This window comes from Streptomyces sp. NPDC102278, assembly GCF_044766345.1.
In the GTDB taxonomy this organism is placed as follows: Bacteria; Actinomycetota; Actinomycetes; order Streptomycetales; family Streptomycetaceae; genus Streptomyces.
The window spans coordinates 1-41436 of sequence record NZ_JBIWLV010000031.1 but is presented as its reverse complement, the minus strand read 5'-3'; the positions used below and the strand labels follow the sequence as shown (position 1 = coordinate 41436).

The following is a 41436-nucleotide window of genomic DNA, read 5'->3' as shown; positions in this document are numbered from 1 at the left end:
CACCGACCCGACGGACGACGCGACCCGCGCACCGAGAGCGGGGCTGACAACTGTGGCGGCGTGGGACATGGAACCGTTCCTCCCCTGGACGGATGGCTTGCTTCCGCGCTCGTGCCCACGGATTCGGTTCGTACACCCGCCTTCGGATCCGTTTTCTCTCCGGTCGGTGATCTTCGCCGGGTCCACGCGGGCGCGGATCGGCTCCGCCCTGATCCGCTCGCGCCGACGCCGGGGAATCTCGTGGGAGGTCTTGGGCCGTTCGGTGGACGGATGAACGCCCCTCGGCAGCGGGCGGGAGGGGCGTCGAGGGCTCAGGGCTGTCTGAACGGTCGGCGCAGGACCCTCATGCTGTGGCCGGTGAGGACGGTGGCGGCGGTTGCCTTGAGCTCGGTCTCGTCCTGCGTGTCGTCGCCGTCGAGGGCGGTGTCGAGGGCGACCGTCCAGGCCTCGCCGAAGGCGGCGGGCGGAAGGCGGAAGGCCGCGTCCTCGGCGGCGGCGTTGTACATGATCAGCAGGGAGTCCGGGCGGGTGGCGTGCTCGGCGCGGTCCGCCGCGAGGAGGTCCCCGCAGAGGTAGACGGTGATGCCGCGGTTGTCGGGCCGGTCCCAGTCCTCCTGGGTCATGCAGTCGCCGTCGGGCCTGAGCCACACGATGTCGGCCGCCGGGGCCGTCGCGTCCGTGGGCGCTCCCTGCGGAAAGCGGCGCCTTCGCAGGACGGGCTGCTCGCGGCGCAGGGCGAGGGCCCGACGGGTGAACGTGAGCAGCTCGGTGTTCGCGGCGTCGAGTTCCCAGTCGATCCAGGACAGTTCGTTGTCCTGGCAGTAGACGTTGTTGTTGCCGTTCTGCGTGCGGCCCAGTTCGTCACCGTGGGAGATCATGGGCACGCCCAGGGAGAGGCACAGGGTGGCCAGCATGTTGCGCTGTTGCCGTGCCCGCAGGCGCAGGACGTCCGCGCCGCCGCCGGGGCCCTCCACCCCGCAGTTCCAGGAGCGGTTGTCGGCCTCGCCGTCGCGGCCGTCCTCGCCGTTGGCCTCGTTGTGGCGTTCGTTGTACGACACCAGGTCCCGCAGGGTGAAGCCGTCGTGCGCGGCGATGAAGTTGATGCCCGCGCGGGGGCGTCGTTGATCGGACTGGTAGAGGTCGGCGGAGCCGGCGATGCGGGCGCCGAACTCCGGCAGGGCGGATTCGTCCCCGCGCCAGAAGGAGCGGACGGCGTCGCGGTAGCGTCCGTTCCATTCGCTCCACAGGGCGGGGAAGTTGCCGACCTGGTAGCCGCCTTCCCCGATGTCCCAGGGCTCGGCGATCAGTTTGACGCGGCTGATGACCGGGTCCTGATGGACGATGTCGAAGAAGGCGGACAGCTTGTCGACGTCGTGGAACTGGCGCGCCAGGGTGGCGGCGAGGTCGAACCGGAATCCGTCCACGTGCATCTCGGTGACCCAGTACCGCAGCGAGTCCATGATCAGCTGGAGGACGGCCGGGTGCCTCATCAGGAGGCTGTTGCCGGTGCCGGTGGTGTCGAAGTAGTGGGCGGGGCTGTCGTCGACCAGTCGGTAGTAGGAGGGGTTGTCGATGCCCCGGAAGGAGAGGGTGGGTCCCTGGTCGTTGCCCTCGGCGGTGTGGTTGTAGACCACGTCGAGGATGACCTCGATGCCCTCCCGGTGCAGTGCCTTGACCATGGCCTTGAACTCGGTGACCTGCCCGCCGAGGCTGCCGCCGGAGGCGTAGGCGTTGTGCGGGGCGAAGTAGCCGATGGTGTTGTAGCCCCAGTAGTTCGACAGACCCTGGTCGGTGAGGAAGCCGTCCTGGGTGAACTGGTGGACCGGCATCAGTTCGAGCGCCGTGACCCCGAGTTCCTTCAGGTGCCGGATGACGGCCGGGTGCGCGACCCCGGCGTAGGTGCCTCGCAGTTCCTCGGGCACGTCGGGGTGGCGGCAGGTCAGCCCCTTGACGTGGGCCTCGTAGATGACCGAGTCGTGGAACGCGTGGGCGGGCGGCTGGTCGCCCTCCCAGTCGAACTCTCCGCCCGTCACGACGCCGAGTGGTACGTGGCCCAGGCTGTCCCGGTCGTCGGGGCGGCCGGGGTCATCGGGGTGGTGCCCGCTCAGGGAGGGGTCCCCGTCGATCTGGCCGTCGACGGCCTTGGCGTAGGGATCGAGCAGCAGCTTGGCCGGATTGCAGCGGAAGCCCTCGTCCGGATTCCAGGGGCCGTGGACGCGGTAGCCGTACCGCTGCCCGGGGCCCACACCGGCGACCCGGCCGTGCCACACTCCGCCGTCCACCTCCGGCAGGGTGATCCGGTGCTCGTCGCCGTCATCGTCGATCAGGCACAGCTCCACCGTCTCGGCGCAGTCGGAGAACAGGGCGAAGTTCGTCCCCGAGCCGTCGTGGGTCGCGCCGAGGGGATAAGGACGTCCAGCGGAGATATCCATGCAGGAAGGTAAACACGACAACGGGCGTCGCGCCGGGTCACCGCCGGGAATCGCCCCGTGCTCGGCGCCGGGGATCGCCCCGTACGGATCGCGCGACCGGCGCTCCCGGCCGCGACGAGCGGGGGCGGTGACCCGTGTGGTCACCGCCCCCGCCCCGTACGCGTGCGTCCCTCAGACGCGGTGCGGCCCGTCGTAGTAGCCGCCCACCTGACGGTGGTAGTCCGCGTCACCCAGGTGCTTGTCCTTGTCGAACTCGGGAGCGTTCTTGATCTGCTCCTTGGTCCGGTCGACGTAGATCTTCCGGTCGTCGCCGTCGATCCGACTGACCGTACCGGCCGGCAGCAGAACCTCCTTGCCGAAGATCCACGGACCGGTGTCCACCACCAGATACGCCGAACCGACCTCGTCGGAGTGCTTGTCGACCTTGCCGATGGAGCCGTCCGTCGCCTCGACCTTGTAGCCCGTCAGGTCCGCGCCGGCCAGACGACCGGACGTCTCGCGGTAACCCCACACATTCTCAGTCATACGAAGAACTCCCTCACACACTCGATAACAACGGAGGCTTTCTCCCGGCACGTTCACCACCGCGGAGGCGCCGTTCCGCCACAACGCCGCCTGCCCCGCCAAAGACGACCCACACACCCCGAAACCACGATTTCTCGAAAGACCCCGCCGGAACACGCCCACCACCACCGACGAAAAGCACCCCGCACATGACTGCGGGGCCCGCCCCAAAGGGACGGACCCCACAGCAAATCACGACAGACGGAAGCCCCGTCTACCAGCGGTACCAGCGCCCGCTCCCACCCTTCGGACGGGCCACGAACCCGACGAGCCACAACACCAACACCGCGATCGCGACCCACCAAAGGATCTTCACCGCGAAACCGGCACCAAAAAGAATCAGAGCGAGCAGAAGAACAAGAAGCAGGGGAACCATGATTATCAACCTCCGAACAGTCGAATGCCCCCACCACCCCCGAGCATGCGCACGAGATTTACCTGTTTCTTATCGCCGCAGGCGGGAATCCGCGCGGGCCGTCCCGACGACGGCCCGAAGACCGGGCGCCGGGTCCGGGGCCGGAGCGCCGGTGCCTGTGCATGTGCCTGCGCCGGCGTCGACTCCGCGCGGTACAGGGCTTCTTCGGCACGCCGCCGATGCCCGATGCCGAACACGCCGGGGTCCTCGGAGCCGTCATCGCCGCGGCCGGCGTACGACGCGCCCCCGAGGCGGCCCGTCACCGACCCCTCCCCCGTACGGGACGCCCGCGAAAGACAGGCTCTAGGCGGCGAGCGCTCGGAGGAGTTCGTCACGGGTCATGGTCGAGCGGCCGGGGATCTTGGCGCTGCCGGCCTTCTTGTAGAGATCCGCCTTGCTCAACGACCCGAGATCGCCCCTCCCGGGTGCGGAGCGAACACGCTTCCGCGCCGCGGGCTTCTTGCCGCCCGCGGTGGACTTGGCGGACCTGGACGTGGAGGCGGTGGACTTGGAGGCGGTGGACTTGGAGGCGGTGGACTTGGAGGTGGTGGACTTGGGCCCGCTCCCCTTCGGGCCGCGGGCGCGTTCGACGCTGGCGCGCAGGGCGTCCATGAGGTCGACGACGCCGGTGGACGACGGGGCCGCCTCGGCCTTCTCCACGCTCTCCCCGGACCGCTTCGCCTCGATGAGCGCGGCGACCCTCTCCTGGAACGTGTCGTGGAACTCCGCCGGATCCCACGTCATCGCGAGGGTGTCGATGAGCTGCTCGGCCATCCGCAGCTCCTTCGCCGAGGCCTTGGCCCTGCCGGGGAGGTTGTCGATCTCCTTCCTCGGATCCCGGATCTCGTCGGCCCAGTGCAGGGTGTGGAGGGTGAGGATGCCCTCCTCCGCCTTCAGCGCGACGAGGTAGGCGTGTTGGCGCATCACGAACGTGGCGATCCCCGCCTTGCCGGCCTTCGCCAGGGCCTGCTCCAGGAGGCTGTAGACCTTGCCGTACTCGGCGCCCCGGGGACCCAGGTAGTAGGTCTTGTCGAAGAAGATCGGCTCGATGTCGTCGAGGTCCACGAACCCGGTGATGTCCAGGGAACGGGAGCGGCCGGGTGCGATCTCGTCGAGTTCGGCCGGTTCGACCAGGACGTACTCGTCGCCGATCTCGTAGCCCTTCACGATGTCGGCCGCCTCGACCTCCTCGCCGGTGCGCTCGTTCACCCGCCGGTTGCGGATCCGGTCCGAGGTCCCGCGCTGGAGCTGGTGGAAGTGCACCGTGTGGTCGTCGGTCGCCGTGAAGAGACCCACGGGCAGGCTGACGAGCCCGAACGTGAGATTCCCGGCCCACACCGGTCGCGCCACGACCACCACCGTCCTCTCGGGGCCCCCGTCCTCCCCGATCCGTGCTTCGCCGGGGCGCGAGGGCGGTCGTCCTCACGTTGCCACGGGTCGTGATGGCCCGCATCAGCTCGCGAGCGAAGGTGACCCCGGCGCTCCGGAGTGCCGACCTGCGGGCCGGGGCCGGCGGCGCCATCATGAGTCCCGAGCGTCGCTCATCAAGGCCCGATACCGATCACGTCTGGAGTTGTGCCGTGCTCGAACGCAAGCGCCGCAAGGACCGCACCGAGATCACCTTCGTCCTGCCCGCCGAGACCCCGCCCGGCCCGGTCAGTGTCGTGGGCGACTTCAACGCCTGGACTCCCGGCACCCACGAGCTCCGGCCGCGCCCCGACGGAACCCGCGCCGTCACGGTCGCCCTGCCCACGAAGGCCGACCACTCCTTCCGCTACCTGGCCGCCGGCGACTACTGGTTCAACGACGACACCGTCGACGGCCGGTACGACGGAAACAGCCACCTCAGCACCTGAAGGGGCCCGATCGGCCCCAGGGGCGGCCACCGGCCCCGCGTGCCGCGCCGGCGGAGAACGACCCCGGCGTCGTCTCGGCAGCACCGCGATCCGGCACACGGGTGACCGCGCGGCGGCTGATCGGTGCCGGTGGCTGCTCGGCCGGGGCCCCCGGGGCGAGTGGACGCGTTCCCGCCGGGGGTCCCGCCGGGGACCCCGGCGGGCGCCGGCAGGGGCCGGTCAGGGGCACGACTCCCCGGTCTTGACCACCGTGAAGGCGACGGGGGCACCGGACAGCGCGGCTCCGGCCTTCGGGGTCTGCGTGCAGACCTTCCAGTTCGATTCCTGTAGGACCATGCGCCCTTGGGCGGTGGCGTCCTTGACGGTGATGCTCGCGTTGGAGGGCAGCGCGCCGCGGACGGCCTTCATCCCCTGACCGACGAAGTCGGGCATGGTGTCACCGGCCGGCTTCGGTGCGGTGATCTCGCCGTCGGGGCAGGTCTCTTCGAGTTTGATGGTGCCGAAGTCGATGGTGGTGGCGGTGTCGACGGCGCTGCCCGCGGCGGGGGTCTGCGTACAGACCTTCCAGGCCCGGTCGAGCACTTGGTTGCGGTCACGGCCGAGGCTGTCGTGGGACTTCAGGAGGGGAAACCCGGCCGCCTGGGCTTCGTCCTGGGCGCTCTGAAGACCCTTGCCGATCATGTTCGGCAGGGTGGCCTTCCTGCTCTTGGCCGAGGGCGCGGTGGGCGCGGCGGGCGCTGTCGAGGTGGTGGGCGCCGAGGCGGCGGGTTTCGGATCCTTGCTCGCGGGGCCCTCGGTCTGCGGGGCGGCGCAGGCGGTGAGGGCGAGGAACCCGGCGGCCACGGCGACCAGGGGGATGCTGTGATGAGTGCGCATCAGGACATCGTGGCCGCCGGAGGACGGGGGCGAGGGCCTCGTGACGGGCCTGTGACCTCAGGAGGCCGGACCGGGTTCGGATTGTCCCCCGCGGGTGGCGCACCTTCACGTACCGGCGCAGGCGTACCGCAAGCCGTCGAAGAGCGACCTGACGCGGGGTCCTGGCCTCCGACCCCGGTCTGGCCTCGCGCTTCACCCGCACGGTCGAGTTCGAGGACTACACGGTGGAGGAGATGACGACCCGACAGGCCCACCGTCTCGGCGCGTTCACGGCGCCGGGGCTGGACGATCTGCGGCTGCTCCTGCCGGAGGACGCCGGGCCCCCGGCCGACGCCGGTGTGACGCGGCGCGACCGATCGCCCCGGCCCGCGCCCGGGCCCGGATCGGCGTCAGTCCCGTACGAGCAGGACGACGAACCCCACGACGAGTCCCAGCAGCAGTGCCAACAGGGAGTACCGGGGCCGGGACTCCTGCAGCACGGGAAGGAAGCGGTCGACGGAGAAGCGGCCCGGCCCGGTGAGGGTGATCGCGACGATCCCGGCCAGCAGGGCCAGTTCGAGTTCCACGCCCCGGGGGGCGAAGAAGCTGTTCACCCCGCGTACGGCGAGGATGTTGACGAAGGTGCCGATCAGGACCGCGCCGGCGAGCGGGGTGAGCAGTCCGAGGGCGAGGCCGAGGCCGCCCAGGGTCTCGGAGAGGCCCGCGATGACGGCCATGGCCTCGCCGGCGGGATATCCGCTCATCGTGAAGCCCTTGCCGGTGGCGGTGAGACCGGGGCCGCCCCACCAACCGAAGAGTTTCTGCGTGCCGTGGCCGGCCATGGCGAGACCGACGGTGAGCCGCAGGACCAGGAGGCCCACGTCGTGGGTGGAGGTGGCGGTGGTGGCGGGACCCGGGAGGGTGCCGAGGTCGGCGCGTTCCCGTCGTTCGTAGGCCATGAACGTCCGTTCTTCCGTCTCGACGAGTGGCTGCCACCCTATGCCGTTCATCCGGAATGTCCTGGTAGCGACGTCATCGCTGTCGCCCGAAAGTGCCGACGCTCCGCCCCTCTCCCCCGGCCCGGCGCCGGCCGGCCGCCGTCCCGCTCACCCCCGCCCGGGGAGGCTGCTCGCCATCGGGTCCCCCGGAGCGCGCCTCCAGTCCATCCGGCACCAGGGAAGTGCGAGGTCGGCCCGCGTCGCGACCGGTCGGGGAGCCAGCGAGTCGATCGCGACGGCCTCCCGGTGGCGGGCGTACACCGAGTCCACGTACCGGTGGCCGGTGTCGGCCGCGATGAAGAGGACCGTACGCCGCGGGGACCGTGTCCGTTCCCAGCGGGCGGCCAGGTAGCCCGCTCCGGAGGACAGCCCGGCGAAGACCGCGTGCCGCCGCAGCAGGTCGACGCTTCCGGCCAGGGCGGCGTCGAAGGAGAGCCAGTGCAGCGTGTCGTAGGAGGCGTGGTCGACGTTCCCGAAGGGGATGGAGCTGCCGATCCCCGCGATGATGATCTCGGGGTCGCTCACGTGTCCGGCGCCGAAGGTGACGCTGCCGAAGGGTTGGACCCCGACGAGTTCGACGCCGGGCGAGTCCTCGCGCAGGTAACGGGCCAGAGCCCCGGTGGAGGCACCGGATCCGACGCCTCCGACGACGGTCAGCTCGTCCGTGCCGATGGCTTCCCGGATCAGGGCCGCCACGGCGCGGTAGCCCAGGTAGTGGATGTCGTCGTGGTACTGCCGCATCCAGTGGTACTCGGGGTGTTCCGCGAGGATCTCGTGAATGCGCTCGACCCGGCGCTTCTGGTCCAGTTTGAGGTCGTCGCAGGGCTCCATCCGCTCCAGCGTCGCCCCGAGGACCGCGAGCTGCGTGCTCAGCGTGTGGTCGACGGTCGCCGAACCGACGATGTGGCAGCGCATCCCGTGGCGGTGGCAGGCCAGTGCGAGGGCGTGGGCGTAGATGCCGCTGGAGCTGTCCACCAGGGTGTCCCCCCGTCGCACCGCACCGGTGTCGAGCAGATGGCGTACCGCGGCGAGGGCCGAGACGACCTTCATGGTCTCAAAGCGCAGACACAGGAGCCGGTCGTCGAGGCGTATCAGGTCGGGTCGGCCGATCGACTCGGCGATGTGCTGGTCCACTGCGGAACTCCTTGGTCGGGTGGCTGCCGGCGGGGGTGGAGAAGACGCGGGTGGCCGGAATCGAACGGTGCTCCAACGCCCTTACGCAGCCCCGGATCCGGCGCCGGAGGCCGGGGGTGGCCGGGTCGAAGAGCAGACCGGCGACGGCGCCGCTGTGCGCGATCTGGACGCCGGCCGCCCCGAAGCGCGAGGCGACGTCGGTGAGGCTCTCGAACTCCGGGTGGCGCAGGAGTTCCTGCCCGCGTCGGGCGCTGGCGGTCGCGACCTCGCCGAGGAGGGCGACGTCGCCCGTGACCACGGCCTGCCGCAGCAGGACGCGCAGCCGTTCGTAGGCGCGCACCGCGCCGTCGTCGTGCGTGCGGACCGGCAGGGAGAGCGTGTCCACGGGTGCGCCCGCGCCCAGGGAGCAGCCCACGACGACCAGGGGTGGCAGGGCGCGGCCGAGGACTTCCAGCACCCGGCCCTCGCGCTGGGCGAAGAGCACGGGGCGGTCGTCGAGCATCAGCGGATCGCAGGCCAGTTCCGCCCGGACGGCGAGCCGGGCGATCACCTCGGGTGGCAGGCGCGTTCCGTAGGAGTCCGCGACCGCCCGCACCACGGCGATGACGTCGCTGGTGGAACTGCCCATGCCGAGCCCGACCGGGATGTCGCCGGCGATCCGCAACTCCCCGCCGCAGGGCGGCTCCCGGTGCCCCGGCGCACACTCGGCCACGGTGAGGGCCGCCGCGCGGGCCGCCTTCGTGCGGTCGGCCGGGTACACGGTGAGCTGCCGCGGCGGCGTACCCGGGCGGCGGGTGAACTCGGCCCGGCTGCCCGGACCCGGCAGGGGCAGGGTGACCAGGCCGGCGCAGCGGCGCCCGGCGTCGTCGAGGAAGACGCCTTGGAGGATCTCGCCGTGGTGGCCGGGTGCGCGCCCGGTGCCGGTACGGCCGGGGCCGGGACGCCACTGGGCGCCGGGCGTGCCGGGGCGGACCGCCGGGGTCATGCCCCGACCACGGCGCGGTAGCGGTACAGGGCGGTGGGGTCGGCGCTGAACTGGGAGAAGGGGAAGGGTTCCGCGGACAGCGCGGTGACCCCGGAGCCCAGGAAGGCGCGGGCCACCGCGCTGCCGCTCTGCGCGTACACCACCAGCGGGACGCCCCGGGAGCGGCAACGCTCCAGGATGGTGTCGAACGAGCCGTTGCCCAGGGTCATTCCGGTGGCGACGACGGCGTCGGCGCGGTCGAGCACCTCGTGCATGTCGGCGGTGACGGCATCGCCCCACCGGGTGGTCTCGAGGTTGAGGTCGCACGGCAGCGGGTGGCCGCCGCGTTCGCGGATCGCCGCCACCAGCGGGTCGACCACGCCGATGAGGCCGACCTCGGCGCCCTCCTCGATGTCGAGCAGTCCGGCGATCGCCGCGTCGCGGGCCCGCGCGCGGACCTCGGGGGCGCCGGCGGGCAGGACGACCCGTTCGGCGCTCGCGCTCCCTCGGCCGCCCGCCCCGGAGTCGCCCGCGGCCGCCGCCTCGTGGTGCGGATGCCGCTCGGCGAGGTAGGCGTCGAGGGCGGCGATCCGCAGCGGGCGCGGCGCCTCGCGCAGCAGGACGTCGAGCGCGGCGCCCGAGGCGTCGCGGCAGACCGACGGGTCGATCTCGCCGGCCTCGAAGGCGCAGGCGCCGAAGGACCCGCCGAGGCGCACCAGGACGTACTGGTTGAGGTAGGTGGTGGGGCCGCCGGCCAACCGGGTGCCGTGATGGATCCAGAAGACGCTGGTCGCCACGAGGTCGGAGGGAAGCGGGCCGTGTTCGCCGTTGAGCACGGCCTCCACGAGGGCGTGGACGGACGGCGCGGACGCGGTGGTCGTCGAGGTGGTCGTCGAGGTGGTCACCGAGGTGGTCATGGGGTTCCTTGTCGCGGGCTGGTGCGGGTTGTGGAGGTCGGTCGGGGTGCGGGTGCGGTTCGGGAAGCGGGGGCGGTTCGGGGTGTGGGGGCGCGGAGGGGGCCGTGGTAGACGAGCGTGGGGTGGCCCGGGCGGTCGGTGCTCAGCTCGGCGTCGACCTCGAAGGTCTCGGCCAGGTGCGCGGGGGTGAGCACCTCGGCGGGGCTGCCGGAGGCGACCAGCCGCCCGGCGCGCATGAGCAGCAGGCGGTCGCAGTACCGGGCGGCCAGCGAGAGGTCGTGCAGGGCGAGCAGGACGGTCTGGTCGGTGCGGGACAGCAACTCCATCAGTTCCAACCGGTGTTTCACGTCGAGGTGGTTGGTGGGCTCGTCCATGAGCAGCGCGTACGGCTGCTGGGCGAGCGCGCGGGCGATGTGGGCGCGCTGTCGTTCGCCGCCGGACAGGGACTTCCAGGAGCGCTCGGCGAGCGCGTCCAGCCCGACGCGGTCCAGTGCGGCGTCGACGATCGCCCGGTCGGTGTCGCTCGGCCCGCGCCAGCGGTCGCGGAAGGGAGTCCGCCCCAGCCCCACGACGTCGGCGACGCGCGGGTCGGTGTCGAGGCCGCAGTCCTGCTCGACGAAGGCCACCCGGCGCGCGATCCTGCGGGCGCTCCAGTCCCGCACGGGCAGGCCGTCGTAGCGGACCGCGCCGGCGTCGGGCGCGCGCAGCCCGGCCAGGAGGCGCAACAGGGAGGACTTGCCGCAGCCGTTGGGGCCGATCAGTGCGACCGTCTCGCCGGCGGCCACGTCCAGGTCCACGCCGCGTACGACGGGGGTGCCCGCCGCCGACCAGCCCAGGCCCTCCGCGGTGATCCTCACAGGTCACCCCTCCTGCGCAGGACCACGAGGAACAGTGGTACGCCGATCAGTGCGGTGATCACGCCCACCGGGACCTCCCGGGGGGCGAAGGCGACCCGCGCCAACGCGTCGGTCCACACCAGGAACACCGCGCCGGCGAGCGCCGCGCAGGGAAGCAGCACCCGGTGCGACGGCCCGACGAGGAACCGTGCCCCGTGGGGAACGATCAGCCCCACGAAGCCGATGGCGCCGACGGTGGCCACCGCGACCGAGGTCAGTACGGCCGTCACCACGAGCAGCAGCGCGCGGGTGCGGGGTACGCCGATCCCCAGGGACGCGGCGGTGTCCGCGCCGAAGGCGAGGGCGTCGAGGGCGTTCGCGCACAGCCAGGCGGTGATCAGTCCCAGCGGTGTGACGATCGCGCAGACCACGACGGCGTCCCAGCGGGCGGGGGCCATCGACCCCAACAGCCAGTGGGTGATGGCGCGCGTGGTGTCGGCGTCCGCCGAGGACATCAGGACGAGCGAGGTCAGCGCGGTGAAGAGCTGTCCGACGACCACGCCCGTCAAGGCGATGCGGCCCGAGTCCAGCCCCGTCCGACGCAGCAGCGCCATCAGCAGGGCGAAGGACAGGAGCGCCCCGGCGAGGGCGCCTCCGGTGAGGCCGAGGGCACTGGCGCCTGCCCCTGCCAGGGGCAGGACGACCACGACGACGGCGCCGGTGGACGCGCCGGAGGACACGCCGAGCAGGTACGGGTCGGCGAGCGCGTTGCGGGTGACGGCCTGGAGCACGGTGCCGCAGACGGCGAGGGAGGCGCCGACCAGGGCGGCCATCAGGACCCGCGGCAGCCGCAGGTCCCAGACGAGCGAGTCCGTCAGTGGTGGCAGCGGCTCGCCGCCCAGGCCGAGGTGGGCGCCGAGGACGCGGGCGAGGTCGGTCCACCCCACGGGGGCGGTGCCGACGCGCAGGCCGACGGCCACGGAGGCGGCCAGTACGAGGAGGGCGGCGGGCACCGGCCACGCCCGGGCCGGCGCGGTCCGGCCCGGCGGAACCGGGAGGCCCGACGTTCCCGCCGCCGCTCCCGGCGGCGTCGTCCCGGTGGTGGATCCCGTGGACCGTGACCCGCGGGCCGCCGGGTGCAGCAGGTCCGTCGGTCCCGGCCGGCCGGCGAGGTCAGTGGACATGTCCGAGGTCCTTCATGCCCTGGGCCAGCAGTCCGAGCGCGTGCACGGAGCGCACGGAGGGGTCCAGCTCGATCCCCGGCACTACGATGATCTTGTTGTCGCGTACCGCCGGCAGCTTCGACACCAGCGGGTCGGCCGCCATCGCGGCGCGCTTCTCGGCGGCGCTGTCCCCGGGGCGCCCGCGCTCGGACAGGTCACCGATGACGATGAAGTCCGGTGCGCGCTCGGCGACTTCCTCCCAGGACACCTCCGGCCAGTCCTCGTTCACGTCGTCGAAGGCGTTCCTGGCGCCGACGATCCGGCTCATCTCGCCGGGCAGGCCGGTCTTCCCGGCGACGTACGGCATGCCGTTGAAGACCGAGTAGAGGTAGACGACGGAGGGTGCCTTGCCGTCGCGGGCGGCGGCGGAGGCGTTCTCGCCGGCCTTCGCGACGGCGGCGCGTTGCCGCTGCGCGAGCTTCGCCGCCTGTTCCTCGACACCGAAGACCTTGCCCAGCCGTTCGTAGTCGGAGAAGAGCAGTTCGAAGGGGGACTCCCCCGCCTCGTGCGACTGCGGGCAGTCCACGGCGCTGACGAAGGTGGGCACCTTCAGGGCGTCCAACTCCTCGCGGGTTCCCGCCCGGTCGCCGGTGTACAGGTCGGCGGATCCGGCCAGGACGAAGTCCGGTGTGGCGGAGCGCAGTTGCTCGCCGGTGGCGATCTTGGGTGCGATGACCGGGACGTCGGCGTACGCCTTCCGGTACTGATCGGGGATCTTCGTCTTCAGGTTGGCCGTCCCTGCCATCCGGTCTGGAGCCCGAGTTCCAGCAGGGTCTCCGTCGAGGTCTGGTCCAGGGTGACGGCGCGCTTCGGGGGCTCGCCGAAGTCGAGTTCGCGCCCGCAGCTGGTGATGCTCGTTCCGCGGGCGACGGCCCCGTGCCCCCCTCCGGGGGGTGCGGGGCCGTCACCGGCGCTCGCGGGGTCGTCACCGGCGGCCGAGCAACCGCCGGTCGCCAGAACGAGGGTGAGGGTGGCCGCGGTCACGAGGGCGCGGTGGCGTTGACGCATGGGGTCTCCGATCGGGAAGAGGGCGTGGCCGCCCGTCGTGCGGCGCTGTGGTCCGCACGGGGCGAAGCACCTCGCTCGAAGCGTATCGTAATGGTTATCGTTTTCATTAAAATCCCGGGGCGCCCTTCGTGAGGAGCGATCCGGCCCCTGTCGACCGATGAGGAGCACCACACCGTGACGACCACGCCCGTCCCCCTGACGCCCAGGCCCACCCCGCCACCCCCGCGTTCCGTGTTGCGCGATCCCGCCTTCCTCCGCCTGTGGGTGGGGACCACCGCGTCCGGACTCGCCACCTGGGCACTGCCCTTCGTACTGGGTCTGGCGGTCCTGCACCGCGACCTCGGCGCGGCCGGCCTCGGTCTGGTCCTCGCCGCGCGCACCGCCGGATTCCTGGTCGCCGTCGCCGTCGGAGGGGTACTGGCCGACCGCCACTCACGCCGGGCGGTCGTGCTCTGGTCGGCGCTCGCGGCAGCGGTCGCGGCCCCGCTCCTCGCCGCGGGCCTCGGCCGCTCCCTCGTACTGATGACCGTGGCCGCCGCCCTCGCGGGAGCCGGGCAGGGGGCTTGCCGTCCCGCCTTCCAGGCCCTCACGGCCGAGGTCGTCGACACGGATCGCCGACAGTCGGCGAACGCCGCGATGTCCCTCTCGGTACGGACCTCCACGCTGGCCGGTCCCGCCCTGACCGCGCTGGTCGCGGCCTTCGTCGACGTGCGGACGCTGCTGCTGGGGATCGGCCTGCTCTGGCTGGTGGCCGCCTTCGTGCCGGGCCGGGGGGCCGCCGCGGACCCGTCCGCCGACAGGACGCCGCGCGCGTCCTTCCGCGCCGAGTTCATCGACGGCATACGCGAGGCCCGACGCCACCCCTGGTTCCTCGCCGGGCTCGGCGCCCTGACCGCCGTCGTCGCGCTGGGCTACTCCGCCACCAGTGTCGCCCTGCCGCTGATCAGCCGTGACCGCTACGGCACCGAATGGGTCCTCGCCGCGGCCATGACCGCCTACACGGTCGGCGCGCTCGGCGGCGCCCTGCTCACCACACGCCGACAGCCCGGTTCCCCGGGCTGGATGGCCTTCGCCGGACTGGCCGCCTACGGCTTCGCGCCGCTGAGCCTCATGCTGCCGGTGCACCCGCTGGTGGTCATCGCCGCCTACGTGGTGGCCGGCATCGGGATCGAACTGTTCAACGTGCCCTGGTTCACGGCCGCCCAGCGCGAGGTCGCCCCGGCCAAACTGGCCCGCGTCTCCTCCCTGGACTTCCTCGTCTCCTACGGCCTGGCCCCCGTCGGCCTCGCCCTGATCGCCCCGGCCATCGACGCCTTCGGGGTCACACCCGTCCTCGCCGTCTGCGCCGCGGCTTGCTTCCTCGTGCCCGCCGCGGCGGCATTGGCGCCCACGGCACGCCACTTGGGACGGCCGACCACGGCCGCCGACTGACCGACCGGCCCCGGCCACCGTTCCCGGCGGCGGACAGGGATGCGGTCGAACTGCGCGTGCTCTCGCGGCAGTAGAGATCCGCAGTCGTCAATCGCCTTCGGACACAAGCCCGTCCGGCCGATCCCTCCCCGACAGGGCGGCCCCGCCGCCCTGTCGGGGAGGGATCTTCAGTGGCGGCGTGCGCAGGTCCAGGCCCCCATGCCCTGGATCTTGGCGAGCCTCCTCGCCGTGGCGATCTGCTCGGCCTTCGTGGCGAGATCGGCGCGCGGTGCGTATCTGCGGCCTCCTGCCGCGTTCCAGCTCGACTGGGTGAACTGCAATCCGCCGTAATGGCCGTTGCCGGTGTTCGTCCGCCAGTTGCCGCCGGATTCACACCGGGCGATGGCGTCCCAGTCGGCCTTCGGTTTGGAGTGGACCGCAGCGGCATGAGCCCCGGAGACGTCCAGGAAAGCGGCGGTCAACACGACCACCGAGGCCAGCAGTTGGTCAACCGTGCTCCGGTGTCGGAGGTTCTTCCGGTTGCGCGACATCAGTCCTCCTTCGCTGTTGGGGCGGACCTGCCACGAACAGCGGGCGGGCCCGCGTACGACCGTCTTCGGGCCGTGGCCACAGCACAGCACAGGCCGGCGCGCTTCCAGCGGCACTTGCGGTCGGCGAAAGAATGACGCCACCCGAACGGACGCTCCGGCGTCCCCCGTGAGGCCGCCACCGAGCGGAAACGTTCCTGCCCTGCCGTACGAGGACCGGCGCGACTCCCGCCCGGGCTCCCCGTCAGCGCCCCGTCACCGGATGCGGGCACCCCGGCAGCGTCGGCCGGTCCTGGGTGCGCACGGCGGGGAGCCAGGCCGTGGGGGGCGTGGAGCCGCGCGGTAGCCGGACGTGGAACCAGCGGGTGGACCGCTGGTTCGCCTCGTCGATGACGGACGCCCCCTGGGACAACTGGCAGTCGGCGGCGAGGACGTCGCCGTGCCACACCCGGGACGGCACGACGTTGTCCGCGGTGTACTGCCGCAGCGGATCGACCGCCAGGCCCAGGCTGCACTGCGGGTCCCGGTCGACCCGTTCCCGGCACCCCTGCTCCGCGTTGAACACCCGGATCGCGCCGACCGCGGCCCCCGCTCGGCCGGGCGGCGCGAACGAGAGCGCCCGCGCCGCGTCCGAGCACAGGGTCGCGCCGGCGATCCCGCAGAGGGCGGTGGCGAGGACGGCCGTGCGGGCCCGGCCCCGCAGCCGCCCCGTCCACGTCCCGCGCGTCCCCTGTTCGGCGGCGATACGGGCGAGCAGGCTCTCGGCGGTGTGCGGGGCGCGGGCCGCGTGGGTCGGGGCGAGGCAGTCGGCGGCCAGCGCGCGCCAGAACGGCGGCACCGCGTGGTCCATGCGCAGCGGTGCGCGCCCTCCGCCGTACTCCTGCACGGCGGCGCCCCGCGCCAGGGGTGTGGCGCCGGGGAACGGGGAGGCGCCGGACGCGAACACCTCGTGGATGACGATGCCCAGGGCCCAGATGTCGGCGCTCGGTCGGACCTGCACGCCGAGTTCCCCCAGTGGCGCCCGCCATCGCTCGGGCGGGAGGTAGTCCAGGGTGCCCAGGGGTGGCGCGTAGCCGTGCGTTCCCGTCATCTCGGTGGCGAGCCCGAAGTCCGAGAGCCTCACGGAGCGGTCGGCGCCCAGCAGGACGTTCTCGGGCTTGAGGTCGGCGTGGACCCAGCCCGACCGGTGGAGATGGGCGAGTCCCTCGCAGATCCCGGCGATCAGCCGGGCCCGGTCGGCCTCGGCCACCCCCGCGTCGAGGAGTTCGCGCAGGCTGCCCGCGGCCCGTTCCATGACCAGCACGATCGCGCCGTCCAGGGCGGGGCGGTCCGGTGCCGCGAGGACGAAGGAGTCCAGGAGGCCGATCAGCCGGGGATGCCCGGCCCTGCGCCCGAGTTCGACCTCGCGGCGGGCGGACTCCACGATCCTGCGGGTCTGGCGCGGCGCGTACCCCGCGGTCGGCATGATCTTGAGGGCGACGTCGGTGCTCCCCGCCGGCCGGGGCGCGGGGGAACCGTCGGTCCGACCCGGGGAGCCGTCGGCCGGCCGCGCCGCGTAGACCGTGGACCAGCCTCCGGCGCCGATCACGCCCGTGACCGTCCAGTCCCGTACCCGGTAGCCGGGCGGCAGCAGGTCTCCCCGATCGCATTGCGTGCTGTCGCGCAGGCCCTGCGGCGGCGTCATCGCGCGCTCTGCCGCTCCCGCCCGCCGGGGCCCGTCAGGGGCGGCAGCAGCGTGAGGTGCTCCTCCCGTACGAGCCCGAACCGCAGTGCGAGCCCGACGATCTCCTCGCGCTTGCCGTTGCGGCGGTCGCCCTTGCCGGGTTCGCGCAGGTCGGCGGCGCCGATGCGCAGCTTCTCCTCGGCGAGGTAGTCGATGTGCGAGCTCACCGCACGCGCGGTCAGCGTGCCGCAGCCGGCGTGCCCCCGGAGCCGCTCGACGATCTGGGGGGTCGTGGGGACCGCCACGCGGGACTGGTCGCGCAGGCGCGGTTCGCAGAGCGCGACGAGGACGAGGAAGTACGTGGCCGTCTCGTCGAGGGAGTACGCGGTGACCGTCAGGCGGCCCCAGGGGGCGCCCATGGCCTCCGGGTCCAGGTAGACGTGGTCGGGCGCGAACACCTGGAAGGAGACACTGACGTCGCCGCGGCTGGGCAGCACCACGCGCGAGAACTCGAACGGGATGGGCGCCCCGACCCTTCGCGGCGGAACCCTCAGGTACTCCCCGGCGCCCTCGGGATTCTCCACCAGGTAGCTGTGGGTTGCGCTGTGGTTCGTCAGCTGCCAGTGGTCGTCGGTCACGCGGATCTCCCCGGCGAGCCGGGAGATCGCCGCGTCGGCGAGGCGGAGTTCGACGGGGATCGACGCGGAGCCCCGTCCGAAGCGGGCGACCTCGCCCGGTCCGAGCCGCAACGTCACCGCGTCACCGTACGGTTCGCCGCCGTCGGCGCCGCCGGATCCCTGCGGCAGATGGACGACCACGCCGCTCACCGCTCCCCCCGTTCCACGCGCCGTACCGGCCCGTCGAGGGGAACAATACTCATCTCCTCGGGGAGTTCATCGGCGTACTTCGGCCACTTCGACCGGGCGCCGCGGGAGGGTGGCTCGTCCGTTCCGGCTGCCCGGGAGGCTCCCGGGGCCCCCTTCCCGGGAGGCCCCTCGGCCCTCCCCGCGAGGACGCTTCCGACTGTGTCCCGGGTCACCCCGACTCCCTGTCCGGGGTGGTGATTTGGGGCCGTTTTCGGTTCTCTGACGAGCGGCCGGGAGGCGGTTCACGCGCGGCGGGCGGCGAGACGGATCGCCGATGTTCGGGCCCTCGAAACGGGTCCCGTGCCCCGTTCCGAAGCGGCCGAGGTGGGGAACGTCACCGTGTTCGGGGTGGTCCCGGCGCCGCCGGACCGCCCGTTTCCCCGTTTCGCTTGGCGAGATCCGCACTGCGCGCCCGGAGGGTGGGGCTGCCCGACACGACGGGTGCGACCGTCCGGTCGCCGAAGGCCGTCCACGGCAGCCGGCCGCCGCTCGGCTGCGCCTGGACGCGGGTGCGCATCCGGCCTTCCGCGGTGACGGCGAAGACGTGCGTCCGCCCGGTGGAGTCGAGGGCGACCGTGGGCGTGCCGGCGAGCCTGATGCCGGGTTCGCCGAACTCGCCGCCGGAATCCCAACTTCCGCCCGGGGCGGTCTGCCGGCGGTGGTCGAGTCGGGCGCCGGCGGGCGTCAGCGAGAACGCCTCGAGGCGGCCGTCGGCCTGGGCGGCGAGCGCCGGGGCGGCTGCGCTCCAGCCGAACATCGGCAGCCACTCGTCCCAGCCGCCGTTCGGAACGGACTGCCGACGGCTGAAGGTGCCCACGCCCGACGGTCCGATCGCCGTGACGGTGAGCCGGCCGCCACCGTCCCTCGCCACCCGCGGCGCGGCGCCGGCCGCGGTGCCGAAGCGGTGCCACAGAGAGGTCCAGGCGCCGCCCGGGGCCTCCTGCCATCGATGGAAGATCCCGGAGCCGCCGGGCGAGAGGGCGAACACCTCCAGCCGCCCGTCGGCGTTCGCCGCGACCACCGGGGGCGCGCCCGCGGCCCCGCCGAACCCGGGCTCCCACGGCTCCCAGGCCCGGGAACCCGCTGACCGCTGTCGTCGCCGGGCGACGGAGGCGCCGCCGGGGCTCAGCGCGAACACCTCCAACCGGCCGTCGGCGTCGCGGGCGACGGCGGGCGCGGCGCCGGCCGGGCCGCCGAACTCCTCCCAGTCGTACCAGCCGCCGTCCGGCCGCTGCGCCCGGTGGTGCAGGTTGGCGCCCTCCGGGGCGAGCGAGAACACCTCCAGCCTGCCGTCGACGTCGCGGCCGAGCGTGGGGACGGCCCCGGCCGGCCCTCCGAAGGTCTCCCACCCCGACCAGGTGTCGGTGTCCGGGTCGACCTGTACCCGCCGCAGCATCGAGTGGTCCTCGGCGTCGAGCGCGAACACCGTGAGGCGGCCGCCGACGTCGAGCCCGGCCACCGGGTTGTCCACGCTCTGCCACGGCGGTGGCGTGTCGCGCCAGGCGAGGGGTGCCACGTGCAGCCCGTTGCGGAACCAGCCCGCCGCGGTGGCGTACCACGCGTCCCCGTCGGCGACCACCTCCACGGCGTGAGCGGGCACATGGCCCGCGTAGCCGGCGAGATCGAAGTGGAACGGGTCCCGGGACGCCAGCACGTCCGTGCCCTCGTAGCCACCGCGCGGGCCGATGAACAGGTAGTACCAGCCGTCCCGTTCGACGACGTACGGCGACTCGGTGATGGAGACGGTCGTGTCCGTGGTCGCGTCGGTGAACGCGACGCCCGGCTCGCTCCAGTGCAGCAGATCGGTGGACCGCCGGTGGGCCACGACGTGGTGGCCGCCCACGCCCGACAGTTCCGTGTAGTACATGACCCACTCGCCGCCGACCCGCAGCACCATCGGGTCGCGCGCCGCGAGCCCGCGGAACAGGGGGCCGGACGGTTCGCGCGTCCAGGTGAACAGGTCGCTCGACGTGGCGAGGTTGATCGCGGCGCCGCCCTCGCCGCCCGCGGCGTAGAACATCCGGTACCCGCCGTCGGCCGCGACGACGTGGGGCGCCCAGAGGTGTTCCTCGCCGAAGTAGGACGGGTCGACGGTGAGGACGACGGGATGGGTGGTCCACGGCCCGTTCGGGCTCGGCGCGCAGGCGTGGGCGAAGGCGGTCTCCTTCGTGCTGTCCGGGGATTCGCCGCGCGGCGCGCTGTCCCCGACGATGCTGAACAGGTGCCACCGCCCCCGAGCCTTGATCAGCGTGTGGTCGTTGAGGTAGCGCGGTCCCTGGGCGGTGGACGGATCGTGGACGTACGCGAAGGGTCCCGAGCCGACCCACCGAGCGGGCGGCACCACTTCGGCGGGCCGGGCCACGGCTCGACCGGGGCTCAGAAACGGGAACGCGCCCGCACCGGCGGCGCCCCGCAGCAGGTTCCGTCTGCTGATCTCACTCATGCGTCTCTCCAGGGGGCCGCGCGGTCGGGTGGGGCCGTCAGAGGGTCGGGCCGGCGGTGTCGGCGAGCCAACTCCATTCGGACCAGGTGGAGAAGCCGGTCTGCCACTTGTGGTAGGTGCCGGCGCGGCTGGTGCCGAAGATCTCGATCCTCCCGTCGGCGTTGGTGGCCGCGGTGACCTCGGTGCCCCCGGTGCCGAAGGCGTCCCAGTCGCCGTAGGGGGCGTTGACGGCGGTCTGCCAGATGTGCATGGCCGTGCTGCCGTTCATGGCGAAGACCTCCACCCGTCCGTCCGGGGTGCGTTCGCTGCTGAGCTGCGCGTCCGCGGGGCCGCCGGTCGCCTCCCAGCCCGACCAACTCGTCGCACCGGTCTGATACTTGTGGAAGACGCCGGTCGGGTTGGAGGCGAAGACCTCCAGTCGGCCGTCGGCGTTGTGATCGACGGTGACGTCGTGACCGCCGCCACCGAAGCCGTCCCACGGCGACCAGCCGCCGTTGGGGGCCGTCTGGTAGGCGTGTTGGAAGGAGTCGCGCCCCAGGGCGAACACCTCAAGCCGGCCGTCGGGTGACTTCTCCATCTCCACTCGGCTGTCGGCGGGGCCGCCGCCGGTGGGTTCCCACTCGGACCACCCTCCGTCGGGGGCGAGTTGGTACCGGTGGAAGAGGCCGGCCGGACCGGAGGCGAAGACCTCGATGCGACCGTCGGCGTTCACGCCGGCCGCGGTGTCGCGCCCGCCACCTCCGAAGGTCTCCCAGTTCGACCATCCACCGGACGCAGAGAGCTGCCAGCGGTGTTGGAAGGTGTCGCCGCCCAGGGCGAACATCTCCAGCCGGCCGTCCGCGTTGGGTGCGATCGCCAACTCGGCGTTGCCCGGACCGCCGAGCCGTTCCCAGGCCGACCAGTTGCCGTTCACTTCCTGCTGCCAGGCGTGGTGCACACCGTCGGCGCCGGCGGCGAACACCTCCAGGCGGCCGTCCGCCGACCGAGCCGACACCACGCGGCCCGACTCGGCCGGGTACACCAACGGCTTGGGCCGCGGACCGCTGCCCGGGGTACAGGGCAGCACGACGCCCCGTTCCGCGAGGTAGGGCTCGGGGTCGATGCCGTACGAGGTGGACTGGTCGCCCCAGATCCGCAAATGGAGGTGGGGGCCGCTGGAGTTGCCTTCGGAGCCCATGAGGGCGATCTGTTGGCCGGCCACGACGTGGTCTCCGACGGAGACGTCGCGCCGGGACATGTGCCCGTACTCGGAGATCCGCCCGTCGGGGTGCAGGACCCGGATCCACTGACCGTAGTCGCCGGTGTATCCGGAGATGGTCACCTCGCCGTCGCCCACGGCGTGGATCGGTGTCCCGACGTCGTTGGCGATGTCGACGCCGTTGTGGCCGCTGTGGAAGTGCTGGGACACGAAACCGGCGGTGGGGCACGCGGCCGCGACGGCGGTGGGCCGCGCGGCGGCCGGTGTCGGGGCCATCGGCGACGACAGCAGGGCCGCCGTCGCCGCGAGCACACAGCCCAGTGCGCGTCGGGTAAGTCCGGGAAACACGAGACGCTCCTCCCCTTGGTGGTCGCGGGGTCGGTGAGATGGACGTGCGGTGTGGAGGGGCCCGGTCACGCCTTGCGCAGCCGGTCGATGACGCCGTCGATGTCGCGCCGCATCATGTCGTGGCGGATGAAGTGTCCGCCGGGCAGCTCGTTCCACTCGTGCGGGATCCCCGCGTTCCCCAGGAGGGAGCGGAACTCCCGCTGCCCCGCGAGCACCTGGGTCTCGTTGGCCGTGTCGAACCAGCTGATCGGGTCGGGGCTGGTACCGGCGACCAGGAAGACCCGCTTGCCGCGGTAGCTCTCGATCCGCTGCACCGGATTGTCCGCGTTCACCCGGGCCTCGTCCCAGAACGGCGCCCCGTAGACCGTGCCGCCGTTCAGGTCCAGGAGCGCGGAGGAGGCGTTGGCCCAGTGGACCACGAGGCCGTTGTCCCGGCGCAGGCTCGCCGGACCGGAGTGGGCGCTCACCGAGGCGAAGTGGCCCCAGTACTTGGCGGCGTACTTCAGGGCGCCGAAGCCCCCCATCGAGAATCCGGACACGGCGCGGCCGTCGAACTCGGCGTAGGTGCGGAAGTTCGCGTCGATCCAGGGGATCAACTGCTCGATGTGGAAGTGTTCCCAGTCCCGCGGGCCGGCGTTGGAGTTCACGGGGTTGGAGTACCAGCCGGCGTGGCCGCCGTCGGGCATCACGATGATGAGCGGCTTGCCGGCCGTCCAATCGCGGATCCCCTCGCGGTCGAAGGTGATGAAGTCCTGGTCGGTGCCGCCTCCGTGGAAGAGGTAGAGCACGGGGTACCTGCGTCCGCTCCAGTGGTAGTCGTCGGGGAGGAGCACGTTGACGGCGGGATTCCAGCCGATCGCACCCGTTTGGAAGCGGTAGTACCACATGCGGGCGTCGGCCTCGCCGCGCTCGACGATGCGCAGGCCGTGGCCGTCACCGACGGCGGCGGCGGCGGTCGACGCGGCGGCGAGGACCCCCGCGCCGCCCATGGCCATCGCGGCCGAGAGGCCACCGGCGGTCTTGAGGATGCTCCTGCGGGTGGGGTGCTGCGCGTTCAATGTGTCCTCCTGATCGTGGGCCTGACGGGGCGTCGGGATGTGGCGGGATCCCCTGGCGTGCCGCTCGGGGCCGTGCGGACCGGGACGGGCCGGGCGCACGGACGGTCTGGAAGGTGGCAACGGTGTGACCGTGGGTCGGGGGGTGGTGGCGCTCGTCGACAAGGTAGCGGCGGGAGCGCCCGGCAGGGCATCCGGAACGATCCGGAGTGACACGCCCGGTGGTCTCCGGTGGACCCTGTGTGCCTGACACCCCGGACGGCGCCCCGGCTCCTCTCGAACGGACGACGGACCGACGGCCGGGGGTCGGGCGAGTCCCGCACGTCTCACTTCACGACAGAAGGGCCGACAGTGGCGATAAACGGTTTACGTCGCGTGTTCACCAGATTGGCCTTCGTGGCCGGCATCTGGGCGTTGGTCATCGGGATGACCGCCTCCGCCGCCATCGCCGAACCCGCTCCCGCTCCGGTTCCGGGCCCGGGTCCGGGCGGTGAACGGTCCGGGGTGTCCCGGTACTTCGCCGGCCCGCGGGGCTTCGCCATTCCGACCGTGCCGTGTGATCCCGCCGGCCCGTCGGCCGCAGACGGCAACATGGCCGATCAGCTCAACCCGCAGTTGCACGCGAAGATGGCCGGCTACCTGGACGCCTACAAGGTGTCCTGCGCGCGGATGGTCACGCAGGCGGTGAAGGACCGGGGGCTGAACCAGAGGGCAGGGGCCATCGCCATCGCCACGATCATCGTGGAGAGCAGCATGAACAACTACGCCCAGGCCGTCGACTACACCAGCCTGGGGCTGTTCCAGCAGCAGGACTGGTGGGGCAGTCGGGAGGAGCGTCTGAATCCGGCCCACGCCACCAACACCTTCTTCGATCGGGTGGAACAGCTGTACCCGGGCGGGTCGTGGAACAACGAGGCGATCGGCGAGGTCTGCTGGCACGTGCAGCAGCCGAGGGAGGACCTGCGCGGCCTGTACGAAATCGAGGCGGACGACGCGACGGTCATCGCCAACGCCCTGTGGTCGGGTTCGGGTGGCGGCCCCAAGCACCCCTACGCCTCGGGCCGGGTGGTGTCCGGGCGGTCCGCGGACGGCCGGTTGGAAGCCTTCGCCGCCGGCGCCGAAGGCGTGTACCACGCGTGGCAGACCGAGGTGAACGGCAATTGGTCGCAGTGGCGGTTCGAGGGCGGACCGCGCAACGCGCAGTTGGCCGTGGCGTCCAACGCGGACGGCCGGCTGGAAGTGTTCGCGCTGTCGGACAGCACGTTCGACCACATGTGGCAGACCGCTCCCGGCGCGGGCTGGTCGACCTGGGCGAACTTCGGCGGTGGCGGGTACCGGCTGGCCGCGGGCAACAACGCCGACGGCCGCATCGAGGTGTTCGCGTCCAACGCCAACGGCGTCTTCCACCGCTGGCAGACCGCGCCCAGCGGCAGTTGGGCCGGCTGGGAGGGCGCAGGCGGCGGACCGGCCAACTCGCGGCTCTCGGTCGAAGCCGCCCCCGACGGGCGGCTGGAGGTCTTCGCGCTCTCGGACTCGACCTTCGAGCACCTCTACCAGAGCGGGGTCAACGGCGGTTGGTCCTCCTGGGAGAACTTCGGCGGCGGCGGACGCGACCTGGCCACCAGCCACAACCAGGACGGCAGGCTCGAAGTCTTCGCCTCCAACGCCAACGGGGTCTTCCACCGCTGGCAGACCGGTCCGACCACGTGGTCGGAGTGGGCGGGCATGGGCGGGATCTCCCAGGCCGAGCTGACCACCTCGCGGTCGGCGGACGGCCGGGTGGAGGTGTTCGCGATCAACGCCGACACCGCGAGCCACGCCTGGCAGACCCGCCCGAACGCGCCGTACTCGCAGTGGGAGACCTTCGGTGGCGGCGGCACCGAGATCGGTGCGAGCAACAACGCCGACGGGCGCGTGGAGGTGTTCGCCACCAGCCACGTCGGCGTCTACCACAAGTGGCAGACGGGGTTCGCCACTTGGTCGGAGTGGGCCTGGCTGAACGGTTCGGGCCCCGCGATCGACTAGGCCGTGTCGTCGACCGCCGTTCCGCGGACCGCGCCCGCGGCGCGGGACGACGGTGGCGACGTTACTGCGGTACGTCCATGTGCAGGCGGACCGTGGTGCCCTGGTCGCGGGTGGAGCGGATCTCGACGAGGTCGCAGAGCTGCTGTGCGAGCCAGAGGCCGCGGCCGCCGATCTGTTCCGGTTCGGGGCGGGTGCGGCCGACCATCACGTCGGGGATGTAGCCGGAGTCGCGGAACTCACAGAGGAACGTCGCGTTCTGGGCCCAGGTACGCAGGGTTCCGCGGCCCCCGCCGTGGCGGATGCTGTTCGTCGCGATCTCCGTGACGGCGACGGCGAGCTTCGGCAGCCGGTCCTGCGGGACGCCCGCGTCGGAAGCGCACTGGGAGACCTTCGAGCGGATCGCGGCCAGGTCACCGTGCGCGTAGCTCAGCTCCTGGAACGGATCGCAGGGGTCGGCCAGGACCTCGAAGGGGTATTCCTCGCCGGTGAGGTAGCCGTCGTTGCGCGCGTGCCGCCCGTCCCGGCGGATCAGCGGGTGGCAGCGGGACAGGGACCTCAGGGCCTCCTCGTCCTCGTCCGCGGCGTCGTAGGGGCACAGCATCGACCAGGTGGAGCTGCGCGCGAAGGCCCGGTTCAGGAGCCATTCGTGGTGGCGCAGTTCCGAGAGGTGGGCGGCGTTGCGCGCCTGGCGCCACGCGGTCTCGCCGATGCCGCGCACCGGCCGGTCCCCTTCGCCCCGCTCCCGCATCCAGGCCGTCCAGGCGTCGACGAGCCGGCCGGGGTTCGGTCCCGCCGTCGTGGTGTCGACGAAGGTGACGGCGGGCTCGTCGGCGAGTTCGCCGCGCAGGAGTGACGCCTTGTCGGAGGGGACGGCGACGACCACCGCCTCACCGCCTGCCAGCGCCTCGTGGATGAAGCCCAGCGTCCCGGACAGGAACTGCGCGTCACCCCGGTAGGGGTACAGCTCGTGGTGGAACGGGTCGCCGTCGTGGTCGGACGGCTTCGGGGGGTGGGTCGTGCTCATGCGGCCATCACCACCGGCACTCCGGGGGCCACGTAGCCCGCGAGTTCCCAGCACAGACGCACCGTCTCGTTGGCGCCTTCCACGAGGATGCGGCGGTCCGGAAGGTGGCGGGCGGCGTCGACGAGCGCGTGCATCCCGGCGGCGTCGATCATCTCCAGTGTGTCGAAGCGGAGCCTGATCTTCGGCGTGTTCCTCACCGCGGCCCGCACCGCGGCGTTGAACATCGCCGCGCAGTCTGAGTCGATCACTCCGTCCACGCTCCACCCGTCGGCGCCTGTGCTGAACATCCGGAAAGTCGGCCGCCCTGCGCGCGTGCCCATCTCGTGCGGGTGCGCGGACGCGGCCCGCTCCAACGTGGACGCGTCCCACAACGACGGTCTGAAGGCGCAGACCACGATGGCGCCGCTCTCGGCGGCGAACTCGTCGAGCCGCAGCTCCTGTGCCAGCAGGTCGTCGGCTCCGTCGGGCGCCGACGCGGGCACCCGCTCGGTGAGGACGCGCACCGAGCGGAATCCCTGGCTCGTGGCGGTACGGACCTCCCGGCGGACCGCGGCCAGTACCGACTCGGGATCCGCCGCGGTCGGGAAGTCGAGGATCACCGCGGCGGAAGGCAGCGGCTCGATGGTGCGCGGCATGTCGGTGGGGCCGATGACCAGGACTTTGTCCCCGTACAGGGCCCCGTCGGCCACATAGGCCCGCGCGTCCGTGAGCAGCGTCGCGGAGGGCTGCATGAACCAGCAGACGTGGTCACCCAGCTCGACCTCGTCCAGCGTCGCCAACGTACGCGCCGCGCGCACCTCGCCCCCTTCCGGTCGTCCGACCCGGCCTCACGGCCTGCACAGATCACACTACCGGGCAGCCGTGGCGACGAAAGGCGATCGATCGACCGCGGGCCGGCGCCCACGGGGCCCGCCTCGCATCCCATGCGGCGTTTCAGAGCCGGACGACGAGGAGGGCGGTGTCGTCGGTGGCGCCGCCCGGTGGGAGGAGGTCGAGGAGGATCGCGTCGGCGAGGGCTTCGGGGTCGCTCCCCCGGTGGCGGGTGAGGGCCTGGGTGAGGCGGTCGAGGCCGGTGTCGATGTCCTCGCGTCGGCGTTCGACGAGTCCGTCGGTGTACAGGACGAGGGTGTCGCCCTCGGTGAAGCCGGTGGCGGCCTGGGGACGCGGGACGTGTTCCGGGCGGGCACCGAGCGGGGGGTCGGTGGCCTGGTCGAGGAACTCGACGTCGCCGTGGACGTGGAGCAGGGCGGGCGGGAGGTGCCCGGCGCTGCTGTAGGTCAGGGTGTGGCTGTCCCAGTCGACGTAGGTCTCGACGGCGGTGGCGTTCTCCGCGCCCGTGACGGAGCGGGCGTAGAGTCCGAGGACTTCCAGGGCCTGGGCCGGGCCGTCGGCGACGAGGGAGGCCGCGCTGAGGGCGCTGCGGAGCAGGCCCATGACGCCGGCGGCGTGCAGGCCGTGGCCGACGACATCACCGACGGCCACCGCGATGCGGTCGCCGGGCAGGTCGACGAGGTCGTACCAGTCGCCGCAGACGTTGAGCGCGCCGACGGCCGGCCGGTAGCGGACGGCGGCGCGGTGGTGGCCGATGTCGCCGGGGCCGGGCAGCATGGCCTCTTGCAGGGCGAGGGCGACCTCGCGTTCACGGTTGTGGGCCTGGCGCAGGCGCTCGTTGACCTCTTGGAGTTCCCGGGCCCGGGTGTAGAGCTCGGCTTCCAGGATCCGGGTCCGGCTGCCGTCGGGGGCGCCGCGGGCCACGATGAGCTCGGTGACCTCCTCCACCCGGTGGACGATCAGGACGACCCGTCCGTCGGGACCGAGGACCGGGGCGTTGATCGGGCTCCAGTACCGTTCCTCCCACTCGCCGGGCCGCTGTGAGGACTGCACGTCATAGCGTTGCAGGGCCATGGCGTCGCGCTCGGCGGTGGTCAGGACCCGCTGGAGCGAGGCGCTCAGGTTTCGGCCGCCACTGCCGCCGGCCTGCGGGTTCTCCGGGAACACGTCGAACAGTCGGTGGCCGATCACCTGCTCCCGGGTGCGCCCCGCGCCGCGCAGGAACTCCTCGTTGGCGTCCGCGAACCTCAGGTCGGGGGTCAGCAGCGCCACCATGCCGGGCAGCGTCTGGAACACCGCCGCATAGTCGATCTCCGGTTCCGTCATGTCGGCCCGCCTCAGCACCAGCCACCCCCGGTGGTCCCCACGATAGGGCCGGGTGGATGATCGCGCCGCCCCGCACGGGGCAGCGCCGCCCTTTCGGCGGGTGTCCGGTCGAGCAATCGGACGTACAGGCCGACACTGGCCCCATGACGCGGAAGACCGGTACGTCACACGAACCCTCGACACTGACCGTCAAGGGGCGTGACCTGCGGTTGCGCACCCTCGGCTGCGCCGTCCTGGCAGCGCTCGCGATCTGGTTCATCGCGGTCAACACCGGGTCCGTCACCGTCAGGATGTGGATCCCCACGGTCACGATCCCCCTCTGGGGCGTGCTGACGGTGACGTTGCTCGTGGGCATCGCGCTCGGTCTGCTGATCGCCCGCCGCCGGGCCAGGCGATGACCTGCGGCGCGGAGGTCCGGGTCCGGAGGGCCCGAGAGGCCCCGAGGGAGGCCTAGAAGGCAGAGTGGTCGAACCAGTGGGCGAGCAGGTCGGCGTCGCCCACCAGGTGAAAAGCATCGCTTCGACGGTCCAGGCGCCCGTAGAGCAGCAGCAGGAGGTCCGCCGCGGTTCCCCGGACCGCGGCGTCCGCCGTGCGGGACTCGGCAGGGTCGACCACGAGGGCGAAGCCGTCCGGGCGCAGTCCGACCACCCAGTCTCCGCCCCCGTGACCGTCCCCGTCCCCGTCCCCGTCTTCGCCGTCGGTGCAGCTGAAGCGAATGGTGCGGTCAGGGGCGCGCAGTCGGGCCGTCAGCGGGGCGAAGGGGGAGGCGAACGGCAGGTTGGTGAGGAACTCGTCGATGCCGTCGACCGCCAGTGCGCGGTCGACGTCGGGTGAGAGGCCGAGTGCGAGTTGGGCGTCGACCCGGTGGACGAGGGTCTCGAAGAGCATGCGCCGAACCCAGAACCGGGCGTGCTGGTCGACTCCCCAGGCCCACATCGGCGCGTCCAGGTCGGTGGTGGCGAACACCTCGGCGGCTTGCGCCGCGCTCTGGGCCAGCCAGTCCGGGAGGGAGTCGGGGTGCTCGGGCAGGCGCAGGTCGACGTCACGGCTGGTCGGCGCTTGCCGGACGCGCAGGCGAAGCAGTTCGGTGAACCAGCGGTGCACGCTGCCGACGTGCCGCGTGAGGTCCGCGAGGGTCCAGCCGGGGCAGGTCGGCACCGGGGTGGAGAGGTCGGCCGCCGTGACCGTGGCGACGAACGCGGCGGTCTCGGCCGCGACGGCCTTCGCGTGCTGGGCCGGATTCATGCGCCGCGCCTTTCCCTGGTACCGCCGGTGGTGCGGGTGGTGCCGCCCCGCCGACGAGGATACTTGAGAGCATCGATAGTTCACATCATGAAGCATGATGAACCTATGCGCGGGCGTCGGGGGTGTCAATTCCCGGTCCCGGTCGGGCCGCCGCGCACGACGGGAGCGCCTCGCCCGCCCGCAGTCGGCCAAGTACCGTGTGCACGTGGCTTCAAACAGCCGAAGACGGGGGTCGTGACGGTGACGAACGGGGTTCGGGCGCAGCAGCGGGAACAGACGCGGCACACCTTGCTGCGGGAGAGCCGACGCCTCTTCTCGACCTTGGGTTACGCGTCCGTGGGTCTGTCGGAGATCGTCCGGGCCGCCGGGGTGACCAAGGGCGCCCTGTACCACCACTTCGACAGCAAGGTCGATCTGTTCCGGGTCGTGTTGGAGCAGGTGCAGCAGGAGGTCGCCGCGCACATCGCGGCGACGGCGGACGCCCAGGTGGAGGCTTGGGACCAACTGACCGCCGGCTGCCAGGCGTTCCTCAGCGCCTGCACCGATCCCGCGCTCCAGCGCATCATGCTCGTGGACGGCCCGGCGGTGCTGGGCTGGCGGGAGTGGCGGGCCATGAACGAGGCCACCTCGGGCCGCCACCTCGCCGAGGCGCTGACCACGCTCATCCACGAGGGCGCCATCCCCGCGCAGCCGGTCGCGCCGCTCATGCACCTGCTCTCGGGGGCGATGAACGAGGCGGTGCTGTGGCTGGCCGCGCCGGAGGGCTCCGCCGATCTCGCGGACACCCGAGAGGCCTTGGCGCGGATGCTGGAGGCGCTCCGCGCGAGGTGACCCGCGGGCCGGCCCGCGTGATCACGGCCGCCGTCTGGGGATCGACCCTTCCGGGCACGGCGCGGCTCCCCCCTTCGACGAGCGGCCCCCTGCGGTCTCCGACGGATCAGATCGGTGCGACGACGTCGATCCAGACCCCGTTGGGATCCTTGACGACGAGGTGTCCGCGATCCGGGCGTCCCACCGCCCCGAGGGAGGCGAGGCGCTCCCACTCCTGTGCCCGGCCGTCCACCTCCAGGGTGATCCGCACCGCGCGCACCGGCGTTCGTAGCGCCTCGGGCAGCGCGGGATGGGCGTGGTCGACGAGAGCGAGCTCGTGGTGTCGCCCGGGCCGACGGAGGCCGGCGTACCACTCGGTCGCATGTGTGGCGGTGAAGCCGAACATCCGGTGGTAGAACGTGCGGGATTCCGCCAGCCGTGAGGTGCAGATCACCGGACAGAAGCTGGTCAGCATGGGGGCCATCTCCGCTCACGTACCATCGGTATGCGAACTGAACCTAATCACATACCGTTGGAATGTCAACGTGGCCCTTCTCCTCCAACGAGGCGACCCGGAAGGGGACATGGCCGTACGACGACCAGTTCAGTTCGCGCAGCCCGACGGGCCATCGCATCCCGGCGGGAACGGCCAGGGCCGCCGCGTGCATACCGTCCCGGGGGCCGCAGGACAGGTTGGCGACGGTCCAGCCCGCGGGCCGACCCACTCGTCCGTCTCCCAGGTAGTCGCGGTCCAGCCCGCGGCCGAGCCCCGTTCCCAGCGCCTTCAGGTAGGCCTCCTTGCGTGTCCACAACCGACAGAACCGCAGGGGCCGTTGCGCCCAGGGCGTTTCGAGCAGTTCGCCCCGCTCCCGCGGGTGCAGCCGCGTCAGGCACAGCTCGACCGTCCGGCGGTCGGGCAGTCGCTCCGCGTCGACCCCGACAGGAGCGTCGGCCACGCCGACGAGCGTGAGGCCCGCGCAGTGGGAGAGGGAGAAGTGCAGGTCGTCCGGGCCGTCGAGGAGCACCGGCCGGCCGTGCCGTCCGCCGCAGTGCGCGCACCGGTCCCGGCCGAATCGCAGGTCCCGTGGGTGGAGACCGAGCCTGTCGCCCAACAGCAGCCGCAGCCCGGCATGCGCCGCGAGGTACATCGACCGGTCGCCGTCGCGGGTGAAGGAGGCCGCCTTGGCCCTCTCCCCCGCGTCGAGCAGCGACAGCGACAGCGATTCCCGCCACGGGGGCTCCTGCCGCATCGCCCATACCCGGACTTCACCCGCCGGGCCGTCCGCTGATGTCATGTCCGCCCGCCTTCGATCCGGTGTACGTGACGCACGGGACCATGCCTCGTTATGAGGAAATGACCGTATGCCCGCCCCAGAACGGTGTTGTGATGACGTCTTCCGCCCTGACCGGCTTCTATCCCGTGCTCTGCACCGAGCGGCTCGGTGAATCCGTGGCGTTCTACACCACGCTGTTCGGATTCGAGACGACCTACACGAGCGACTGGTACGTCAGCCTGCGGCAGCCCGAGCCGCCGCACTACGAGCTCGCCCTGGTCCTCGCGGGACACGAGAGCGTGCCGGAGGCCTTCCGCAGGCCGGCCCGGGGTCTGCTGCTCAACTTCGAGGTGGTCGATGTGGACGCCGAGTACGCGCGACTCGTCACGGGAGCCGGTCTGAAGCCGGAACTGCCGCTGCGCGACGAGGCGTTCGGTCAACGGCACTTCATCGTGGCGGCTCCCGACGGCGTGTTGATCGACGTCATCACCCCCATCGAGGCCACCGCCGCCTACGCCGCCTGCTACCAGGACCGGTCCGGCCCCGGGGTGTGAGCGGTGTGGGCCCCCGGCGCGCCCCCCCGGGGCCCCCCCCCGGGCCCGCCCCCCCCCGCCCCCCCCCCCCCCCCCCCCCACACCCCCCCGCCCCCCCCCCCCCGCCGGCCGGGGCCCCGGGGCCCCGCCCCGGCGCGCCCCCGGCCCCCCCCCCCGCGGGCGCCCCGGCCCGGCCGGCCCCGGGGGGGGGCGGGGGGGGCCCCCGCGCCGCGCGCCGGGGGCCCACACCGAGGTCCGAGCACGCCGAGGCCCGACCACGCCGAGGCCCGATCACACCGAGGCCCGATCACGCCGGCGGACGGGCGCGCGGCGGCCCGTCAGGCGGCGGCGTTCACGACGCCGTCGGCCGAGCCGTCGGAATCGGCGGGGTCCCCGTCCCCTCCCGTGGCCGGAAGCTTGATGACCGCGGCCACCAGCACGGCCGAGGCGAGCGCCACGAACACCCCGATGCCGCCGATGACGTTCATGCCGTCGGTGAACGCCGCGCGGGCCGAGTCGAGCAGGGCCGACGCCACCTCCGAGGGCAGGGGTCGCGCCGCCTCGACCGCCCCGGCGAGCGTGTCACCGGCGCCCTCCGCCGCCCCCGCGGGAACCTCCACCCCGCTGCGGTACACGGCCGTTCCGAGACTGCCGAGCAGGGCCACGCCGAGCGCCATGCCCAGTTCGGTACTGGTCTCCGAGATGGCCGCGGCCGACCCGGCCTGCTCGGGCTGGGCCGATCCGACGACGATGTCCGTGCCCAGGGCGATGAGCGGGCCGCCGCCGGCGTAGACGAACGCGAAGCCCGTCACCACCTGCGCGATGCCCGACGAACTGTCGGCCAGGCTCAGCATGAGGTGGCCGAGGCCGGACACGGCCAGTCCCGCGGCGACGACGTACGCCGGACGGATCCTGCTCGCCGCCATCGGCGACACGACGGCGGTCACGATCAACGCGAACGCCGCGGGCAGCAGGTACAGGCCGGCCTTCATGGGCGACAGCCCGCCGACGAGTTGGAGGTACTGCGTCACCGTCAGATATGTTCCGCCGGCCACCAGCATGCTGAGCAGCAGCGTGACCAACGCCGTGCGGAATGTGCGGTTCTTGAACAGGTCGAGGTCCAACAGCGGGCTCGCCAGTGTGCGCTGGCGGCGGACGAACAGCACACCGACGGCCAGGCCCACGACGAGCGCCAGGACCGCGATCGGGCCGGCCCCGTCGTTGGCGATCTCCTTCAGGCCGTAGATGACCGGGAGGATGGCGGCGAGCGACAGCGCCACGCTGGTCAGGTCGAGCCGCCCCGCCTCCTCGTCCCGGTACTCCGGGAGCAGGATCGGGCCGGCCACCAGGAGCAGTCCCATGATGGGCACGCCGAGCAGGAAGACCGAACCCCACCAGAAGTACTCCAGCATGGCGCCGCCGACCACCGGTCCGAGCGCGATGCCCACGGAGAACATGGTGACCCAGACGGCGATGGCCACGCCGCGCTGCCGCCCGTCGCGGAACATGTTGATGATCAGGGCGAGGGTCGAGGGCATGAGGGTGGCTCCGGCGATGCCCATCGCCGCCCGCGCCGCGATCAGCATGGCCGGGCTGTCGGCGAAGACGGCGGCCAGCGAGGCGAGGCCGAACGCGGCGGCGCCGATCAGGAGCAGTTTGCGGCGGCCGATGCGGTCGCCCAGGGTTCCCATGGTCACCAGGAAGCCGGCGATCAGGAACCCGTAGATGTCGATGATCCACAGCATCTGGGCCGCGGAGGGGTCCAGACCCTCGCTGATGTGCGGTACGGCCAGGTGCAGCACGCTCACATCGATGGACAGCAGCAGGGTCGGCAGCGCCAGTACGGCCAGGCCCCACCACTCACGGGGTCCGGCCTGCTCGGTGGTGTCGGCGGTGGTACTCATGCGGTTCCTTTCGGGGGTGGTGCTGTTCGGTGCCCGACACGGTCATCGGGCGAGAGGGTGTGGGAGGAGCGGATCCGGCCGGGGGTCGTCGGAGCCGGGCACCAGGCGGGCGGCGATCGCCGCCGCGTTGGCGGGTGTGTAGAGGTAGAAGTGGCCGCCGGTGAAGACCTGCCGGTCGAAGGCTCCCGAGGTCTCCAGCGACCACAGGTGCATCCGGTCGTCGATGACGACCGGATCGTCCACCGCGCCGAGCGCGAGGATGGGCACACCGGTACCGGACAGCGGCCGCCGGTAGGTCTCCATGGCCTCCAGGTCGGCCCGGATCGCGCGGAGCGACGGCCGCATCAGGTCGGCGCGGTCCATCAGCCCCGGGGACATGCCACCGATGTCCGTGAGGTGCTCCAACAGCTCCGCGTCACCGCGGAGGTGCGCGAACGGCGGCTCGCTGGGGAAGCACGGCGGCTGGCGCGCCGACACGGCCAACAGGGTGGGGGGCAGTGCCTTCTGCTCCATGAAGCGGGTGAGTTCGTAGCCGAGCACACTGCCGAAGCTGTGCCCGATGACCGCGTACGGCAGGGGCTCCAGCTCCGCGAGGCCCCGCCCGAGGGCGTCGACCAGCGGTTTGACGCGGGTCAGCGGCGGCTCGTTGATGCGCGCGCCCCGACCGGGCAGCTGGGCGACGACGCACTCGACGTCCTCGGGCAGCACCTGCCACCAGGAGCGGAACGCGGACGGCCAGCCGCCGGCGTGCGGGAGCGCCACGATCCGAAACCGCGGACGGCTCCGGGCTCCGGGCTCCGGGCCGGCGCCGGCCACCCGACGCGCACCGGTGCCCACCGTCATCCACCAGCCGCCCATCACGGCCCCCCGTCCACGGCCGCGGGCCGCGCGGGGGCGGCGGATCGTCCGGCCGCCGGTGACGCGCCGGCCAGCAGCGGGTGGTGGTCCTCCAAGTGGGTGATCACCCGGTCCTGGTGCCGCTGGAGGCGCTGGCCGGGAAGGTGCTCCAGGGAGTGCAGGAACGGGTCCTGGGGGGCGGGCAGGCCGGCGATCGCGCAGGCGGTGCCCAGTACCAGCATCGGCTGGTACCACGCCGAGTAGCCGCCCTCGTGGGCGAAGACGATCCTGCCCCCGGTCAGTTCGTCCGCGAGCCGGCACAGCGCCGTCGTCATGGCGTGGAAGGTGCGGCTGGTGCACAGCATCCGGCCCATCGGATCGTGGCCGCTCGCGTCGACTCCCGCCGCCACCAGGATCAGGTCGGGGCCGAAGGCGCGGGCCGCCGGTTCCACGATCCGGTCCGTCACGGCGAGATAGGCGCCGTGGCCCGAACCGGCGGGCAGCGGCACGTTGAGCGTGGTGCCCGCCCCGTCGCCCGCGCCGGTCTCCAGCACGAGACCGGACGCCGCGGGGAACAGCCCCTCCTGGTGCACCGATATGTACAGCACGTCGGGGTCCTCGTAGAAGGTCCGTTGGATGCCGTTGCCGTGGTGGACGTCCCAGTCCAGGATCAGCACGCGCCGCGCACCGTGCCGCTGCGCGGCGCGGGCGGCCACCGCCAGGTTGTTGTACAGGCACAGCGCCATGGCCCGGTCCGGCTCCGCGTGGTGGCCGGGCGGTCGAACCAGGCAGTACGCCCGGTCGAACCGGCCCTCCATGACTCCGGTGGCGGCCTGCGCGCAGGCCCCGACGGCGAGCCGGGCGGCCTGCGCGCTGTGGTAGTTGACGTGGGCGTACACGCCGGCGTCGCCCGCGCCGGCCGCCGAGGCCGCCTCGACCCGCTCGATGTGCTCGGGTACGTGCACGAGCAGCAGGTCCTCGTCGGAGGCCGGCGTCGGGGTGAGGCCGGTGAACCGGTCCATCACTCCGGACGCCTTGACCAGGCCCTCGGCGCGCCGGAGGTCGGGGTCGACCGCGAACTGGCGCAGCGGCTCGACGCCCGGCCCGACCGGGACGTACCCCGATCCGGGACCGGGGTCGTGCCAGAAACAGATCTCGTGGCTGTACCACGCGAGACGGGAGGTGCTCACCAGCCGGACACGCCCAACGAGGCCCGGGTGACCCCGGCGACCTTCTCGATGTACTGGAGGTAGTACTCGCGCTCCTCGTCCGGCGTGCGCTTGGTGCGCAGCGTCGTCTCCAGCAGACCGAGCACCTCGCCGGCCTCGGTGGAGGTCAGCCGTCGGTCACCGACCTCCTTCTCGAACGCGCGGATCCGAGCGGTGGGCTCCACCACGCCGGACACGAACGCGCTCTGGTCGCTGCCGTGGTTGCGGGTCGAGGCGATGGTCTTCAGAACCGCCCCGAAGAACGCCGTGGTGTCGACATCGGTCATGTTCGATTCCCCCTGGGGTTGCCGTGCGGTGATCGGCGCACGGTGGTGTCCGGTCTGTGCTGTGGAGCGTTCCGCCCGGTCGGTGCTCAGTGGACGAGGCCGCAGGCCCGGCCGGCCTTCTCCAGCGTCACGACGGCCGCGTCCAGGTCGGCGTCGGAGTGGCTGAGGTTGACGATGGTCCGCAGCCGGGGCAGCGTCCGCGGCACGGCCGGGTAGACGATCGGCTGCACGAAGAGCCCGTCGAGCTGGCAGAGCCGCGCCATCGCCCCCGCCTGGTCCGCGGTCGCGCAGATGATCGGCACCACCGGCGTCTCGCTCGCCAGGGTGTCGAAGCCCAGGGCGCGCAACCGTTCGCGGTACCGGGTGGTCTTCACCCGGAGTTGCCGGGTGAGGGACGGGGCGGCCGTCATCACCTCGACGGCGGCCTTGGCCGCCGCCACCTGGGCGGGGGTCGCGGCGGCCGAGAACATCCAGCCCCGCGCGTTGTTCTTCAGAGCGAAGACGAGGTCCCTGGACCCCGCGACGTAACCGCCCGCGCTGGGCACCGTCTTGGAGAGGGTGCCCATCTTGACGTCGACCCGCGCCGGGTCGATGCCGAAGTGCTCGGTGATGCCGCGGCCTGTGTCACCGAGGACGCCCAGGCTGTGCGCCTCGTCGACCATCAGCGGGGCGTCGTGGCGTTCGCACAGTTCCACGATGCCGGGCAGGTCGGCCACGTCTCCGTCCATGCTGAACACGGCATCGGTGACGACCAGGCGGCCCGCGTCGCCCACTTTGCGCAGGGCCCGTTCCAGGTCGGCGAGGTCGTTGTGGGCGTAGGTGATGACCGACGCGCCGGAGAGCCGGTACCCGTCCAGGATGCTGGCGTGGTTGTAGACGTCGCCGATGACGAAGTCGCCGGGGCCGACGAGGGCGCCGACCGTCGCCACGTTCGCCATGTATCCGCTGGAGAAGACGATGGCGTCCTCGGTGCCCAGGAAGCGGGCGAGGGACAGTTCCAGCTCCCGGTGCAGGTGCAGGGTGCCCGCGAGCAGCCGCACCCCGTGGGCGCCGGTGCCGTGCCGCTCGACGGCGCGCAGGGCCTGGTCGTCGATGTAGTCGTGACCGATGAGTCCGAGGTAGCTGTAGGAGGCGAAGTTCAGGAACCACCGGCCGTCGAACTTGATCCGGGAGCCCTTGGCCTCCTCGATCACGGGCTCGTAGAAGTACTCGTCCTTGGCGACGATCAGTCGGTCCTCCGTCGACAGGGCGTCGATGCGGCGGTCGAGGAAGCTGCCGTGGGGGGCGTCGGTCAGCCGGCCGGGCAACGTCCGCCTCGGGGTGCGGTCGGCCGCCGGGGCGGGGTCCGCAACGGGCGCGGGGACGGGCACGGCAGCCGTGGTCGGGACGGGGGCCGGCGCCGCGGCCGGGGCGGGCGGCACGTCCCGGAAGCGGTCCCACTCGGGGACGAAGGATCCGCCGGTGTCCCGGGCCGCGGCGGCCGGCCGCTGCCGTGCCGCGTCGCGCGAGGCCCCCGCCGGCGCCGCCGCGTACGTCTCCCGGCTCGGGGCGGGAGCGGGCACCGGCGCGGGGGCGGGCGGGGGTGCGGGGGTGGGAAGGGCGGTGGGGGCGGGAGCGGAGGTCGGGGCGGGGAGGCCGCGCGGGAGCGAATCGAGGTGGGCGAGCAGTGCGCCGACGTTGGTGCGCTCGAAGAACACCATCGGGTCGAGGTCGAGCCCGTCGGCGGCCAGCGTCGCGGCCAGCTCGACCGCCATCATCGAGTCGAGGCCCAGTTCCAGCAGGTCGTCCTCGGCGGCCACGCCGTCCACGAGGAGGACTTTGCCGATCGCGCGGCTGAGAGACGGCCACAGTCCGGTTTCGGGCGTGACAGCGGTCATGGTTGCATCCTTCGCTTTCGCGGCGGCGGACAGAACGTAGTGCGCGGGTGGTTGTCCCAGGGCCGTACGGAGGAGGTCGATGCCGTCGTCCGCGGTGAGGGCGGGGACTCCGTGTTCGGCGGCCTTCGGGGCGATGGACTCGCCCATGCCGACGGTCCACAGGCCCCAGCCGAGGCTGTACCAGGGCCGGCCCTCGGCGCGTTGGCGGGCGGCGTAGCCGTCCAGGTAGGCGTTGGCCGCGGCGTAGGCGCTCTGGCCGAGGTTCGCGCGTACCGCGGCGACCGAGGAGAACAGGGCGACGAACGCGGGTTGTTCGTACCCGGACACCAGGTCGGCGAGTGCGTGCGCGCCGCCGATCTTGGGTCCGAGCACGGCGTCGACCTGATCCGGCGTCAGGCCGCGTGCCAGTCCGTCGCGCAGCACTCCGGCGGCGTGGAACACCCCGTCGTAGCGTGCGGAGCCGGGCAGTGCCGCGCGCAGTGTGCGGACGTCCGCCGCGACGACGGCCAGGTCGCAGCGTCGCGCCAGCCGGTCGAGGCGTTCCCGGGCCTCTCCCCGGTCCGGCACGTTCCGCCCGACCAGCGTCAGATGGGCGCAGCCCGCTTCGGCGAGGTACTCCGCGACGCGCAGGCCGATGCCGCCCATGCCCCCGGTGATCAGGAAGCGGCCGTCCCGGTGGCGCGCCTCATCGGTGGCGCCCGCGGCCGGGTGCGGCCACAAGGAGGGTTCGTACCAGGCGTCGCCGCGCCGGGCGAGTTCCGGTCGGTCGTGGTCGAGTGCCTCCCACAGGGCGGCAGGGCCGCCGCCCACCGGACCGGCGGGTAAGGCCGGGTCGAGGTCGAGCAGGCGAACCCTGGTGCGGGGATGCTCGACCCGCAGCGTGCGGCCGAGACCCCACAGGGCGGTCATGAAGGGGTCGACGGCGTCCTGTGTCGCCACCTGGTGGGCGGCGGTGGTGACGATCAGCAGGGCGGGCATCGGTGGACGGGCGCCGAGCCGGCGCACCAGCGCGAAGACCTCCTGCAGGGCCCGCGTGACCTGCCCCTCGCCGGTGAGTCCGGTCGGCGCCACGTACACCACGTCCCGTAAGACGGTGTCGGCCGGCAGCGTGTCCAGGCCCCCGGCGGAGAGCTGCGCCGGCGTCAGGTGCAGGACGCGCCGGCCCGCCGGGGGACGGATGGCCTGCGCGGACACGATCAGTACGGCGCCCTCCGCCGCGGGCGCCTGTACCGTCGCCGTCGCCGTCGCCAATGCGGGTGCGGGTGCGGGTCCCGGTGCGGGTGCGGGTGCCGGGTCCGTGGTCCGCCAGACGACGGTCTCGATCGAGGCGGTGGCCGGCGGTGCCTGCCCCGGCCCGGTACGCCGGCCCGGTACGGCGGTCCGAGCCGGGACGGTGGGGGCGATGGCCCGCGCCGCGACCGCCGTGGGTCGGACGGCCTTGAGGGTGATGCGGTCCAGTTCCAACAGGACCTCCCCCTGTTGGTTGCAGACCACGGCCCGTCCCCGGACCACACCGGCCCCGGCGTCGGCCGGTTCGTCCCGTTCGACGAGGGCGATCACCGTGCCGGATATCCGGCGGCGGGCCGCCAGCCGGCCGATGTACCAGGGCAGGCACGCCCCGGCCGCACCTGAGTCGAGCATGCCGAGTGCCTGGAAGACGCCGTCGAGCAGTGGCGGCGGCACGAAGGGGGGCGCCGACGCCGCGTTCGGCTCCTGTGCGGCCCGGAGCATCAACAGCATCCGGCCGGGGCCCCGGTGCGCCGACCGGATCGCCCGGTACGCCGGTCCGTACGCGATCCCGCTCGTGTCGCGCCACGCGGCCACGTCCGACAACGGCACCTGCTTCGTACAGCCGGCCCGCAGCGCCGCCACGTCGACGTAGCGGGGCGGCGGCAGCGGGGTGCCGGTCGCCCGGGCGGTGCTGTGCTCGACCGGTACGCCGCCCCCGCGCGGTACGGAGCGCAGGGTGCACCGGCCGTCCTGCGCCGTACGGACCTCGATCTCGGCCCCGGTCTCCGTCACGAGCAGGGGTGTCCGGAAGACGACCTGTTCCAACGCCCAACAGCAGTCGGGTCGCGCGGCGTCGCAGGCCGACAGTACGGCGTCGATCTGTGCGGCGGCGGGGACGACCGGGACGCCGCCGATGCGGTGGTCGGAGACGAGCGGGTCGGAGACGTCGAGGAGTCTTCCGAGGCCGCTCATGTGTGGAGGTCGAATCGTCCGGTGGCCAGGACGAGACCGTTCACCTGGATGTCGATCGTGTGCTCGCCCGTGTAGTACCGGCGCGTCTGGATCTCCTTGATCGTGTGGGTCTTCTCCAGGGAACGCCGTTCGCCGGCGCCGAGTTCGAGGGTGGTCAGCTTGAAGACCTTCGGAATGCTGCGTCCGTTCTTACGCACGTGGTGCACCACGTAGTCGACGGCGATGCTGTGCGGCCGGTCGTCGGTGTTCTCGATGTCGAAGTCGACGACGAGGGTGTCCCCGATGGTCACCGCCCCGGGGGTGATCCTCAGCCGGGGCACCTTGACGTGCTCGCCGCCGGTGGCCCCGAGGATGGCGAGGGCCTGCTGATCGCCCTTCTTCACGAGGGTGCGCAGCCCGTGCTTGACGATCCAGTCGGTCTCGGGGGTGGGGCTCTCCTCCAGCCAGCGGAGCGCGGTCGCGAGCGCCAGGTCGGGGCTGTCCTTGGAGATGTCGTTGAGGTGGTTGGCGACGGACTTCCGCACGTACTCGGAGGGGTCGCTGCGCAGCGGTTCGAGGATGTCGAGGACCGGCAGCGGGTCCTTGACGAACACGGTCAGGGTCCGGGCCCAGGGCAGTCGGGGGCGGACGCCCTCGGTCGCCAGCCGTCGTACGTTGTGGCTCGGGCTCTCGGCCCATCGTGCGACGCGCTCCATGGTCAGCGCGTAGTGCTGTTCGACGTAGGGGCGGATCGCGTACTCGCCCGTGTGCCGCTTGGTGATCTCCTCGATGGCGTCCAGTGACGCGTCGGGGTGGTCCAGGCCGTACTCCTCGACGAAGCGGGCGACCGGCATGAGGTACCAGCTGGTGTTGAACATGCCCTCGCCCTCGGCCAGTTCGTCGCCGAGGACGGACAGAAGGATCGGCAGGGCGTCGGGGTACTCGGCGGGCAGGCGGGAGCGCAGACCTTCGGCCAGGACGAGGACGCGGTCCTTGAGTTCCTTGTCGGGGATGCGTGCCTCGACCTCTGCCGCGTAGCCCTCCACATCGAACGCGGGATGGACGGTGCGGATCTTGTCACCGATCAGGCGTGCCGCTTCGCCGTTGAAGTGTCGCTTCAGTCCGTATTCGCTAGCCATGGTTCTGGTGCCTTTTCGTCTCGTTCTCGGTGTGCGGGGTCTTCGTGTCGTGCGGGCCGGCGGATATCCAGAACCGCTGCCGGTTGAAGGGGTAGGTGGGCAGGGTGATGGTCCGGTGGCCCTTGCCCGCGTGTACTCCCGACCAGTCGAGATCCCCCGACGTCCCGTTCACATACGCCGCCAACGACCCGTGCACCTCCAC

Annotated in this window: 38 protein-coding genes; 6 read left to right on the top strand and 32 right to left on the bottom strand. The window is 72.5% G+C overall.

Going from position 1 to position 41436, the window contains the following annotated elements:
• Positions 1-311: 311 nt before the first annotated feature.
• From glgX to ACIRO3_RS36095, 4 genes are all read right to left on the bottom strand, one after another.
• Positions 312-2432, bottom strand: a complete 2121-nt coding sequence (gene glgX / locus ACIRO3_RS36110) for a glycogen debranching protein GlgX (protein ID WP_404143910.1) — start codon at positions 2430-2432, stop codon at positions 312-314.
• Between the two features lie 171 nt (positions 2433-2603).
• On the bottom strand, positions 2604-2957 hold the full coding sequence (locus ACIRO3_RS36105; protein ID WP_361783274.1) for a PRC-barrel domain-containing protein: 354 nt from the start codon (positions 2955-2957) through the stop codon (positions 2604-2606).
• Positions 2958-3210: 253 nt separating this feature from the next.
• Positions 3211-3372, bottom strand: coding sequence for a hypothetical protein (locus ACIRO3_RS36100; RefSeq protein ID WP_053676175.1), 162 nt, complete (start codon positions 3370-3372; stop codon positions 3211-3213).
• Between the two features lie 342 nt (positions 3373-3714).
• A complete protein-coding gene (locus ACIRO3_RS36095; RefSeq protein WP_404143908.1) occupies positions 3715-4761 on the bottom strand; it encodes a Ku protein in 1047 nt (348 codons plus the stop codon).
• A 230-nt stretch (positions 4762-4991) separates the two neighbouring features.
• Here ACIRO3_RS36095 and ACIRO3_RS36090 point away from each other — a divergent pair, with 230 nt between their 5' ends.
• Positions 4992-5267 carry an isoamylase early set domain-containing protein gene (locus tag ACIRO3_RS36090; RefSeq protein ID WP_404143906.1) on the top strand — a complete coding sequence of 92 codons (276 nt, stop codon included), beginning with the start codon at positions 4992-4994 and terminating at the stop codon, positions 5265-5267.
• A gap of 219 nt (positions 5268-5486) precedes the next feature.
• On the opposite strand, the gene ACIRO3_RS36085 is transcribed toward ACIRO3_RS36090, so the two are convergent.
• The 9 genes from ACIRO3_RS36085 to ACIRO3_RS36045 all read right to left on the bottom strand — a co-directional run bounded on the left by ACIRO3_RS36085 (position 5487) and on the right by ACIRO3_RS36045 (position 13202).
• Positions 5487-6143, bottom strand: a complete 657-nt coding sequence (locus tag ACIRO3_RS36085; protein WP_404143904.1) for a hypothetical protein — start codon at positions 6141-6143, stop codon at positions 5487-5489.
• 389 nt (positions 6144-6532) lie between these two features.
• Positions 6533-7081: a DoxX family protein gene (locus ACIRO3_RS36080; protein WP_404143913.1), complete on the bottom strand. Its 549-nt coding sequence runs from the start codon at positions 7079-7081 to the stop codon at positions 6533-6535.
• Between the two features lie 147 nt (positions 7082-7228).
• Positions 7229-8254 carry a pyridoxal-phosphate dependent enzyme gene (locus ACIRO3_RS36075; RefSeq protein ID WP_404143902.1) on the bottom strand — a complete coding sequence of 342 codons (1026 nt, stop codon included), beginning with the start codon at positions 8252-8254 and terminating at the stop codon, positions 7229-7231.
• Positions 8175-9239, bottom strand: a complete 1065-nt coding sequence (locus ACIRO3_RS36070; protein ID WP_404143900.1) for a GHMP kinase — start codon at positions 9237-9239, stop codon at positions 8175-8177. Before ACIRO3_RS36070 ends, ACIRO3_RS36075 begins: the two co-directional genes overlap by 80 nt.
• On the bottom strand, positions 9236-10135 hold the full coding sequence (locus ACIRO3_RS36065; RefSeq protein WP_404143898.1) for a Rossmann-like domain-containing protein: 900 nt from the start codon (positions 10133-10135) through the stop codon (positions 9236-9238). The genes ACIRO3_RS36070 and ACIRO3_RS36065 overlap by 4 nt, the downstream gene beginning before the upstream one ends.
• Complete coding sequence (locus ACIRO3_RS36060) at positions 10132-10992, bottom strand: ABC transporter ATP-binding protein (protein WP_404143896.1); 861 nt, start codon at positions 10990-10992, stop codon at positions 10132-10134. The genes ACIRO3_RS36065 and ACIRO3_RS36060 overlap by 4 nt, the downstream gene beginning before the upstream one ends.
• Positions 10989-12155: a FecCD family ABC transporter permease gene (locus ACIRO3_RS36055; RefSeq protein ID WP_404143894.1), complete on the bottom strand. Its 1167-nt coding sequence runs from the start codon at positions 12153-12155 to the stop codon at positions 10989-10991. Before ACIRO3_RS36055 ends, ACIRO3_RS36060 begins: the two co-directional genes overlap by 4 nt.
• Complete coding sequence (locus ACIRO3_RS36050; protein WP_404143892.1) at positions 12145-12939, bottom strand: ABC transporter substrate-binding protein; 795 nt, start codon at positions 12937-12939, stop codon at positions 12145-12147. Before ACIRO3_RS36050 ends, ACIRO3_RS36055 begins: the two co-directional genes overlap by 11 nt.
• Complete coding sequence (locus tag ACIRO3_RS36045; protein WP_404143891.1) at positions 12918-13202, bottom strand: hypothetical protein; 285 nt, start codon at positions 13200-13202, stop codon at positions 12918-12920. The genes ACIRO3_RS36050 and ACIRO3_RS36045 overlap by 22 nt, the downstream gene beginning before the upstream one ends.
• Positions 13203-13376: 174 nt before the next feature.
• Here ACIRO3_RS36045 and ACIRO3_RS36040 point away from each other — a divergent pair, with 174 nt between their 5' ends.
• The gene (locus ACIRO3_RS36040) at positions 13377-14633 is read left to right on the top strand and encodes an MFS transporter (RefSeq protein ID WP_404143889.1); all 1257 of its coding nucleotides are present in this window, start codon (positions 13377-13379) and stop codon (positions 14631-14633) included.
• A gap of 167 nt (positions 14634-14800) precedes the next feature.
• On the opposite strand, the gene ACIRO3_RS36035 is transcribed toward ACIRO3_RS36040, so the two are convergent.
• From ACIRO3_RS36035 to ACIRO3_RS36010, 6 genes are all read right to left on the bottom strand, one after another.
• Positions 14801-15163, bottom strand: coding sequence for a transglycosylase family protein (locus ACIRO3_RS36035; protein ID WP_404143887.1), 363 nt, complete (start codon positions 15161-15163; stop codon positions 14801-14803).
• Between the two features lie 241 nt (positions 15164-15404).
• A complete protein-coding gene (locus ACIRO3_RS36030; protein ID WP_404143885.1) occupies positions 15405-16844 on the bottom strand; it encodes a serine/threonine-protein kinase in 1440 nt (479 codons plus the stop codon).
• Complete coding sequence (locus ACIRO3_RS36025; RefSeq protein ID WP_366150381.1) at positions 16841-17650, bottom strand: serine/threonine protein kinase; 810 nt, start codon at positions 17648-17650, stop codon at positions 16841-16843. The genes ACIRO3_RS36030 and ACIRO3_RS36025 overlap by 4 nt, the downstream gene beginning before the upstream one ends.
• A 373-nt stretch (positions 17651-18023) precedes the next feature.
• Positions 18024-20132: a family 43 glycosylhydrolase gene (locus ACIRO3_RS36020; RefSeq protein ID WP_404143884.1), complete on the bottom strand. Its 2109-nt coding sequence runs from the start codon at positions 20130-20132 to the stop codon at positions 18024-18026.
• Between the two features lie 37 nt (positions 20133-20169).
• On the bottom strand, positions 20170-21678 hold the full coding sequence (locus tag ACIRO3_RS36015; protein ID WP_404143882.1) for a peptidoglycan DD-metalloendopeptidase family protein: 1509 nt from the start codon (positions 21676-21678) through the stop codon (positions 20170-20172).
• A gap of 65 nt (positions 21679-21743) precedes the next feature.
• The gene (locus ACIRO3_RS36010) at positions 21744-22673 is read right to left on the bottom strand and encodes an alpha/beta hydrolase (RefSeq protein WP_404143912.1); all 930 of its coding nucleotides are present in this window, start codon (positions 22671-22673) and stop codon (positions 21744-21746) included.
• Positions 22674-23084: 411 nt separating this feature from the next.
• On the opposite strand from ACIRO3_RS36010, the gene ACIRO3_RS36005 reads away from it, so the two are divergent.
• Entirely contained in the window at positions 23085-24758 is a 1674-nt protein-coding gene (locus ACIRO3_RS36005; protein WP_404143880.1) for a peptidase M23, read from the top strand.
• A gap of 61 nt (positions 24759-24819) precedes the next feature.
• Here ACIRO3_RS36005 and ACIRO3_RS36000 read toward each other — a convergent pair whose 3' ends face one another.
• From ACIRO3_RS36000 to ACIRO3_RS35990, 3 genes are all read right to left on the bottom strand, one after another.
• The gene (locus ACIRO3_RS36000; RefSeq protein WP_404143879.1) at positions 24820-25782 is read right to left on the bottom strand and encodes an anti-sigma factor RsbA family regulatory protein; all 963 of its coding nucleotides are present in this window, start codon (positions 25780-25782) and stop codon (positions 24820-24822) included.
• The gene (locus ACIRO3_RS35995) at positions 25779-26579 is read right to left on the bottom strand and encodes an MEDS domain-containing protein (protein ID WP_404143877.1); all 801 of its coding nucleotides are present in this window, start codon (positions 26577-26579) and stop codon (positions 25779-25781) included. Before ACIRO3_RS35995 ends, ACIRO3_RS36000 begins: the two co-directional genes overlap by 4 nt.
• A 136-nt stretch (positions 26580-26715) precedes the next feature.
• Positions 26716-27939 (bottom strand): PP2C family protein-serine/threonine phosphatase, encoded by a 1224-nt coding sequence (locus ACIRO3_RS35990; protein ID WP_404143875.1) that lies wholly within the window; start codon positions 27937-27939, stop codon positions 26716-26718.
• Between the two features lie 143 nt (positions 27940-28082).
• On the opposite strand from ACIRO3_RS35990, the gene ACIRO3_RS35985 reads away from it, so the two are divergent.
• Positions 28083-28337, top strand: coding sequence for a LapA family protein (locus tag ACIRO3_RS35985; protein ID WP_366001301.1), 255 nt, complete (start codon positions 28083-28085; stop codon positions 28335-28337).
• A 52-nt stretch (positions 28338-28389) separates the two neighbouring features.
• On the opposite strand, the gene ACIRO3_RS35980 is transcribed toward ACIRO3_RS35985, so the two are convergent.
• Entirely contained in the window at positions 28390-29184 is a 795-nt protein-coding gene (locus ACIRO3_RS35980) for a maleylpyruvate isomerase family mycothiol-dependent enzyme (protein WP_404143873.1), read from the bottom strand.
• A gap of 240 nt (positions 29185-29424) precedes the next feature.
• On the opposite strand from ACIRO3_RS35980, the gene ACIRO3_RS35975 reads away from it, so the two are divergent.
• On the top strand, positions 29425-30015 hold the full coding sequence (locus ACIRO3_RS35975) for a TetR family transcriptional regulator (protein ID WP_361786184.1): 591 nt from the start codon (positions 29425-29427) through the stop codon (positions 30013-30015).
• Positions 30016-30121: 106 nt separating this feature from the next.
• On the opposite strand, the gene ACIRO3_RS35970 is transcribed toward ACIRO3_RS35975, so the two are convergent.
• Positions 30122-30469 carry a VOC family protein gene (locus ACIRO3_RS35970; protein ID WP_366001303.1) on the bottom strand — a complete coding sequence of 116 codons (348 nt, stop codon included), beginning with the start codon at positions 30467-30469 and terminating at the stop codon, positions 30122-30124.
• Between the two features lie 43 nt (positions 30470-30512).
• Positions 30513-31289 carry a 4'-phosphopantetheinyl transferase family protein gene (locus tag ACIRO3_RS35965; protein WP_404143872.1) on the bottom strand — a complete coding sequence of 259 codons (777 nt, stop codon included), beginning with the start codon at positions 31287-31289 and terminating at the stop codon, positions 30513-30515.
• Between the two features lie 92 nt (positions 31290-31381).
• Between ACIRO3_RS35965 and ACIRO3_RS35960 the strand changes: the two genes are divergently transcribed.
• A complete protein-coding gene (locus ACIRO3_RS35960; RefSeq protein ID WP_361786178.1) occupies positions 31382-31822 on the top strand; it encodes a VOC family protein in 441 nt (146 codons plus the stop codon).
• Positions 31823-32139: 317 nt separating this feature from the next.
• On the opposite strand, the gene ACIRO3_RS35955 is transcribed toward ACIRO3_RS35960, so the two are convergent.
• From ACIRO3_RS35955 to ACIRO3_RS35925, 7 genes are all read right to left on the bottom strand, one after another.
• Positions 32140-33705 carry an MFS transporter gene (locus tag ACIRO3_RS35955; RefSeq protein ID WP_404143870.1) on the bottom strand — a complete coding sequence of 522 codons (1566 nt, stop codon included), beginning with the start codon at positions 33703-33705 and terminating at the stop codon, positions 32140-32142.
• A gap of 42 nt (positions 33706-33747) precedes the next feature.
• The gene (locus ACIRO3_RS35950) at positions 33748-34467 is read right to left on the bottom strand and encodes a thioesterase II family protein (protein WP_404143868.1); all 720 of its coding nucleotides are present in this window, start codon (positions 34465-34467) and stop codon (positions 33748-33750) included.
• Positions 34468-34562: 95 nt separating this feature from the next.
• Positions 34563-35732, bottom strand: a complete 1170-nt coding sequence (locus ACIRO3_RS35945; RefSeq protein WP_404143867.1) for a class II histone deacetylase — start codon at positions 35730-35732, stop codon at positions 34563-34565.
• Entirely contained in the window at positions 35729-36037 is a 309-nt protein-coding gene (locus tag ACIRO3_RS35940; RefSeq protein ID WP_361787222.1) for a hypothetical protein, read from the bottom strand. Before ACIRO3_RS35940 ends, ACIRO3_RS35945 begins: the two co-directional genes overlap by 4 nt.
• A gap of 86 nt (positions 36038-36123) precedes the next feature.
• On the bottom strand, positions 36124-40116 hold the full coding sequence (locus ACIRO3_RS35935; RefSeq protein WP_404143864.1) for a bifunctional SDR family oxidoreductase/pyridoxal phosphate-dependent aminotransferase family protein: 3993 nt from the start codon (positions 40114-40116) through the stop codon (positions 36124-36126).
• Entirely contained in the window at positions 40113-41234 is a 1122-nt protein-coding gene (locus tag ACIRO3_RS35930; protein ID WP_404143863.1) for a DNA alkylation repair protein, read from the bottom strand. The genes ACIRO3_RS35935 and ACIRO3_RS35930 overlap by 4 nt, the downstream gene beginning before the upstream one ends.
• Positions 41227-41436 (bottom strand): hypothetical protein (locus tag ACIRO3_RS35925; protein WP_404143861.1); only part of this gene is annotated, 210 nt, incomplete at its 5' end. The genes ACIRO3_RS35930 and ACIRO3_RS35925, both read right to left, overlap by 8 nt.

Excerpts from the sequence above, each read along its gene's own strand:
- ACIRO3_RS35930 (WP_404143863.1), bottom strand. The coding sequence starts at position 41,234 with ATGGCTAGCGAATACGGACTGAAGCGACACTTCAACGGCGAAGCGGCA.
- ACIRO3_RS36055 (WP_404143894.1), bottom strand. The coding sequence starts at position 12,155 with ATGTCCACTGACCTCGCCGGCCGGCCGGGACCGACGGACCTGCTGCAC.
- ACIRO3_RS35960 (WP_361786178.1), top strand. The coding sequence starts at position 31,382 with ATGACGTCTTCCGCCCTGACCGGCTTCTATCCCGTGCTCTGCACCGAG.
- ACIRO3_RS35955 (WP_404143870.1), bottom strand. The coding sequence starts at position 33,705 with ATGAGTACCACCGCCGACACCACCGAGCAGGCCGGACCCCGTGAGTGG.
- ACIRO3_RS36010 (WP_404143912.1), bottom strand. The coding sequence starts at position 22,673 with ATGGCCATGGGCGGCGCGGGGGTCCTCGCCGCCGCGTCGACCGCCGCC.
- ACIRO3_RS36035 (WP_404143887.1), bottom strand. The coding sequence starts at position 15,163 with ATGTCGCGCAACCGGAAGAACCTCCGACACCGGAGCACGGTTGACCAA.
- ACIRO3_RS35965 (WP_404143872.1), bottom strand. The coding sequence starts at position 31,289 with ATGACATCAGCGGACGGCCCGGCGGGTGAAGTCCGGGTATGGGCGATG.
- ACIRO3_RS36065 (WP_404143898.1), bottom strand. The coding sequence starts at position 10,135 with ATGACCACCTCGGTGACCACCTCGACGACCACCTCGACGACCACCGCG.
- ACIRO3_RS35970 (WP_366001303.1), bottom strand. The coding sequence starts at position 30,469 with ATGCTGACCAGCTTCTGTCCGGTGATCTGCACCTCACGGCTGGCGGAA.
- ACIRO3_RS36100 (WP_053676175.1), bottom strand. The coding sequence starts at position 3,372 with ATGGTTCCCCTGCTTCTTGTTCTTCTGCTCGCTCTGATTCTTTTTGGT.
- ACIRO3_RS36020 (WP_404143884.1), bottom strand. The coding sequence starts at position 20,132 with ATGAGTGAGATCAGCAGACGGAACCTGCTGCGGGGCGCCGCCGGTGCG.
- ACIRO3_RS35990 (WP_404143875.1), bottom strand. The coding sequence starts at position 27,939 with ATGACGGAACCGGAGATCGACTATGCGGCGGTGTTCCAGACGCTGCCC.
- ACIRO3_RS36080 (WP_404143913.1), bottom strand. The coding sequence starts at position 7,081 with ATGGCCTACGAACGACGGGAACGCGCCGACCTCGGCACCCTCCCGGGT.
- ACIRO3_RS36070 (WP_404143900.1), bottom strand. The coding sequence starts at position 9,239 with ATGACCCCGGCGGTCCGCCCCGGCACGCCCGGCGCCCAGTGGCGTCCC.
- ACIRO3_RS35935 (WP_404143864.1), bottom strand. The coding sequence starts at position 40,116 with ATGAGCGGCCTCGGAAGACTCCTCGACGTCTCCGACCCGCTCGTCTCC.
- ACIRO3_RS36045 (WP_404143891.1), bottom strand. The coding sequence starts at position 13,202 with ATGCGTCAACGCCACCGCGCCCTCGTGACCGCGGCCACCCTCACCCTC.
- ACIRO3_RS35940 (WP_361787222.1), bottom strand. The coding sequence starts at position 36,037 with ATGACCGATGTCGACACCACGGCGTTCTTCGGGGCGGTTCTGAAGACC.
- ACIRO3_RS36105 (WP_361783274.1), bottom strand. The coding sequence starts at position 2,957 with ATGACTGAGAATGTGTGGGGTTACCGCGAGACGTCCGGTCGTCTGGCC.
- ACIRO3_RS35985 (WP_366001301.1), top strand. The coding sequence starts at position 28,083 with ATGACGCGGAAGACCGGTACGTCACACGAACCCTCGACACTGACCGTC.
- ACIRO3_RS36085 (WP_404143904.1), bottom strand. The coding sequence starts at position 6,143 with ATGCGCACTCATCACAGCATCCCCCTGGTCGCCGTGGCCGCCGGGTTC.
- glgX (WP_404143910.1), bottom strand. The coding sequence starts at position 2,432 with ATGGATATCTCCGCTGGACGTCCTTATCCCCTCGGCGCGACCCACGAC.
- ACIRO3_RS36000 (WP_404143879.1), bottom strand. The coding sequence starts at position 25,782 with ATGAGCACGACCCACCCCCCGAAGCCGTCCGACCACGACGGCGACCCG.
- ACIRO3_RS36050 (WP_404143892.1), bottom strand. The coding sequence starts at position 12,939 with ATGGCAGGGACGGCCAACCTGAAGACGAAGATCCCCGATCAGTACCGG.
- ACIRO3_RS36030 (WP_404143885.1), bottom strand. The coding sequence starts at position 16,844 with ATGACGCCGCCGCAGGGCCTGCGCGACAGCACGCAATGCGATCGGGGA.
- ACIRO3_RS35980 (WP_404143873.1), bottom strand. The coding sequence starts at position 29,184 with ATGAATCCGGCCCAGCACGCGAAGGCCGTCGCGGCCGAGACCGCCGCG.